Source organism: Promicromonospora sp. NPDC059942 (genome assembly GCF_042731755.1).
In the GTDB taxonomy this organism is placed as follows: domain Bacteria; phylum Actinomycetota; class Actinomycetes; order Actinomycetales; family Cellulomonadaceae; genus Promicromonospora.
Map to the genome: position 1 here is coordinate 101,616 of NZ_JBHWLR010000012.1, position 53,370 is coordinate 154,985.

Below are 53,370 nucleotides of genomic sequence, written 5' to 3' on the forward strand. Positions count from 1 at the left end.
GCTCGGCCGCGAAGTGTCCCCAGACCATGTTCGGAGCCTGCCCATCACTCGCTGCTCCGGGGTCGAGCACCGCGGGGCTGCCGAACAGCTCGCCCCACAGCGGGTTCCACTGCACGGCGTCCCACGCGGCGGTGAAGACCGCCACCGGTGTGTCGCTCATCCTGTCGATCATGCGCTGGACACCCGCCGGTATCGCTCTCGGGACCGAGCCCGAGGGCGGCGGCATCGAACCGGCGAGACGGTAGAGCACCTCCCGGTCCACGGCGTTCAGCCGTAGTACCTCGGCCAGTGCCCGCAGCACCTGGGGGGAGGGGTTCGCCGCGCGGCCCTGCTCCAGCTGCACCAGGTAGTCGAAGGAGATGTCGGCCATCAGCGCCACCTCCTCACGCCGCAGGCCGGGCACCCGACGGCGGACACCTGCCGGTAGGCCGACGTCGGCCGGCGCGACGCTCTCTCGCCAGGCGCGCAGTGCGGTGCCTAGCTCGGTCAGGGTGGGCATCTGCTCAGTATGAGCGACTGGTCTCGAACCTGGGTGGTACTGCCAGTCATAGCGAGAACGACGCCTGGTGCCGTCTCGGGGGCGCGCAGAGGATCGGTCCCGTCGGCAGGAGGGGCTCTCCGCCCGCCTGCTCGACAGGCCTCCGCAGCGGTCTATGCCGCTGTCCTCGCACAAGAAAGATCTCGTGATGACACAGACCATCGGAATCATCGGCTCCGGCCTGGTCGGCGGTGCGATCGCCCGCCTGGCGGTCGACGCCGGCCACAACGTCGTCCTCAGCAACTCGCGCGGTCCGGAGACGATCTCGGGACTGGTCCGGGAGCTCGGTCCGCTCGCACGTGCCGGCACCGTCGACGAGGCGATCGAAGCGGGAGACATCATCGCGCTCCCGCTTCCGCTCGCCGGCTACGAGGCGCTGCCGGCCGACAAGCTCGCCGGGAAGGTGGTCCTGGACCAGACGAACTACTACCCCGAGTTCTGGCGCCAACCCGAGCTGGACAGCGGCGCGCTCACCTCGAGCGAGCTCGTGCAGCGTCACCTGAAGGACTCGATCGTCATCAAGGGGCTGCACAACTTCGACTGGAACCACATCTACGCCAACGCCCGCCCGGCAGGTGACCTCGACCGGATGACGATCCCGGTCGCCGGGGACGACGACGACGCCAAGCGCCTCGTGGCGCAGTTCCTGGAATCCGTCGGCTACGACGTCATCGATGCCGGCTCGCTCGCCGAGAGCTGGCGCATCGAGCCCGAGTCGCCGATCTACTTCTGGCCCTACGCGCCCGTGGTGCCGGACGGGCTCAGCGAAGACGAGCAGAAGCGTCACTACCTCGAGGCCCCGGTGCCGCCCGTCACGGCCGAGGCCGCTCGGAAGATGATCGACAGCGCTGTGCGCCCGTCGCCCGTCGGCGGAACGCTCGCGAGCATGCCTCCGGCGCACGTCGCCATCTTCATGGCGCTGGCGAGCGGCAACACGATCAAGAAGTAGCCACCCGCAGATGCATGCCCTCCGGACGGCGTCCGTAGCCGGCTCGAGCAGCCGAGCCGCCCGGAGGGCACCGGGTGGTACCCGGAATCCCAGGGAACACGGGCGCCTGTCACCCGCGCGCCGGCGGCCCCAGGATCGATATTGGGCCTGCCCGATCCCGGGCCAGAGATCCAGCCGCCATCACTACCGACCAAGGGACGTTCCATGTCGCACTCACTTTCCGGAAAGACTGCTCTCGTCACCGGGGGCTCCCGGGGGATCGGCCGCTCGATCGCGGAGCGCCTCGCGAGCCAGGGCGCGACCGTCGCGCTCACGTACAACGCGAGCAAGGCCGGCGCCGACGAGGCGGTCACAGCCATCGAGCAGGCCGGAGGGAAGGCCTTCGCGCTGCACACCGACCTCGCCGACGCCGCTTCGATCCCCGGCCTGTTCGAACAGCTCGACCACGAGCTCACGGAGCGTACGGGGAGCACGGCGCTCGACCTGCTCGTCAACAACGCGGGCAACTCGGGCTGGGGCGGCCTGGTGGACACCACGCCCGAGAGCTGGGACACCCTGTTCGCCGTCCACGTGCGGGCGCCGTTCTTCGTGGTGCAGTCGGCGGTGTCCCGCCTCGCCGACGGCGGGCGCGTCGTCAACGTCTCCTCTGCCGCGGGCACCCGGCCCATGCGGTCGGTGCCCGTCTACTCGATGGCCAAGGCGAGCATCAACAACCTGACCCACACGCTCGCGATGGAGCTCGGGCCACGCGGGATCACCGTGAACGCCGTGGCGCCCGGATGGGTGCGCACGGACATGAACACGGCGGTGCGCGAGAACACTGACCTGGTGACCGCGATCGAAGCGGACACCGCGCTGGGCCGTTTCGGCGAGGTCTCCGACATCACGGCGGTGGTCGCATTCCTGACGTCCGACGAGGGCCGCTGGGTGACCGGTCAGGTCATCGAGGCGAGCGGCGGCTACAAGCTCTGACCCTGCTCGCACGGAGACTCGCCACACCCACAGGGGAGAGACATGCGCATCGGAGTAGTCAACGCAGGAAACATCGGACGAGCACTGGCACGGGCCTGGCTCGCCGCCGGCCACGAGGTGATGGTGGCGAAGGACGCCGGCCAGGAGAAGCTGGAGACGTTCCTCGAGCAGAACCCGCGAGCCGTGCGCGGCACACCGGCCGAGGCGGCCGCGCGGTCATCATCGACTCCATGAACCCACTGCGGGTTAGCAGCGACTTCGAGCACTCCTACGACGCCGACTTCATGGCACGGTCGTCCACCAGCGAGGAACTGCAGCGGCGGTTCCCTGGAGCGCGCGTGGTCAAGGCGTTCAACACCATGCCCGCTTCCGTGCTCGACGCACGGCAGAGGCCCACACCGGCGTCGACGCCACCGGTATTCCTCGCCGGCGACGACTCCTCGGCCAAGACCCAGGTGCGTGCGCTCGCGCATGACGCCGGCTTCACTGCGCTCGACGCCGGCCCACTGGCCTCCGCACGTAATATCGAGCACCTCAACGTCCTCGTGCATCTGCTCGCCGAGCACCAGTTCGACGGCGCGCTCGACCGGATTGCGCCGGCCATCGTGGTCGCTGCTGGTGCACCCCATCGCCCGACGTTCCTACGAGTTCCAGTACCACTCGGATGCCAGAGGCCGCGGTCCATACTGGGCAGATGAAGACGCAAACCGAGCTCGGCGCCGCGCTCCGGGCGTGGCGGGGCCGCGTCCGGCCCTCCGACATCGGTCTTGCGGCCGGTGGCGACCGGAGGGTGCCAGGCCTGCGACGCGAGGAGCTGGCCCTGATGGTCGGTATCTCGGTCGACTACCTGGTGCAGCTCGAACAGGGTCGCGCCACCAACCCATCGCCCCAGGTGCTCGGCGCCTTCGCGCAGGTGCTGCGCCTGAACGCGGTCGACCGGGAGCTGCTCTACCGCCTGGCGGGCTCGGTGGCCCCGCCGTCGGGCTCGGTGCCGAGCGAGGTGCCCCGCGGTGTACAGCGAATGATCGACCGGATGAGCGATACACCGGTGGCGGTCTTCACCGCCGCGTGGGACGCCGTGCAGTGGAACCCGCTGTGGGGTGAGCTGTTCGGCAGTCCGACCGAGCACCATGCCCGCGCGAACAACCTCGCCTGGGGTCATTTCGCCGCCAGGAACCAGGCCGGCACCACGCGGGTCGAGCGCGATGCCGACCAGACTGACGCGTTCGAGCGCAGGATGGTGGCCGACCTGCGTCGGGCTCGCGACCGCTACCCGGACGACCGCGCCGTCGCCGAGCTGATCAGCGGCCTGCGCGACGCAAACCCGCGCTTCGACGACCTCTGGGCTCGCTACGAGACCGTCCCGACCGGCCGGTCGCGCAAGACGGTGGTCCACGCCGAGCTCGGCGCGATCACTCTTGACTGCGACATCCTCACGATCGACTGTGCCGACCTGCACATCGTGCTCAACTGGGCCGAGCCTGGTACTCCTGACGCCGACAAGCTCGACCGGCTGCGCGAACGGATTGCCTCAGCGGCGCACCGCAGCTAGGCACCGCCTCCGGCTGTCGCGGCTTCCGCCGCGTACCGCTCCGTAGCGGTCGGCTGCGGGGCGGTCGGCTTCGTGAACCACCCTCCGTAGGTCAGCAGCAGTCCCATGACCGCCAGCGCGGCGAAGAAGATCCGGGCCGCGATCGTCGCGGCCGGCGAGTCCATGGTGGCGTCGACCCCGGTCTGCATCGCGTCGGGCGTGACGATCAGGGCGAACCCGCGGAGAGCTACGAACCACCCGAACAGTGACACGGTGATCGCGAGCGGGCCACGCCAGCTCCGGTGCCCGCCGATGATGATCAGGCCGCCCAGCAGCATCATGGCACCGAGCATCAGGACCAGGATCGGCTGGGCGAACAGGTCGCCGATGCCCTCCATCCCGTCGGGCAGGCGGATCGCGTAGACGGTGGTGAAGGTGGCGACGTAGGGACCGATGACGCGGGCGAACGCCCGGGTTCGCAGCTGTGCCTCGATGCTGGCAGCACGCATGGTCTTACTCCCTCTCCTTGGGGCGGTAGCCGACCTGATGGAGGACGGCGCGCAGGAAGCGCTCGGTGTCCCGCGCCGTGCAGGTGTCCGGGTAGGTGACCAGGTGCTGCCAGCCCGCGCCGGAGAGCAGATCCAGGAGGACCTGCGGGTCGGTGTCCGCGGGCAGCTCCCCGCGGTCCCTGGCCTGCTCGAAGACCTTCATGCGGGTATCGCTGCGCTGGTCCCCGAACTGGCCCTGGTAGGCACGCGCGATCTCGGGGTAGTCCTCGAACGCGCCGTAGAGCCGACGCAGGAGCCGGCGCTGGCGGGTGTCGGCGAGGACGGACGCCCAGCCGGTCAGCAGGTGCTCGACGTCGCGGATCTCCGGCGTCGCCGACGGATTTCCGTTGGCGGCCTCGAACGCGGCCAGCAGGAGCTGGGTCTTGTCCGGGAAGCGCCGGTACACCGTGGCCCTGGTGACCCCCGCACGCCGGGCCACCTGCTCGACGCTGGTCGCGTCCGCGCCGCGTTCGATCAACAGGTCGAGGGCGGCAGCCAGGATGGCGGCGTCGGCCTCGCTGCTGCGCGGCCGGCCGGGGGCGCGGTCGGTGGTTCCCATGCAACTTACAATACAGTGCAGCTCTGTATTGTAAATAGGGCCGGCGCGCGAACTACGACTCCGGGCGCGATGAGGGTGCTGCGGTGAAGAGGCGGTCCAGGTGTTGATCGATCGCGGCCAGTGCGGCCCGGGGGTCGATCACCCCGAGCTCGAGCAGAGGCGTGAACCCGGTCAGCGCGATGATGAGATCTGTCTCGATGTCCGGGTCTCGGTCCGGGGCGATCTGGCCCCGAGTGATCGCCTGTCGGACGAGCCGCTCGACCATGGCGCGACCGTCACGGAGCCCGAGGGCCGCCCGCTCGCGCAGTGCCGGATCGTGCAGGGCCTCCAGGACGTAGGCGGCGCTCATCCGGGAAGAGGCGCGGGAGTCGGCGTGCAGGGGCAGCATCTCGACGAGCACCAGGCGCAGCACGTCCCTGGGGTGCGGCGGTTGGTCGAGCTCGGCCAGTCCGCGGGTGACCCGGTCGCCGGTCCGGTCGGCGGCGCGCTCCATCGCGAAGGTCAGCATCGCCTCGCGGGTCGCGAAGTAGTGCTGCAGCTGCCCGAGCGAGACCCCTGCTTCGCGGGCGACCTCACGCAGCGTCGCCCGGGTCCAGCCGTGCTGGTCGACGACCCGCCACAGTGCCTGGGCGATCGCCTCGCGTCGTTCCTGGTGGTCCACGAGCTTCGGCACCCGGCCCCCTCTCTGTTTCAATACGCATGACATAATACATGCGTATTGAAACCCTGCACCGGAGTGACGATGGCTGATGACCCGCACCCACCGCCCGCGTTCTTCAACGCGTACGCCGTCGCCATCGACGAGGAGGTGGCGATCGGGCTGCTGGCTGACATGCACATCCGGAGGGCGATCGAACGTGGCGAGTTCGACAACCTGCCCGGGAGCGGCAAGCCGCTCGACCTGCCTGACCGCCACGACCCCGACTGGTGGCTGAAGAACCTGATGAAGCGCGACGGGTTCGTGCAGCTGCCGCCCTCGATCCAGCTGCGGAAGGAGGACGCTGCGCTGGACGAACGCCTCGACGAGATGTGGAGCGAGGCGGACGTGCGCCAGGAGATCGAGGAGTTCAACGGGCGAGTGCTTCGTGGTCGCTACCAGCCGCCCGCCGGACCGCCCTTGGTCACCATGCCGCGGGACGTCGAGGCGACGGTTTCCGCGTGGGCGGACCGAAGGGCAGCGCGAGCCGCGGAGGCGCGAGCGAGCGCACGCGCGGAGGCACCTGATGAGAGCCGTCGCCACCGTCGGCGCATCCGTCGGCGCCAGGGCCCGACCAGCACGGCGACCGGCTCGGATGCCGTGCGAGACGCTCCGCGGCATGCGTAGGGTGAATTTCCGATCAGATGTCGATCTGGAGGTGCGCGATGAGCTTGCCGACGACCATGCGAGCCGCACGGATCACCGCACACGGTGGTCCTGAGGTCATCGAGGTGGCCGACGTTCCGTTGCCGGCCCCGGCCGAGGGCGAGGTGTTGGTCGAGGTGGGTGCGGTGGCGTTGAACAACACCGACCTGTGGACCCGGGAGGGCGCGTACGGCCGGCCGGATGACGCGCGGGCCCGGTCGGGCTGGAGGGGGCCGATCGAGTTTCCTCGGATCCAGGGGGCGGACGTCGCCGGGCACGTCGCGAAGGTCGGTGCGGGAGTCGACCCCGGACTCGCCGGCCGCCGGGTGGTGGTGGACCCCGCGATCTACGACGGCGAGGAACCCGACGCGAACCCGGTGGGTCTCATGGGCAGCGAGCGCGATGGTGGCTATGCCCAGTACGTGACGGCTCGCGTCGATCGAGTGCACGACGTGACCGCCTCGCCCCTCACCGACGACCAGCTCGCAAGCCTGCCGACCGCCTACGGGACGGCGCTGGGCATGATCGAGCGCGGCCGGCTGCGCGCGGGGGAGACCGTCCTGGTTTCTGGTGCGTCGGGCGGTGTGGGTCTTGCGGCCGTGCAGATCGCCCGGGCACGGGGCGCGCGCGTCGTCGCCATCAGCAGCGGCCCGAAGACGGGCGCGGTCCGGGACGCCGGTGCCGACGAGGTCGTCGACCGGGCCGAGCCCGTCGTCGGACAGGTCCGCGCCGCCGCGCCGGAGGGAATCGACGTCGTGCTCGACGTCGTGGCCGGCGATCTGGTCGGCGACGGCCTGCCGCTGCTGCGCGAGGGCGGCAGGTGGGTGGTCGCCGGGGCGTTGGGCGGTTACGAGGTGACCTTCGACGTCCGGCGGCTGTACCTGCACAACGCGCAGGTGATCGGCTCCGCGATGCATACGCCCACGCACTTCGCGCTGCTCATGGACCTCGCGAGGCGCGGGGAGATCCAGCCCGTCGTCGCTGCCGAGTTCCCGTTGGACCAGGCCGCTCTGGCTCAGGAAGAACTGGCCCGTCGGCGCCACGTGGGCAAGCTGGTCCTGCACCCGGACGGGACGTCAGCGCCGGGCGGAGCCCGCGCGCTCGCGCAGGGCATCTAGGGCGGGGGTGTCCCGAGGAGTGCCTTCTCCGGCGTGCCCCGACGAGCGCTCTGGGGCGTGACCCCGGTCCAGGCCCGGAAGGCTCGGTAGAAGGAGGTGGTGTCCCCGTATCCCAGGAGATAGGCGACCTCAGTGGTGCGCAGGCCTTCGACGTCGAGGTAGTGGCGGGCGAGCTCCTCGCGGGTGGCGGTCAGGACGCCCTGGAACGTGGTGCCCTCCTTCCGGAGCTGGCGTTGCAGGGTGCGCGGGCTGGTCGCCAGGCGGCTGGTGACGGCGCCGATCGAGGCGTCGCCCGCCGGCAGGGTGTCGCGCAGGGCGGCACGGACCCGGTCGGTGACGGTTGCCGAGGCGTCGAGATCGGACAGCCGACGTCGCAGGTCGGGTGCGAACACCCGCCACATGGCCTCGTTCTCGGTCAGGAAGGGCCGGGACGCGTCCGCGGTGCCGAACGTGATCGAGTACGTACCGGACGTGCGGACCCGGGCGCCGAGATACTCCTCGAGCCGGGGGAGGTTCGCGGGTCGGTCCGCAACCGTCACACGTGAGGGGCGGACGGGCTCGCGGGTGGCGATGCGGGCGAGCGCCACCCAGAACACCAGCTCCACGACCGCCAGGAGCGGCGGTGGAGCTGATGCCGCCGACGTCGGCCAGGTGTAGGAGATCGTCAGGCCCTGACCGGTCTCGGCGGACATCCGCAGAGGGCCCATGAGCGCCTTGTAGGTGGCGACGCGGCGGGCGGCGGCGGTCAGGTCGGTACTGCACAGGGCGGCGAACAGCGGCGGGGAGAACATCTCGACCGAGATCGCCCTGCCGATGTCGACCGCCAGGGACCGGTCACCTCCCTCGACCTCCAGGGCGGTCCAGAACCGGTAGTACTCGTCGGCCGACAGCTCGATGGGGCGTCTTGCGAACAGGTCCGCCGGGAGCCGCGCCCGGCGGAGCACGACGGGCGGGGCGATGCCGATGTCGCGCAGCAGCGCCTGGACGGTCGGCTCCAGCTCGAATCGTTCTCCAGCCACCATCGCAGCCTAGGCCCGGAGAGCGCCCACCGGTATGCAGATCACGCCAAGGTCCTCGCACGGCGCGCCACCCCACGGTGGCGCGATCTGCAACTGGTTCGGCGCGGTGGGCCAGTGAATCCACGGGCCGGCGCCTCTAGCTTGGGTGAGGTCCGCATCGCAGAAGTGCAGTCACAGGAACAAGGAGCCACACATGGCCGACAAGATCGCCCTCGTCACCGGAGCGTCCTCCGGTATCGGTGAGGCCACCGCCCTCGAGCTGGCCTCGGCCGGCTACGTCGTGTACGCGGCCGCCCGCCGCGCCGGACGCATGGAGCACCTCAAGGATGCCGGCATCCGCCCCATCTCCATGGACGTCACCGACGAGGACTCGATGCGGGCCGGGATCGACCTGATCGTCGCCGAGGCGGGGCGGATCGACGTGCTGGTCAACAACGCCGGGTACGGCTCGTACGGAGCGCTCGAGGATGTCCCGATGGACGAGGCGCGCTACCAGTTCGAGGTCAACGTCTTCGGCGCCGCCCGCCTGACCCAGCTCGTCCTGCCGCACATGCGGGCCAACCGCTCCGGCAAGATCGTCAACGTCACCTCGATGGGCGGCAAGATCCACACCCCGCTGGGCGCCTGGTACCACGCCACCAAGTTCGCCCTGGAAGCCATCAGCGACTGCCTGCGCCTGGAGCTCGAGCCGTTCGGCATCGACGTCATCGTGATCGAGCCCGGCGGCATCAGGACCGAGTGGGGAAGCATCGCCGCAGACAAGCTCCGCGCCGTGTCTGCCGAGGGCCCGTACGCACCCCAGGGCAACGCCGTCGCCACATCCCTGACCCAGGAGACCCGATCATCCTCCCCGGCACTGATCGGACGCACCATCACCAAGGCGGTCCAGGCCTCCAAGCCCAGGACGCGCTACGCCGTGGGGTTCGGCGCCAAGCCGCTGATCCTCCTGCGCGACGTCCTGCCCGACCGCACGTACGACGTCCTGATCCGCAGGGCAACCGGGGTGCCCGCCTGAGCGATGGACTGCCCGCGTGCTGCAGGGCATTCCTCGGTCAGGAGCATCGTGGTCCGATCGCCTCGGCGTGCGCCGCTCCGGCAAGGGGGGCGGCGCACGCCGAGGCGATCGGCACGGTCATGGTGCCCACCTGGCGTAGTCACTCGCACGTCGAGGCGCCGTCGGCTCTCACGTCAGGCCTCCGGGTCCGACGGCAGCTCCAGCCGGCGCAGCCGCACGTAGGAGCCGGCCATGTGCTCCTCGACGGCCTTCCGGGCCCGCGCGGGATCGCCCTCGCTGAGCACCGTCCGCAGCTCCTGGTGCTCCGCGTACCCGACGGTGGGGAAGTCAGGGAAGTTGGCGTTGCGCGTGTGTAGGAAGAACGCCACCTGGCTACGGAGCGAGGTCCACACCCGGCGTAGCCGCGCGTGGTCGGCGGCGTCGTAGATGACGTCGTGGAAGGCGAGGTCCAGGCGGACGGCCTCCTGCGGCTGGATGGAGCCGGAGCTCGCCCGCATGGCCGCAAGGATGCGGTCCATCTCGGCGAGGTGGTCGCTCGTCAGCCGCGTCGCCGCCCGCTCGGCGGCCAGGGCCTCGATGGCGGCGCGCAGGCTGTGCACCTCGTCGACGTCCTTCTGGGTCAGGACGCTGACGAAGGCGCCGCGGTGCCGCCGGATCTCCACCTGGCCCTCGGCCTCGAGGGTGGCGAGCGCCTCGCGGATCGGTCCGCGGCTCACGTCGAGCGCCGAGGCGAGCTCGGACTCGCGCAGGTGCTCGCCCGGGCTCAGCTTCCCGGTGGCGATCTGTTCTCGGATCACGCCCACCACGTAGTCGGCGAGGGTGGGCCGCGGTGCCGTCCCGAGCGGATTCATCTGGGGCTCTCCTGTCGTCACGTCTCTATCGTTCCATCGCTTGCTCGTCGATCGATCGGTTAATTGTTAGTTGTTGACAATCTACCGCAGCACGCCCTAGCGTCGGTCACCGGTCGTCGACGAGGACGACGTGGCCCGACGGCCACCGGGAACCTGAGAGGCGTGGGTGAACGTGAGCTCGAGCGTGAACATCAACCCTGGTATCGGCGTCGACGTGGCATTTCCGCGCTCGGCACCCAGTGACCCGAGCGCGCCGCACGTGCGGCAGGCGCGCGTCCGGGTGGACGGCGGGTCGGACCGCGGGGCCCTGGCCCGGATCTGGGAGAGCATCGGCTACGACGAGATCAACTGGACCTATACCCCGACCGGCCGCCGGCTGCTGCAGAGCTTCGGCGAGGTGACGGACCGCGGCTACCACGTGCGCCCGCACTACGTGTTCTGCTCCGGCACCGGCTTCGGCATCCCGCACTGGGGCAACGGGAACGTCTACCACGAGGACGCGGACGGCGTCCCGAGCTACGACTTCACCATCGTCGACCAGGTGTACGACGCCATCGTCGAGGCGGGGCACCACGTGCTGGTCGAGCTGGCGTTCACGCCCCGCGACCTGTTGCCCGACGCCGCGGCGGAGCTCGAGGTGGTGCCGAGCCCTACCGTCTACAGCAACTACGAGGCCGGCGCCTGGTCGTACCCGCCCAAGGACTACGGCCGCTGGGGCGAGCTCGTCGCCGCCCACGCGCGCCACTGCCTCGAGCGGTACGGCGAGGAGGAGGTGAACAGCTGGCTGTGGGAGCTGTGGAACGAGCCCGACATCTTCTACTGGCGTGGCACGCCCGAGGAGTTCTACGAGCTCTACTCGGTCACGGCCCGCGCGGTCCGCAGCGTGCTGCCGGACGCCAAGGTCGGCGGGCCGGCCGTGACGGGCTCCGGCGACGAGTTCCTGCGCGGCTTCCTCCAGCACACGCGCGACCATCGGGACCCGCTCGACTTCGTGTCGTTCCACACCAAGGGCTCGGCGTTCACGCCGTGGCGCGTGTACGGCCCCACCGGGGGTCCCGCGCCCGAGCAGCAGAGCCCCTCGGCGCACAAGATGCTCTTCGAGATCCGCCGGATGCTCCGCGTGATCGCGGAGTTCGAGGAGTACCGCGGGCTGCCGGCCGTCGTGGACGAGTGCGACGCCGGCGTCCCCGCCCACTACAGCGTCTACGACAACGCCAACTTCCAGTTCCAGAACACCGAGTACTACCCGGTGTTCCAGGTGAAGCTGATGAAGAAGATCCTCGACCTCAACGAGACCGAGGACGTGCAGGTCGAGCAGGCCACCTCCTGGAGCTTCTACTTCGAGGGGGAGCGGTTCTTCGAGGGCACGCGGGCGTTCCTCACGGCCGGCGGCGTCGAGAAGCCGTTCCTGAACGCCTACCGGCTGCTCGCCCGGCTCGGCGAGCGCCGGATCGACGCCGTCTCGGACGCCGCGCACCCCGTGACGCTCCTGGACCAGGCCGAGGGCCGCAGCATGCCCGAGGAGATCGACGCCCTGGCCTCGCGGTCGGCGTCGGGCACCGTCGCGGTGCTCGTGTGGCGGCACACGGACGACCAGTACCAGCGCGACGACGTGGAGGCGACCGTCACGCTCGACGTGACCGGGCTCGACGCCGACGCGTACACGCTCAGCCACCACCGGATCGACGTCGAGCACAGCAACTCCCACACGGCCTGGGTGGCGCAGGGCTCTCCGCAGGTGCCCACCGAGGAGCAGCTCGCGGCGATCAAGGCCCGGCAGGGTGTCGAGGAGCTGGAGCCCGCGCGGCGCGTCGAGCCGTCGTCGTCGGCCCTGGAGCTGACCGTCAGCCTGCCGCTGCCGTCGGTCTCGCTGCTCGTGCTGGAGCCGGTCCGATGAGCGAGTCCTTCGCCCGTACGGTCACCCTGCGGGACGGCGTCGCCGTCCCGCAGGTGGGCCTCGGCGTGTTCCAGGTGCCCGCCGACGAGGCGCAGGCCGTGGTGGAGCAGGCGCTCGAGGTGGGCTACCGGCACATCGACACGGCGGCGGCCTACGTGAACGAGCGGGGCGTGGGCGCGGCCCTGCGGGCCTCGGGCCTGCCGCGCGACGAGCTGTTCGTCACCTCCAAGCTCCGCAACGGGGACCAGGGGTACGACCGGGCGCTGCGCGCGTACGACGAGACGTGCGAGCGGCTGGGCCTGGACGCCCTCGACCTCTACCTCATCCACTGGCCCAACCCGTCGGCCGGGCTGTGGCAGGACAGCTGGCGTGCGCTGCAGCGGCTGCGGGCCGAGCACCGGGTCGTGGCGGCGGGCGTGTCCAACTTCCTGGTGGAGCACCTCGACGAGCTGGCGCGCTTCGCGGACGAGATGCCCGCGATCAACCAGATCGAGCTCCACCCCACCTTCCAGCAGCCCGACGTGGCCGCCGCGTGCCGGGCCCACGGGATCGCCGTCGAGGCGTACTCGCCGCTGGGCCAGGGGGCCGACCTCGGGCACCCGAGCGTCACGGCGGTCGCCGACGAGCTCGGCGTGACACCCGCCCAGGTGATCCTGCGCTGGCACGTCGACAAGGGGCACGTGGTGATCCCGAAGTCGGTGTCGCCGGCCCGCATGCGGGCCAACGCGTCGCTCGAGGGTGTCGCCCTCACCGCGGAGCACGCGGCCGCCGTCGACGCGCTCGACACCGGCCGGCGCATCGGCGGCGACCCGCGGACCTTCTCGATCAGCCAGATCCGCTGACCGAACCCGTTCCACCACCCGACACGACCCCGACACGACGGAGTGCTCGATGGCGAGTCAGACGCGGCAACGACGCCGCAACCTCTGGATCTACGCGTTCCTGATGCCGACGTTCATCCTGTACGGCGTCTACACGATCTATCCGATCGTCGCGAGCTACTGGTACTCGGTCGTCGAGTGGAACGGCTTCAGCGCCGAGCAGCGGTTCGTGGGCATCAGCAACTACGAGGCGGTCCTGGCCGACCCGCTGTTCTGGTCGTCGGTCCGCATCACCCTGCTGTTCATGCTGGTCGTCGCCCCGCTGCGCATCTTCGGGGCCTTCTTCCTGGCGATCCTGCTGAACTCCCCGCGGCTGCCGTTCGCCAAGTTCTTCCGCACCGTCTACTTCCTGCCCGTCGTGACCACGACGGCGATCATCGGCGTGGTCATGCGGTTCATCCTCGACCCCGGTGCGGGACCCGTGGCCGCGGTGGTCGGGCTGTTCGGCCTGCCGCCCGTCGACCTGCTCGGCGACTCCGCCACGGCGCTGGTCACCACCGCGCTCGTGTACGTGTGGAAGTTCTTCGGCATCACGATGATCTACTGGCTGGCCGCGCTCCAGACGATCCCGCAGGACGTCTACGACGCGGCCCGGGTCGACGGCGCAGGCGGCCTGCGGATCTTCCGCCACATCACCCTGCCGATGCTGCTGCCGTTCCTGCTGATCATCACAGTGCTGACCATCGAGGACTGCTTCCACGCCTTCGACCTCATGCAGACGATGACGGCGGGCGGCCCGTTCTACAGCACCGAGATCATCGAGATCTACATCTACCGGTGGGCGTTCGCGGCCTCGATCCCGCAGCTCGGCTTCGCCTCGGCGGCCGCGGTGCTGTTCGGCGTGCTCGTGCTCGTCGTCGTCGCCCTGCAGGCCTGGGCGACCCTCACCTCGCAGCGGCTCCAGTCGCAGCGGACCGAGAAGGGACGAGCATGAGCACCCTCGCCGCACAGCGCCGCGACCCGCAGACCGGGGCCGGGACCCGGGAGCCCGCGGACCGGCGTCGGCCCCCCGCTCCGCACGGCCCGCGACGTCGCGGCTGGTGGCTCGTCGCCCTCGTGCTCGCCGCGGTCGCGTTCCTCTGGGTCTTCCCGTTCCTCTGGATGGTGTCCGCGTCGCTGAAGAGCTCGGGCGAGATCTTCGCCGGCGGCCTCGGCCTGATCCCCGAGACGCTCGCGTGGGAGAACTACGGCCGGGCGTGGACCGAGGGCGGGTTCGGGCACTACCTGCTCAACACCGTGATCGTGACGGTGGCGACCACGGCGATCGTCGTCGTGCGGTGCGCGCTGGCGGGGTACGTCATCGGGCGCTACCGGTTCCCCGGGTCGCGGCTGATCATCGGGATCTTCGTCGCCACGCTCTTCGTGCCCACCGGGTACACGATCATCCCGATCGTCAAGGTCTCCCTCGAGCTCGGGCTGCTCAACTCCCTGGCCGGCATGATCCTCGCCCTGGGCGGGGCGTCGAACGTCGCGTCGATCCTCATCTACGCCGGGTACTTCCGCCGGATGCCCGCCGACCTCGAGGAGGCGGCGATCGTCGACGGCGCGGGGTTCCTCCGGGTGTTCCTGCGGATCATGCTCCCGCTGTCGATGCCCGTCACCGCCACCGTCGGGATCCTGACGTTCCTGGCCACCTGGAACGCCTTCTTCCTGCCCCTGGTCTTCTCGTCCACCAACCCGAACCTGCGCACGGTCAGCGTCGGCATGCAGGCGTTCGTGGGGGAGAACTCGACCGACTGGGCAGCCATGGCCGCCGCCGGCGTGATCTCGATCCTGCCCGTCGTCGTCCTGTTCGTGTTCATGCAGAAGTACTTCGTCGAAGGCATCGCCGGCGCCGTCAAGGCGTAGGCCACCCGTCCGGATCGTCGTTCTCAAGGAGGAGACTGACATGCTCGAACTGTCGAGGCTTGAGTTGTCGCGCCGCACCTTTGTCGGTGGCGTGGGGGTGGGCGCGCTCGCGGGGCTGCTCGCCGCGTGCGGCGGCGCCGGCACCGCGCCCGGGGTGGGTACAGGCATCCGCTGGTGGGACCACTTCGGCGGCCTGCAGGACCAGCACAAGATCTGGGCCGCCGAGCAGGCCGAGCGGCTCGGCGTGGCCGTCGAGTACACCTACAACGAGCCGGGCCGGGCGGTCGAGGCGCTCCAGCTCGCGAACCAGTCCAAGCAGCTCCCGGACGTCTACTCGAACATCGTCGGCCTGCCCCTGCCCGCCCTGGTCGACTCCGGCTGGGTCAGCCCGATCGAGCTGTCGGACGAGGCGCTGGCGCGCCTGCCCGAGGGGACCCTCGTCGAGGGCGTCAGCATGCTCGACGGCGTGGTGTACGGCCTGCCGGTCATGTCCGACCGCCAGTACTGGGCCTGCACCTGGTATAACTCCGAGATCGCCGAGTCCGTCGGCTTCGAGCCGCCGCGCAGCTACGACGAGTTCCGCACGGCCCTGGGCGCCATCGCCGACGACGGCCGGTTCGCGCCGCTGACCCTGGCCCTCGGGGCGAGCGAGCGCATGCGCGACCAGGTCGACGACCTCGCGCAGTCCGGGGGATTCCCCGGCTGGCAGGGGCTGCGCTACGAGACCGGCGAGTACGCCTACGAGGACGACGCCTACGTCAACGTGATCGAGCTGCTCAAGGAGATCTCGGACAACGGCTGGCTGCTGCCCGGCACCAACTCCTTCCAGGTTCCCGACGCGCGCGGCCGCTGGGCGGCGGGCAGCGTCGGCTTCGCCATCGACGGTCCCTGGGCGCCGGGTGGCGTCCGGGCGCTCAACGAGGCGCACCTGCCCAAGATGGCGACGTCGGGCCAGCTTACGCCCGAGGGCGAGGACCTCGTGATCACCCGCGGCGCGCCGGCGCCCGTGTGGTTCGTCGCCGGGAACACGAAGTACCCCGACGAGGTGAACCTGCTGCTCGAGTCGTTCACCCAGGACGACTACCAGGCGGTCCTCGCCGAGGCGATGGACCAGCCCCCGCTCAACCTGGACGTCGTGGCCGACGCCGACGTCATCGAGCCGTACGCCTGGCTGGTCGAGGACTACAAGAAGCGGGTCTTCCGGGCCCCGCAGCCCCAGGTGCGCAACCCCGCCGCGAACGAGGCCCTCGCCTTCGTCATGCCGGCCGCGCCCCACCTCGGGGACATCATCCAGGGCTACCTGGGCGGCGACGTCACCGACCTGCGGGCAGAGCTCGTGAAGCTCAGCGACACCGCCAACCAGAACCTCGACCAGGCGATCGACAAGGCCGCCGGAGCGGGGGCAGAGGTGTCGCGGGACGACTGGGCGTTCACCGACTGGCAGCGCGGCGTCGACTACGCCTACTGAGTTCGCTACACCGACTGACAGGAGAGCACACGATGCATGCATTTCCCGCCGAGCGAACGGCGATCGTCACGGGCGCGGCCTCCCTGCGCGGCATCGGCCGGGCCGCGGCCCACCGGCTGGCCCGGGACGGCTGGTCCGTCGGGGTGCTCGACATCGACGGCGCGGCGGTCAAGGACCTCGCCGAGGAGCTGACCCGGACCTACGGTGTCCGGGCCGCGGGAGTCGGGGCCGACGTCGGCGACGCCGACGGCGTCCGGGTCGCGATCGCCGAGCTGACCGCCGCGCTGCCGCCGGTCGTCGCGCTCGCGAACGTCGCCGGCGTCAGCTCCCCGACGCCGTACCTCGAGCTCGACGACGCCGAGTGGGAGCGGGTGCTGCGCATCAACCTGCACGGCGTCCACCACGTCACCCGGGCGGTCGTGCCCGCGATGGTCAAGGCCGGCGTCGGGCGCGTGGTTTGCCTCTCGTCCGTGTCGGCGCAGCGCGGCGGCGGCACCTACAGCCGCACGCCGTACTCGGTGGCGAAGGCCGGCGTCATCGGACTCGCCCGCTCCCTGGCGCGGGAGCTCGGCGAGCACGGGATCACCGCCAACGCGATCGCCCCGGGACCCATCGACACCGACATCATGGGCGGCACCCTCAGCGAGGAACGCAAGGCCGAGCTCGTCACCGACCTCGTCGTGGACCGCGTCGGCACCACGGACGACATCGCCGCGGCCATCAGCTTCCTGGTGGGCCCGGAGTCCGGCTACATCACCGGCCAGACGCTCAACGTCGACGGCGGGCTCCACATGCACTGACGGCCGCAGGTACTGACGCGCGCGGTTCCTGGAGCACCAGACCCACCGAAGGGAGGATGCCATGACCCCGGCCGGCACCCGCTGGATCGGCACGAGCTGGAAGATGACCAAGTCGTTGTCCGAGGCGCGCCGGTACGCCACGGCGCTCACCGAGGCCGCCCGTCCCGGGCGGTGGCCGGGCCTCCAGCCCTTCGTGATCCCGCCCGCGACCGCACTCACCACGGTCCGTGACGCCCTGCCGCCGTCGACCGGGGTGCTGCTCGGGGCGCAGAACGCGCACTGGGCCGACAGCGGGGCCTGGACCGGCGAGGTCTCGGCGCCACAGGTCGCCGACGCCGGCGCGCGCCTGGTCGAGATCGGGCACTCCGAGCGGCGCCAGCACTTCGGCGACACCGACGACGTCGTGCGCCGCAAGGTCCAGGCCGTGCTGCGGCACGGCCTGGTCCCGCTGCTGTGCGTGGGCGAGCCCGCGGCCGTGCGGGCGGCGGGCGGCTCGGTCGAGCACGTGCTCGCCCAGGCGCGCGCGGCGCTGGCAGGGACGGAGCCGGCGGCAGCGGACGAACCGAACCGGGTGCTCGTCGCCTACGAACCGGTCTGGGCGATCGGGGAGCACGGCACACCCGCACGGCCGGACGACGTCGCCGACGTCGTCGCGGCGCTCGCGGCCGACCTGGGCCCGCTTGTCCAGGGAGTCCTGTACGGCGGCTCGGTCGACCGGGCGAACATGCACGACCTGCTGGCCGTGGACCACGTCAGCGGCCTGTTCATCGGCCGGGCCGCGTGGGACGTGGACGCGTTCGTCGAGATCCTGGACGGCGCCGCGGCGGCCAGGCCGACGAGCGCGACCAGCTGACAACCGAGATGCCGCAGGGCATCGCAGATCGACGGAGATCACACATGCGCACAGCCGAGAACTGGCCCGTCGCGGCCAACATGTTGTCCTTCGGGTCGACGACGGCGGACGGCATCCCCAACGTCGACGCCCCGGCCGAGTCCTGGCGGGCCCAGCTGCAGCAGGTCGCCGACCTGGGCTTCGCGCACGTCGACCCGACCGACGCGTGGCTGTCGATCGGCGAGCTGAGCGACACCCGCTTCGGCGAGCTGCTCCTGGTCTTGAAGGACGTAGGGCTCGCGGTCCCGTCCGTGTCGACCACGCGGCGCAGCGTCGTCGACGCCCGGCACGGCGACGACTACCTGCGCCTCGGCCACACGATCATCGACCGGGCACCGGAGCTCGGGGCCGAGGTGGTGAGCTTCGGCTTCATGCAGGCGCTGAAGCCCGCCCAGGAGCGCGCGCTGTGGTTCTGGCTCGCCGAGGGGCACCACGACGACGTCGCCGACCGGGACACGTACGACCTCGCCGTCTGCCGTGTCCGCGAGCTGGCGGACCACGCCCGGGACGTGGGCGTGCAGGTCAGCCTTGAGATGTACGAGGACACGTATCTCGGCACGCCGGACCTGGCGGTGCGGTTCGTGCAGGATGTCGACCGGGACAACGTGGGCCTCAACCCCGACCTGGGCAACCTGGTGCGGCTGCACCGGCCGATCGAGGACATCCCCACGATGTTCGAGAAGGTGCTGCCGCTGACCAACTTCTGGCACATCAAGAACTACACGCGCGACGAGGACCCGACGACGGGCTCGTACGCCACCCATCCGACGCCGCTCGTCCAGGGCGTCGTCAACTATCGCGCGGTGCTCCGCCGCGCCCTCGACCTGGGGTTCGAAGGTGTCTTCGTGTGCGAGCACTACGGGTCGGACAGCCTCGGCGTCGCCGCCATCAACCGCGAGTACATCCGTGACGTGCTGCGCGGTGCCGGGCGCTGAGCCGTTCTTCCATGCCGTTCCACGAGCCGAGGTTCCACGAGCAGAGGTGCAACCGACATGACCTACGTGCACAACCGTCCGGAAGACTTCGCGGCCGAGGCGCTGCGTGGTCTGGTCAAGGCCCATCCCGGCCGCCTGCGGCCCGTGCCCGGGGGCATCGCCCGCACGGAGGGCACCCGCCCCGGCAAGGTCGCCGTCGTGGTGGGCGGTGGTTCGGGACACTACCCGGCGTTCGCCGGCCTGGTGGGTGCGGGCGTGGCCGACGCCGCGGTGTGCGGTGAGGTCTTCACGTCGCCGTCCACGCGCCAGGTGCTCGACGTGTGCCGGGCCGCCGACGCCGGCGCCGGCGTGTTCGTCACCTTCGGGAACTACGCGGGCGACGTGCTCAACTTCGGCGCCGCGGCCAGCCGCCTGCGGGCCCAGGGCACGGACGTCTCGATCCTCCTGGTGACCGACGACGTCGCGTCCGCCCCCGCGGACCGGGCGGCGGAACGCCGTGGTGTGGCCGGTGACCTGGTCGTGTTCAAGGTGGCCGGCGCCGCAGCGGAGCGGGGCGCCGACCTGGCCGAGGTGAACCGCCTGGCCGGCCGCGCGAACGCGCGCACCCGGTCGTTCGGCGTCGCGTTCGGCGGCTGCACGCTGCCGGGACAGGACCACCCGCTGTTCAGCCTGGAGCCGGGTCAGGTCGGGTGGGGTCTGGGCATCCACGGCGAGCCGGGCGTGGGCGAGGAGGCCGTGCCGACGGCGGCCGGGCTGGCCGCCGAGCTGGTCGAGCGGGTGCTGGCCGAACGCCCGGCCGGCGCGGACGGCCGGGCCGCCGTGCTGCTCAACGGGCTCGGGAACGTGAAGTACGAGGAGCTGTTCGTCCTCTGGGACCGGGTGCACGACCTGCTTGCGGAGCGCGGCGTGCGGCTGGTGGCCCCGCTGGTGGGGGAGTACGTGACGAGCCTCGACATGGCCGGGTGCTCGCTGACGGTGTGCTGGCTGGACGACGAGCTGGAGCAGCTGTGGCTGGACCCGGCCGACACGCCGGCCTTCCGGCACGGCGGGTGGCGGCCGGCGCCGGCGGTGACTCCTGAGGAGTCCGCTACCGAACCCGCTGCTGATCCGGCCCCGGCGCTCGTGCCCGCCACCACCGACGAGGGCGCGGCGGCCGCCCGGTCCGTGGCCCGGATCCTGCACCGTGCCCAGGCCGTGCTGCACGACGCCGAGGAGATGCTCGGCGACCTGGACGCGCTGGCCGGCGACGGCGACCACGGCCGGGGCATGTCGCGCGGGGTCGACGCGGCCGTCGAGGCCGCCGACGCAGCGCTGGCCGCCGGCGGTGACGCCCCGTCGGTGCTGCGTCGCGCGGCCGACGCCTGGGCGGACCGGGCCGGCGGCACCTCGGGTGCGCTCTGGGGCGTGGGGCTGTTCGCGCTGGCCGACGCGCTCCCGGCGGACGCGGCGGTCTCCTTCGACGACCTGGTGGCCGGGATGAGCGCGGCCAGGGCGCAGATCCGGTCGGTCGGCGGCGCGAGCGTGGGCGACAAGACGCTCGTGGACGCGCTCGACCCGGCGGTCGAGGTGCTGGTGGCGGCCACCGGTGCCGCGTCGCGCCCGTCCGGCGAGGCGTGGCAGGCCGCGGTGCGCGCCGCGCATCAGGGCGCGACCGCGACCACGCAGTTCGCGGCCCGGCTCGGCCGCTCGCGGGTGCTGGGCGACAAGAGCCTCGGCGTCGCGGACCCCGGGGCGACGTCGCTCGCCCTGCTGCTGGGCGAGGCGGGTGCCGCCGTCGGCGTCCCCGTGCCCGCGAGCTCGACCGAGGAGGCGCGATGACGACGGGACTGCGGCTGGTGATCGGCTCGGACGACGCCGGCTTCGACTACAAGGAGATCCTGAAGCGGGACCTGGAGGCGGACGACCGCGTCGCCTCGGTGGTCGACGTCGGCGTGGGGGCGGACGAGCACACTGCCTACCCCCACATCGGTGCGGCGGCGGGCCGCCTCGTCGCGGCGGGGGAGGCCGACCGTGCGCTCCTGGTCTGTGGCACGGGCCTCGGGGTCGCGATCTCGGCGAGCAAGGTGCCCGGCGTGCGGGCGGTGACCGCGCACGACTCCTTCTCGGTCGAGCGCTCCGTGCTCTCCAACGACGCCCAGGTGCTGTGCTTCGGTCAGCGCGTGGTGGGGATCGAGCTGGCCCGCCGGCTGGCGCGGGAGTGGCTCGGCTACACGTTCGACCCGAGCTCGGCCTCCGCGCCCAAGGTGGCGGCGATCAGCGAGATCGAGCGATCCGCCGAGCGGGTGGACGGTCATCGGATCAGGTGTCATGGATCGGGGTGAAAGCCCTCGCGCATCAACGGCACGGGCCGTGCCGAAACGCATCATGGGCGACCGAGCCGCATGGGCGACCGAGCCGCCGCACGCGCGCCACGTCAGTTGAGGGAACCGACCTCGAAGCCCAGGAAGTTGCCTCCGGAAACTACCTGACCTGCGGAAACACCGTACGAGAGGCCCAGTTTTCGCGAGGCACGCGAGCGCCCGTATCCGGTGTTACCGTGCAAGTCCGGGGCTCATGCGATGCGACGACGCACCGTTCGCTCGTCCCGAACTGCGAGGAACACCATGGACGACAAGCTCACATTCGCGGCGGTCCTGCTCGGTGGGTACCTGCTCGGCCGGACCAAGAAGCTGAAGCTGGCGCTCGCGGTCGCCGGTGCCCTCGGCGTCAGAGAGCTCAGGGCACATCCAGACCTGCTCAAGGCCGGCGGCGCCGCTCTCTCCACCCCGGCGATCAAGAAGCTCACCGACGAGGTGTCCGGGCGGCTCGTCGAGGCGGGCAAGACCGCCGTCGTCGCGGCCGCGGCCAAGCGTGTCGACAGCCTTGTCTCCAACCTCGAGGAGCGTGCGGGAGCGCCCCTCGCGTCCCACGGCGGGGAGCAGCCGGCCGACGAGGAGACCGGCGACGAGCCGGCACCCGAGGACGAGGCCTCGCCCGAGGAGGCCACGGCGGGATCGCGCTCCGGTGATGACGAACCCGAGGTCGAGCAGACGCAGGCCGACGACGAACAGGCCGACGACGAACAGGCCACCCCGAAGTCTGCAGCACGCCGGCGACGCGCGGCATCAGAGAGCTCGTCGCGCAAGTCGGGCCAGGGCCGGTCCAAGCAGGGCGCCTCCGCCGGAGGCGCCAAGAAGTCGACCGGGACGAGGTCCACGACGCGGTCGACCAGCGGGAAGTCGACGAGGAAACCGAGCTCCCGCTAGTCCCACGCGCCTGGTGCCGCGCGCGGTGCCGGGAAGGAGCATCCCATGAGCAACCAGTCCTCCGAGAAGACCAAGGAGGCACCCCAGCCGCTCGCCGCTCTGCGCGAGTCGGCCGGAGGCTACGTCAAGGCGCTCGCCGACCACGCGGTCGACAACCTGACGGAGAAGGTCAGCGGCCTGACGGACCGGCTTACCCAGTACGCCGAAGGATCCGGCGAGGCGGGCGGGGCCAAGGCCTCCGCGGCCGCCAAGGGCGCCGAGGAGCTCGCGCAGGGTGCTTCGCCGGTCAAGGCAGGCCTCTCCGCCGCGGTCACCGGCGTCAAGGAGAAGGTGAAGGACGTCTTCGGCGGCGGGAACGGTGGGGGCGGCGGCAGCGCCAAGAAGTTCAAGTTCAACAACATCGTCGAGGCGATCGACGTCGGCGCTCCGCTCGGCGTGGTCTACAACGCGTGGACCTCGTACGAGAAGTGGCCCGAGTTCATGAAGAAGGTCGAGCACACCGAGCTGGACGAGGAGACCGGCGAGGTCCAGCTCAAGGGCAAGGTGCTCTGGTCGCACCGCCAGTGGGACACCGTCATCACGGAGCAGATACCGGATCGGCGGATCGTCTGGGAGTCCAGCGGGGCCAAGGGGCATCTCAGCGGCGTCGTGACGTTCCACCCGCTGGGTGACGACCTCACGCGACTGGTGATCGTCGTCGCGTACTACCCCCAGGGCTTCATGGAGAAGACGGGCAACATCTGGCGGGCGGTGAACCGGCGGGTCCGGCTGGAGCTCAAGTACTTCGTGCGCCATGTCATGACCGAGTCGGTGCTGCGCCCCGAGGAAGACGAGGGATACCGCGCCGAGATCCACGACGAGGAGGTGGTCCGCAGCCACGAGGAGGTCGTGGAGGAGGAGCGTGCCGCCGAGGAGGACGAGGGCGAGGAGTACGACGACGAGGAAGAGGGCGAGGAGTACGAGGGCGAGGAGGGCGAGGACGAGGACGAGGAAGAGGGCGAGGAAGAGGACGAGGAAGAGGGGTCCGACGAGGAGACCGAGACCAAGAACAGGTAGGGGTCGCGATGACTGCTGTGACCACGAGAGCCCCGAGCTCGGGGTACGTCGACCGTCCGTCGTCCGCCTCGCTGGCAGACGTCATCAACATCATCCTCGACAAGGGTCTGGTGATCGACGTCTTCGTGCGGGTGTCGCTCGTCGGCATCGAGGTGATCACCATCGACGCCCGCATCGTCATCGCCAGCGTCGACACCTATCTCCGGTTCGCCGAGGCCACCAACCGGCTCGATCTTGCCCGGACCGGCGGCCGTGACCTGCCGGACCTCATGGAGGGGATCTCCGAGAGCGGTGCACGCGGCAAGACCAAGGGCGTGCTGAAGTCCGCCAAGGAAGCTCTCGTCGGCAGCGGCAAGGACGACGAGGACCAGGACCAGGACGAGACCGAGGAACGGTCTCCGGCCGAGAACGACGCCGACGACGAGCAGCGTGAACCGGCGCCGCGCCGTTCCCGGCGCCGCGTCTCCCGGTCCTAGCGGACCTGAGAGCACCTATCGCTGCGGGGGAGGGAGCGTGTTGTACCTCTATGGGCTCGTGCTTCCCGGCACCGATGTGCCCGACGTCCCGGCCGGACCCGGAATCAGTGACATGCGTCTGGTCGGGCTCGGGGAGGTCGCCGTTCTGGTGTCCGACGTCGACACCGACGAGTTCGTCGGGACGCCCTCCGAGATACGTCGCCATGTCGCCGTGCTCGACGGGGTGGCGGCCGATCACCCGGTTCTGCCGATGAGGTTCGGCACGGTGGTGCCCGACGAGACGGCCGTCGAGGAGGCCTTTCCGATCGAGCGTCGCGGGGCGATCTCCGATGACCTGGACCGCCTGGGCGGTCTCGTTCAGCTCACCGTCAGGGCGAGGTACGTCCAGGAAGCCGTGCTGGCCGAGCTCGTGGCGGAGGACGTCAAGATCGCGAGGCTGCGCGAGACGTTGCGGCACCTGCCGCCGCACGCTCTGCGTGACGCCCGTATCCGGCTGGGAGAGCTCGTCGTCCGAGGATTCGCGCGCAAGCGGGCACACGACATCGATGTCGTGCTCGACGAGCTCGCCCCGTTCACGGTCGAGATCCATGAGCACGAGACGCAACAGGTCGACGACGTGTTGGAGTGTGCCGCGCTCGTCCGGCGGGCCGAGCACACGAAGTTCGAGGGCGTGCTCGAAGGCATCGCGGAGCGCGCGTACGGCCGCATCTTCTTTCGTCTCGTGGGACCGCAGGCGCCGTACGACTTCGTCGGGGAGCGATGAGCGATGGGCCTGCTGAGAGGACTGCTGTCCATCCCGCTGGTACCGGTCCGCGGCACCATCTGGGTGGCCGAGCAGGTGCGCGACGAGGCCGAGCGTCAGTACTACGACGTCGGCGCGCTGCGCCGGCGCCTGGAGGAGATCGGCAGGGCGCGGGACGACGGCGACCTGTCCGACGACGAGGCCGATGCGCTGGAGGCGCAGCTCGTCGCCCGACTGGTCGAGGCGAACCGGCGCGCCCGGGAGAGGGGAGAGCGATGAACGACGCGGACACACGCACCGGTGAGCGCGCCCGTCGCCGTCCGACGAGCGAGCGACGCGGCGGTACGGGAGGCGGACAATCGCGCCTGACGGCAGTGCAGGCGGCCCGCACTGCGGTCGAGCAGCTCGTCGAGCTCACCGGGCGCCGGCTGGAGAGCGTCGTCGGGATCCGCTCCGAGGACGAGAAGTTCGTGGTGGTGATCGAGGCCGTCGAGGACCCGCGCGTGCCCAGCACCGCGGACGTCATGGCCGAGTACGAGGTGGAGCTCGACGAACAGGGCGAGCTCCTGGCTTACCGGCGCACGAGCCGTTACGTCCGCGGGAGCACGGACGACGGGTGACGCGGCGCGACGACCGCGGCCGCACCGGCCGGCGGACCCCGGCGAAGGAGGTGACCTGGCATGAGCGTGGTCGGCGGTCACGATCGCTCGATGGAACCGCAGCGCGACCCCGACGGGTCGCTCGTCAACGTGATCGAGACACTCCTGGACAAGGGCCTCGTCGTCAACGCGGACATCATGGTCTCCCTGGCCGGTGTGGAGCTCCTGGGCATCCGGATCCGGGCGGCCCTCGCCTCCTTCGAGACCGCCGCGCGCTACGGTCTCGAGTTCCCGGCCGGCACCAACACGGAGACGCTCGCCTGGCGGCGCGCCATCGAGCAGAAGGAGACCTGCCCCAGGTGCGGCAAGACGTCGCCGCGCTCGCAGCTGCTGAACGACCTGTGCCCGTGGTGCGGCTGGCGCAGCGCGCTGGCGGAGCGGAAGGCGGACCGGGCCGAGCTGGCCGGCCCTGACCAGGACGACGAGCGCGAGGTGGAGGAGAAGCCACCGAGGAAGACTGGGCGGGAGGGTCGCCGTGACCGCTGATCCGGGGACGCGGGCCGACGACGCGGCGCGGATGGAGCCCACACGCGACGTCGGCGCGACCCTGCCCGACCTGCTCGACGTCATGCTCGACAAGGGCGTCTACCTGGATCTGGACCTAATCATCTCGGTCGCGGACGTACCACTCATCGGTGTCAGCCTGCGGGCCGCCGTCGCGGGGATCGAGACCATGCTGGAGCACGGTCTGATGCGCAGCTGGGACGAGCAGACCCGGCAGTGGGCACGGCGTTCGGTCGGGCGTCACGTGCCGCTGGGCGACGGCGAGGAGATCGTCCTGCGGATGGCCGGTGGGCATCTCCAGGCGGAGCCGTACCGGAGCTGGCGTCCGGGGATCGTCTACCTGACCTCGAGGAGGCTGATCGTCTGGCGGGCCGACCCGCGCGAGATCCTCTGGCAGACGCCGCTGGAGGACCTGGTCGCGGTCGAGCTGCGGCCCGAGGCCGTCGTCGACGGTCCGGACAGGCTGCGGGTGTGCGTGGTCGTGCCCTCCGGGCGGGTGTGGCTCTCCGCGGCTGCTCCTCAGCGCCTCCACGACGCACTGCGGGAGACGGTCGGCGCCAGGGAGGAGGCCGGCGATGGAGATCGATGAGCGCAACCTGAAGAACGGGCTGCTCACCCTCGTGGTCACGCTGGTCGAGATCATCGAGGAAGCACTGGAGAGCCAGGCGATCCGTCGGCTGGAGGGCGGCGAGCTGACCGACGAGGAGCAGGAGCGCCTCGGTCAGGCCCTGCTCGACCTCGACGAGGCGATCGGGCAGATCAAGCAGGACCACGGGCTGGAGACGTCCGTCGCGGACCTGAGGCGTGGGCTGGACGACGTCGTCGACGACATCGTCCGGGGTCTCACCGGGCAGCGCGGGAACGGACAGCCCGGACTGGAGGGCCCGTGACCGGGGACCGCCTCTATCTCTACGGCATCGTGCCGGCCACGCCCCCGGACCTCGGGACCGGTATCGACGGGGTGGCCCTGCGCGCGGTCGCCGGGCCGGACGGCGTGACCGCCGTCGTCCACGAGCACGACGGCGGTCCGTACCAGGGAGCGGACGCCGACGTCCGGCGCTGGGCGGTCGAGCACAGTGTCGTGGTCGAGCGTGTCTGGCGTATCGCTGACACGGTGCTGCCGGCCAGCTTCAACGTGATCGTGGCGCCCACCGCGGAGGCGTCGGCCGGACAGCGGCTCCAGGAGTGGATGGAGACCCATGCCGACCTGCTGCGCCAACGCCTCGACGCGCTCGGCGGGCGGGTCGAGCTCCACGTGGAGATCAGCCTGGACCGGCAGCAGGCCGCCGAGGGACATCCCGACGTGATCTCGGCGAAGGCCGAGCTGGAGAGCCGGCCGCCGGGTGTCCAGCGGCTGCTCCGAAAGCGCGTCGACCAGCTGGAGCGCGAGATCACCGAGGCCCAGGCCGACGACCGGCATCCCGTCTACCGCCGCCGCCTGGCCGCGGTCAGCGAAGGGCTGGACGAGAACCGCCGGGCTCACCTCGCTGCCGGAACCTCCCTCGTCCTGTCGGTGGCGCTGCTGGTGCCGGCCGACGACGTGCGCGGAGTGGGCACCGTGCTGACGGCGATCCAGGGTGAGGAGCCGGCGGCGCGAATCCGCTATGTCGGCCCGTGGCCGCCGTACTCCTTCGCCGACGTCACCGCGCTGGGACCACCGGGTTTCGAGTCCTAGTGCGAGCGCAGCGCCTTGATCAGGTCGCTCTTGCGCATCGTGGAGCGCCCAGGGATACCGATCTCGGCCGCCCGTTCACGCAGCTTCGCGACCGTCCAGTCGTCGTAGTCAGCCGCCTTGCCGTCGTGCTGAGCCTGGGGCCTCTCGGGCTGGGGCCTCTCGGGCCGGGGTCTTTCGGGCTGGGGTCTCGTGGGCTGAGGACTCTCAGCAGGAGCCAGGCCTTCGGTGGCGGGTCCTTCGAGCAACGTGCCGTCCGCCGCGAACCTCGACCCGTGCACCGGGCAGTCCCAGGACTCCTCCTGGTCGTTCCAGCGGACGACGCCGCCGAGGTGCGGGCAGACCCGGGACACGCGCGGGGCTCCGGCGCGCTGCCCCGTCGGGCGCGTCGCCGCGCATGCCCAGCCCTTGGTCTGCTCGCCGAAGGTGGCCGCGGTCCGGGTCGAGGGCTCGGGCGGGCGCGCCCACGGCTCGAGCGCCGGGCCCCAGTCCACCGGGTCGTCGAGGATGCGGCCCGCGAGCGCGAGACCGGCGGCGGCGCCGGTGGTGAGCCCCCATTTGCCGTAGCCGGTGGCGACGAGCACCCGCTCGTCGCCCGGGACGACCGGCCCGATGAACGGCAGTCCGGTGTCGCTGGTGTAGTCCTGGGCCGCCCAGGCGTGCCGTGCCGCTCCGACAGGCAGGGTGCCCTTGGTCCATCTCTCCAGCGTCGCCAACCGCCGGGCCGGATCGGGCTCCCTGCCGACGGTCCAGCCCTCGCCGCCCACCATGAGCAGGTCACCGGCGACGCGGAGGGAGCGCACGGGATGGTTCGCCGTGATCGACGTCGTCTGGGCGAAGCCTGACGGGAGTGCTTCGGGGTCGGGCAGGTCCCACGTGGTCAGCAGGCTGCGGCCCGCCTCCAGCCGCAGGAACAGTCCGCCCAGGCGTCCGGGCGGGGCACCGGTCGCGAGGACGACACGTTCGGCGAGCACGGTGCCGTGGCTCGTGCGCAGCGCGACGCCGGACCGCGCCCGGCGCACCTGCCGGACGCGGACGCCGTCGTGCACCGGGACACCGCGGGCGCGGAGCCGGGCGCGGAGCGCCGAGAGCATCTGCAGCGGGTCGACCTGGGCCTGGCCCGGCAGGCGAACCGCGCCGAAGGTGCGTACCGGGTACGGCGGCTCGTCCTCCCGGTGCGCGGCGAGCCCCTGCCGCGTGCAGACCGCGAGGACGGCATCGAGCACGGTCACCTCCTCCCGGGTGGTGGCGACGGTCAGGTCGTCCCGGTTCTCGACGGCGACGTCCAGGTCGTCAAGGGTTCGGCGCAGCCAGCCGAGGCCCGCGAAGCCGGCCGCGAGATAGGCGCCCACGGCGTCGTCGCCGTGTCGTGCGACGCGTGCGAGGTGGGCGCCCTGCAGCACGGAGAGCTTGCCGGTCGACCGGGCGGTGGTGGTGGCGCCGGCCGGGCCGGAGTCGAGCACCACCACGTTCGCACCGCCGTCCGCGAGGAGCTGGGCGGTGACCACCCCGGTGACTCCCGCCCCGACCACGACGACGTCGGCGCGGAGCGGGCCGGGAGCGCCTTCGGACGTGCCGGCTGCACGGGCACCGCCCGAGGTGTCGTTGGGGTCTTCTTCGCTCACAGCGCGCCTCCTGTGCCAGTGATCGGGAACGTCGCGGCGACGTTCTCAGGCTGGCACGCAGGCCTGGCACTCGCACGGCGCGGGGCGGCACGATGGCGAGCTGAGCCGGAACGCGCAACGCTCGTGAGGCAGGCCCACAGGGCTGCGAGGACCGCGACACCGGGAGGACGACGATGCGTGCACCCACACGGCAGGGCAAGGAGAACGTCAGCGTCGAGGACGTGCTCGACCCGGCGCCCTGATGGCGGTGCCGGGGTCGCGCGCGCTGTCCTTCCTGCACGGACGGTGGGCGCGCCACCCGCGGTGGTCCCTCGCGCTCAAGGGTGCGGTGGCCGCCGCGCTCGCCTGGTTCGTCGCCCTGCTCGCGCCCGCGCCGTTCTCGGAGTACCCCTACTACGCGCCGCTCGGTGCGGTCGTCGCGGTGACCAGCAGCGCCGTCCGGTCCGTCCGCGAGTCGGTGCAGGCGGTCGGGGCGCTCCTGCTGGGGGCGGTGATCGCCCGCGGGGTGGACGCCGCTGTGGGCTCCAGCGTGCTGTCGGTCGCGATCGTGGTCGCCGTCGCCCTGCTGTGCGCCGGCTCGCGGCTGTTCGGCGAGATGGGTACCTGGGTGGTCACGTCCGCCCTGTTCGTGCTCGTGCTCGGCGGCGCCCACCCGCTGGAGTTCACCGGCGTGTTCGCGGGCATGATCGTCGTGGGCGCGGCGATCGGCGTGGCGATCAACCTGCTCCTGCCGCCGCTGCCGCTCACTCCTTCGGAGATCGCGCTGGACCGGGTGCGGGACGTCCTGGTCGACCAGCTCGAGGTGCTCGCACAGCGCCTGGAGCACGACGGGCCCCTCCTGGCCGAGGAGTGGCAGCGCCGCCGTCACGACCTGACCCCGACCACCGACCGGACCAGGGATGCCATGTCCGGGACGCGTGAGGCGCTGCGGGTCAACCGGAAGGCGCGGCGCTACGGCGAGCGGACGACGGCGCAGGCCCGGCGTGCGCAGGAGCTGGGCAGTGCGGCGGACGTCGTCGACGACGTCGTACGACTCCTCACCGAGTGGGAACGCGCCGACCAGGAGCGCGTGGCGCTCGGGCCGCTGCTACGACCAGAGCTGGTCACAGCGCTGCGGGCGTACGCCGAGGCCCTGCGCTCCGACCGTGGCCAGGGGCCCGCGGACGAGGCCGTGGCGCGCTGCCGTGAGTCCGTCGACGCGCTCACGGGCGCCGTACGTGCGGTCCGGCGCTCGTCGGGTCAGGACCTCTTCGTCGCCGGGGCGATCGTCGTCATCCTGCGGCGCGCCTGCTCTGCGCTGACCGCCGCCCGCGAGCCGGAGTAGCCCACGATCGTGCGTCGGCAGGTTCAGGGAGTCGTGGCAGCGGGGTCGGAGGGCACCAGGAAGGTGCGCACGTCCTGGAGCGAGCCCTGCGTGCTGGCGATCTCGATGATCTGCCGGGCGACCTGACGTACTGCGACGTTGGTGACGTTGGAGGTGACGCGCATGTGTTCGAAGGCGGCCTCAGGATCGACGCCGAGGGCGATGGCGACGATGCCCTTGGCCTGTTCGATCGGAGCTCTGGTGGCGGCCGACGCCCTGATGGACGTGTCGGCGGCCTCGTTCGCCTGCCGGCTGATTCCGGCTGTCACGTCGACGAAGTAGCCCACCAGCTCGGTCACCCGGTGGGTGCCGGGGTCGCGGCGACCTCGTCCGATCACGGTGAGCGTTCGTTCCTGCCCCTTGGCGTCCATGATGCGGTGGACGCTGCTGAAGGGTTCTCCGGTCGTGGCGGCGTGCGCGAGGATCCGGGAGACCCGGGAACGGTCCTCGGGGTGCTTGTGCGCCAGGATGAGTGCCGTGGTCGGGACCACGTCTCCAGGTTCGAAACCGTGGATCCGGTACACCTCGTCAGACCACCACCACTCGCCGGTCGCCAGGTCGTAGCGGTAGTGCCCGATGGTGTGGTTCGCGCCAAGGGTCAGGGCGCGCTCGATCTCCAATGGTTCCGCGCTCATGTTGCAGCCTCCCGGATGCATAGCGCCGACGAGCCGCGTCCTGACTCACCCCGACCGTAGCGTCAATGCGTCGTCACCGACAGCCCGAGGTAAGGGTACCCAAACTTCACCCGTCTCCCTCGTGACCGTGCGCCGCCTGGTCGACCAAGCCGGTCGTGCGACTGAAAACTCGTGGTGTGAGTGTGGGTAGGAGTGCGGGGGAGGTGAACCGAAGAGTGGATCCACCAGAACTCCTGAGCCTGCTCGCTCGGTCGTTCGCCGACACCGAGGCGGACCGACCGCTGCCGGCACGGTTGTGCGAGGCGTGCGTCGACGCCTTCCGGGCGGACGGCGGAGCGCTGACCGTGTTGGCCGATGCGGAAGACCAGGTCGCCGTCAGCACGCCAGGTGCCTTCGAGCAGCTCGAACCACTCGAGGAAGTCCTCGGTGAGGGCCCGGTGCACCAGGCGCTGGCCGAGAACCGGCTGGTGGTCATGCGGATCGGCGCGATGGTGGGCGAGTACCCGGTCTTCTCCCATCTGGCGGGACTGGTCGCTGCCGGAGCGACGCTCTACGCGGTGCCGATGCAGGTGGGCTCCCGCGTGGTCGGCGTACTCAGCCTGTACGGCGTTCTCGGGCGGGAGCACCGGAGGGCGGAGGACCTGCAGTTCGCTGCCGACGTCGTCGGGGCTGACCTGCTGAGGAACGCCGGCTTGCTGAACTGGACCGAGAAGGCGCCGTTCCACCAGGCCACCGGGATGGTGGCCATCCAGCTGGGCATCCGGCCCGAGGACGCGTCCGCGCTGATCCGCGCGCACGCCTTCGTGCGATCGACGAGCCTGCTCGCCGTGGCGGAAGAGGTTCTCCAACGCCGTGGGATGCACTTTCGCGACGAGTGAGCGGAATCAGCGTCTACCCGGCCTCGACCCTGCCTCGGGGAGGGCTCGTGCCGCGGTCGGAGCAGTGCCACCACCTACTCGCGGCGTACTTGTCGCGGGTCTTTGTCCTCGCGCCGGCCGCGCCATCGCGGTTGCCGCAGGCGGCCGTCTCTGGTCCACTCGGCGAACTCGACCTCGCCGACGAGGGTTGGAGTCACCCAGTGCGCGTCACGTGCGTCGGCCCGGGGTATGTCGTGGAACGGCGTGGTCTCGCGTGCGATCCGCCCGAGCCGGTCGTGCAGGTCGTCGAGGTCACGGTGGGAGAAACCCGTTCCGACCCTGCCGACGTAGTGCAGCCGGCCCTCGGCGTCCCCGACTCCGAGCAGGAGTGATCCGACGGTCGTCGCACGCCGTCCCTGACCAGGTCGCCAGCCGCCGACCACGACCTCCTGCGTCCGGGCGTGCTTGATCTTGATCCAGTCCCGGGTGCGTCGTCCGACGGCGTAGCGCGAGTCGCGGCGCTTCGCGATCACGCCCTCGAGACCGAGCTCGTCGCTTGTCCGCCATGCGTCGTCGAAGTCCTCCTCCACCGCCGGCGGGACCTTGACGGACTCGTTCTCGGTCACCAGGGCAGCCAGGCGCTCACGCCGTTCCGTGTAGGGCAGGTCGACGAGCGGTTCGCCGTCCTGCTCCAGGAGGTCGAACAGGAAGATCTGGGCGGGCACGCGCTCTGCCGCCCGCCGGATCTCCCGTGGATCGGCGAGGTTGATCCTGTGCTGCAGCCGGGCGAAGCTCGGTCGGCCCCGCGCGTCGAGCGCGACGATCTCACCGTCCAGCACCGCCTCCCCGCGCACGGCGCGCCCGAGGCCGTCCACGATCTCCGGGTAGCGCGGGCCCTGGGCCTTCTGGTTGCGGCTGGCGAGGCTGACCGGACCACGCCCGTCCTGCTGCCCGACCCGTGCCAGCGCCCGCACCCCGTCCCACTTCATCTCGAGCGACCAGTCGTCCGGATCTCCCTGGCCGACGACGTCGTCGCGCGCACCGAGGGTGGCGAGCATGACCTCATACGTGGGTCGAGTCATCGCGGCACCCTGGTGCTGCCGGCGAGCGGGTCGCCGCGCCGACGGATGCGGGGGAGCACCTCGTCCAGCTCGAGCTGGTGCAGCTTGGGCGAACCCAGCTCGCGCCAGGTTCGCGGCAGTGCGACCCAGGGCCGGCTGCGGCCACGCAGCGAGTAGGGCGCGACGGTCGTCTTGCTGCCGTTGTTCTGCGACCAGTCGACGAGCACCTTGCCCGTGCGCAGCGACTTCCTCATGTCGCTCACCACCAGGTCGCCATGGTCCGCCTCGAGAGACCGGGCAAGCTCGTGAGCCACCTCGGTGACCTGCTCCGTGGAGTCTCGGCCCTCCAGCGGCGCGTACAGGTGGAGCCCCTTGCTCCCGCTCGTCACGGGTACCGGATCCAGTCCCATGCCCTGCAGGATCCCGCGGGCAAGGCGGGCCACCTCCACGCACTCCGCGAGCCCGGCTCCCTCGCCAGGGTCGAGGTCCAGCACGAGCCGATCGGGCGAACGGGGCGCCCCACTGCTCACGGCCGGCCGGCCGAACCGCCACTGCGGTACGTGGATCTCCAGCGCGGCCATCTGCGCGAGCCAGACGAGTGTCGCCGAGTCCTGCACGAGGGGATAGGTCGACGTGCCGGTCTGGTGGCTCAGTTCGCGGCGCGCCACCCACTCCGGCGTGCCACGGCCGAGGTCCTTGTGGAAGAACGGGTCTTCCCCGACCCCGTCCGGCCAACGCTTGCGTGTGGCCGGACGATCCCGCACGTGCGGCAGCATCGTGTCGGCCACGGCCGCGTAGTACTCGACGACGTCGCGCTTGGTCGTACCGGTCTCCGGGTAGAGAACCTTGGACAAGTGCGTCAGGCGCACCTCACGGTCGTCCAGCGTCACGACCTGGGTGTCCTGGTTCGCGTCCGTGATCATCTCTGCTGTCCCTTCGCAGACCACTTCGACCATCGCAGGCTCGCGCCGGCTCGCAACCCGATGATCGACCCCGCACGACCACCTCAGCCGATGCTCAGGAGGGCGACGGCGATCCCGGCCGCTACGAGCCCGAGGGCCTGGGTGCGGCCCAACCGCTCGTGATGCACCGTCACTCCCAGCAGCACCGGGATGGCGGGATAGAGCGAGGCGATGACGACGGCGACGGCCAGCATCTCCTGGCGCGCGGCCAGCACGTAGAGCACCAGCCCGAGGGTGGCCCCGGCTCCGATCAGCCCGGCTCGGGCGTGATCTGCCGCCCTGACCCGCGACATCCGTGCGGACCGCAAGGCCGGTACGAGCGCGATCACCGCCACGACCCTGCCGACTGCCACCGGCCACAGGCCACTGTCCGGGCTCGCCAGGCCGAGCGCGACATACTGGACTGCGACCCCGCAGCTGGCGATCAACCCGTCCCGTACCGCGCCTCGGCCCCTCGACACCCGTCCGCGAGTGATGCACCACAGGGCCGGGGGCACGAGCAGGATTCCCGTCCATGCCAGCGTGCCTGGCCGTTCGTGGAGCACGACGACTCCGCACCCGACCGACAACGCCACTCCGGTCACGGCGCTGATCGGCATGACGATGCTCAGCGCACCGCGGCTGACTCCGCGGTTGAGGAAGTACATCGTCGTGGCGCTGCCGAGGCCGGACAGGGCACCCCACCCGAGGTCGGCGGGCTGGAGCACGTCGCCGGGACCGGCGAGGACGGCGGCCACGCATGCGGCGAGCAGAGCGCCCAGCTGACCCACGAAGGAGACCACGGCGAAGTGGACCCGCCGCGAGAGGATTCCTCCGGCGTAGTCGACCACTCCGTAGACGAGGGCCGACGACAGCGCGAGCCACGGACCCAGCATCGGCGCTGCCCCCTCCTGGACTGATGGTTCGGCCACCACGCTGCCGCCGGTGTCGGTCGCACGCGAGACCGGCGGCGCCTCGTCCGGCGCCCGTACCGAAGGTCTGGACGGCCCGTCTCGGGACCGACGTCAACAATCGCAGGCTCGCTCCGGCTCGCAAGCGCGCACACGATTCGCCGTCGCGTGAGGCCGGCATTGCGAGTTGTGGGACGCCGGTGCAGGGTAAGAAGCCCGGTGAAGCAGCCCACCGTCGCCCGCTCGGTGAGGAGTGCGCCATGGAGGCATCCTCTCGATCGGTGACCTCGTCGTGGAGCGGGACGGCCGGGAACGGGCTCACGCACAGCTCCGACGCCGACCCGGGTATCCGCCGACGGCGGCGTGGGCGAGGGTTCGGCTACATCGACGACCGCGGGGATCGGGTCACCGACCAGGAGACGCTGGAGCGGATCCGGGCGCTCGTCATCCCGCCGGCCTGGACCGACGTCTGGATCTGCGCCGACGGGTCCGGTCACGTCCAGGCCACGGGCCGCGACGCCAAGAACCGCAAGCAGTACCTCTATCACCACGGGTGGCGCGAGTACCGGGACGCCGCGAAGTTCGACGACCTGGCGGGGTTCGGCGAGGCGCTGGTGGGGCTGCGCAAGCAGGTGGACGCCGACATGGGCGCGAGCCGGCTGAGCCTGGACCGTGTGGCGGCCACCGTCGTCCGTCTGCTCGACGAGACGCTGATCCGGGTCGGCAACGAAGAGTACGTTCGCTCCGGCGAGTCCTACGGGCTCACGACGTTGCGCAACCGGCATGCCGCTGTGACGGGAGCCGAGGTGCGGGTCCGCTTCCAAGGCAAGTCGGGGAAGCCGCACGACGTCGTGCTGCACGACCGCCGCGTCGCGAACATCGTCCGCCGGTGCAAGGACCTGCCGGGCCAGCACCTCCTGCGGTACGTGGACGGCGACGAGGTGCGCAGCGTGGGTTCGGACGACGTCAACGAGTACCTCGGCCGGGTCACCGGGGCCGGGTACACAGCCAAGACCTTTCGGACGTGGGGCGCCAGCGCGATCGCGCTGGGACACCTGCGCGGGCTCGAACCGGCGGACCAGGCCGAGCACGACGCGCAGCGGGTCGAAGCCGTCCGGGTCGCCGCCGAGCACCTGCACAACACCCCTGCGGTGTGCCGCAAGAGCTACGTCCACCCCGTGATCCTGACGGACGACCGCGCCACGCTCGACGAGCTGATCGTCCGGTCCGGTGCCGACGCCGTCCGCTCGTCGCGCTGGATGTCGTCGGACGAGCGGGCGCTGCTCAAGCTCCTGACCGGCAGCACGCCGCTCAGCTGACCAGGGCCTGCGTGGCCGACTCCTTGAGCTTGCCGTTCGCCCAGCGCGCCTGGCGCTGCGTCTCGGCCCGGCACCGCTCGGCGAGGTCGAGCAGCTCGGCATGGCGGACGCCCTGGGCCGCCTGGGCGAGCATCTGCCAGTCGGCCGCGACCCCGGTGGCCGCGAGGTAGACACCCCGCAGGTCGCGGAGCAGCACGAGGCTCGGGTCGTCCGTCCCGGCGAGAGGCCCGCGGCGGGCCTCGGGCGCGGCCGAACCGGCCGGGGACCCGGGCCGGCCGTCGACCTCGGCGCCGTAGTCGGGGGCGATCGCGGCCACGTCCTGGGCATGCCGCCGGGACCACACGGCCACGTCCCGCGCCACGTGGAAGACGTCGTGATCCGCGCGGTGCCGGTCGGCGAGCCGCAGCAGGTCGTCGGCGAGGTCCGTCTCCGACCAGTACACGTCCCGCAGCACGACGCCGATCTTCATCGCGCGCTCCCAGCCCTGGCGGCGGGGAGGCGCTCGTCCGCCAGGGCCGTCGGCCCGCCGGCGGTGGGTGGCACGCCGGGGACCACCGAGGCCGAGGCGGTTGACGGCGCCGGCGCGGGGGCGCCGTCGGCGTCCGCCAGCTTGCGCACCCGCGCCGCCGCGGTCTTGAAGAGCGGCTGCCTGGAGCAGGGGTCCCAGGCCGTCATGGTGAGCTCGTTGGCAGCCCGGTGGTGGCCTTCGTCGCCGGTGCCGACATCCCAGTAGCCGTAGTGGAACGGCACGAAGACCACCCCGGGTCGTATCGCGCTGACCCGGACCCGGGCGCGGACCGCGCCGCGTGGAGTGGCCACCTCGGCGAGGTCGCCCTCCGCGAGGCCCAGCCCGTCGGCGTCGTGCGCGGAGACCTCGACCCACACGTCCGGCGCGGCGGCCTGGAGCTGCGGGGCCCGGGCCGTCTTGGTGCGCGTGTGGAACTGGTAGAGCGTGCGCCCGGTGATGAGCTGCAGCGGGTACTGCGCGCCGGGCAGCTCGTGCGGTTCGACGAAGTCTGCGGGCTTGAGGATCGCCCGGCCGTCCGGGTTCAGCGCCGCGTAGTCGGTCGCCTCGAGCGGCGCGCCGGTGGCGAGGTCGCGGCCGTACGTCTCGCACTCGTCCGCGCGGCTCCAGAACCGCCCGTCGGCGTACAGCCGCTCGGTGCCCTCCGGGTGCTCCTCGGTGCAGGGCCACTGGACGCCGCTGCCGCGCAGCCGGTCGTACGTCAGGCCCGTGTAGTCGCACGGCCGCCCACGGCTGCACTCCTTCCAGGCCTCGAAGGCGGACTCCGGGTCGTGCCAGGGCACGAGCGGCCCGCCGTCCTTGTCCCGGAAGTCCATCCGCCGCGCGAAGTCGAGAAGGATGTCGAGGTCCGGCCGGGCATCGCCCGGAGGCTCGACGGCCTTCCGGGACAGGTGGACCGTGCGGTCCGCGTTGGTGAAGGTGCCGGTCTTCTCGCCCCAGGTCGCCGCGGGCAGCACGACGTCGGCGAGCTGCGCCGTCTCGGACAGAAAGATGTCCTGGACCACGAGGAACAGCCGCTCCTGGGACAGGACCGCGCGGATGCGTTCGAGCTCCGGGAGGGTGACGGCCGGGTTGGTCGCCTGGACCCAGAGCATCCGGATCGAGCCCTGTTCGGCGTAACGCATGATCTGCATCGCGTGGGTGGGCGCCGTGTAGTGCGGGATCGTCATCGGGTCCACGTTCCACACGCGGGCGAGGTCCGCGACGTGCTGCGGGTCGGACCAGTTCCGAAACCCCGCCAGGTCGCCGTCCGCCCCGCACTCGCGGGTGTTCTCCGCCGTGGGCTGGCCGTTCATCTGCAGCACGCCGCAGCCTGGCCGGCCGAGCATGCCGCGCAGCAGGTGCAGGTTGTTGACCTGCACCGACGCCGCAGTGGCCTGGTGGGCCTGGTAGAACCCCTGCAGCACCGTGGACAACAGCCGTTCTGCGGTGCCGAGCAGCCGGGCGGCCTCGCGCAGGTCGGCCTCGGGCACGTCGCAGATCTGGGCCACCCGCTCCGGCGGGTACTCCCGGACCGTCCCTACCAGGTCGGCGTAGCCGACGGTGTGCCGGTCGACGTACCGCTGGTCCACCCAGCCGTGGGTGACGACCTCGTGCAGCAGGCCGTTCATCAGGGCGAGGTTGGTGCCGGGGCGCGGGGCGAGATGCAGGGTGGCGGCCCGGGCCACGGGAGTTCTCCGCGGGTCCACGCAGAGCAGGGCGGGCGGGTTCGGTCCGGCGAGCCGGTCGAGCACGCGGGTCCACAGCACGCTCTGCGTCTCCGCCATGTTGTGCCCGAACAGCGCGATCACGTCGGCATGGTCCACGTCGCCGTACGAGCCGGGCTGGCCGTCCGAGCCGAACGACTCCTTGAGGGCCTCGGCCGCCGTGGCGGTGCACAGGCGCGTGTTGCCGTCCACATGGTTGGTGCCGATCCCCGCGTGCGCCACGACCGCGAGCGTGTAGCACTCCTCCAGGAAGAGCTGGCCCGAGGTGTAGAAGCCGATCGCGCTCCCGCCCTGCTCGGCCAGCAGCCGCCGGGCGCCCGCCACCACACGGCCCATCGCGTCGTCCCAGGTGCTCTCGACGAGGGTGCCGCCCTGGCGCACCAAGGGTCGGGTGAGCCGGTCGGGTGACGCGTTGGCCTGCCACCCGTAGAGGTCCTTGGGCCCGAGCCGGCCGTGGTTCACCCGGTCCTCGGCGCGGCCCCTGACCCCCACGATGCGGTCGTCCTTGACGGCGATGTCGAGGGCGTCGCCGTTCGAGTGCAGGAGGGACGCCGACTGCACCCAGCGATCGACCTGGCCGGCGTCGACGCCGTCGGCCAGGAAGGTGTCGGTGCGCACCGGCCAGTCCTCACCGGGCCCGTACGGAGTGCGCGTTCCCCAGGGCTCGGCGATGCGGTCGGTGGACACCATCCGTCCAGCGGATCCCTCCTGGTCACCGCTCGCAACCGCACGACGCCCCGGGCGCGAGCCGGCTAAGGCCTGCCTATGGTCGGGTGAGACACGCGGCCGTGCGACAGCACGGGGAGGGGACGACGACATGCGCTTCGGATACACCCTGATGACCGAGCAGAGCGGGCCACGCGAGCTGGTCCGGTACGCGGTGGCGGCCGAGGAGGCCGGGTTCGACTTCGAGGTCTCCAGCGACCACTTCTCGCCGTGGCTGACGGAGCAGGGGCACGCGCCGAACGCGTGGGTGCTCCTCGGCGCGGTGGCCCAGGCCACGAGCACGGTCGAGCTGATGAGCTTCGTGACCTGCCCGACCATGCGGTACCACCCGGCGGTCGTCGCCCAGCAGGCGGCGACGCTCCAGCTCCTGGCAGACGGGCGCTTCACTCTCGGCCTCGGGGCGGGCGAGAACCTCAACGAGCACGTGATCGGTGAGGGCTGGCCCGGCATCGCCGTGCGGCACGACCTCCTCGAGGAGGCGGTCCACATCATCCGGGAGCTGCTGACCGGCGAGCTCGTCACGTGGGAGGGGCAGCACTTCCGTATCGACTCGGGGCGCCTCTGGGACGTCCCGGACGCCGGCGTCCAGATCGGGGTGGCGGTCTCGGGGGAGCGCGGGGTGGAGCGGTTCGCCCCGCTCGCGGACCACCTGGTCCAGACGGTGCCCGACGCCGACGTGGTGAGCGGCTGGACCGACCGGCACCCGGGAGCCACGCGGGTGTTCGGGCAGGTCCCGGTGTGCTGGGACCCCGACGAGGACGCCGCGGTCGAGCGGGCGCACGACGAGTTCCGCTGGTTCGGCGGTGGCTGGGCGGTGAACGCCGACCTGCCGACGCCGGCCGGGTTCGCGGCTGCCTCGCAGTTCGTCCGGCCGGACGACGTGGCGTCGTCGATCGCGTGCGGGCCCGACCTGGACCGGCTGGCCGAGAGCGCCCGGCCGTTCCTGGACGCGGGGTTCACCGACCTCGCCTTCGTGCAGGTCGGCGACCACCACCAGGACCGGTTCCTCGCCGAGGCAGCGGGACCGCTGCTGGAGCGGGCCCGGAGGCTCTAGGCCCTCCGGGACGCGTCAGGCCGCCGGTGCGGAGGGTCCGGACCGGCGTCCGCCTCGAGCGGCTGCTCGATCTGCTACTCGGCCTCGACGCTGGTGGTGTGGTGCGGGGTGCCCACCGGCTTGGACTCGCTCGACCCGCGCTGCCGCAAGAAGACCGCGAACGTCACCATCGCCGCGACGGCCAGGAACTCGGACTGCCAGTTCTGCAGCGTGCGGTTCCAGAAGTCGGGCGAGGCCACGTACTGGAGCCAGGTCAGCGCGGGCTCGCCGTGCTCGGCGGCCTCCTCGTTGGCCACGACGTGACCGCCGAGCGACTGGGCCGACCACGACAGCAGGAAGATCGTGCCCATCACCAGCAGGAGCGAGTTCGCGTAGAGCCAGAGCCGGATACCGCGGGCGCGCGACCAGGCCGGGGAGTCGGGCCGGGCGTGCTCGCCGACGAGCTGCTCCTCGTCGGTGCCGACCCCCTCGTCACCGGGTTTCTTGGACTCGGGAGAGCCGCGCTGGACCAGCCAGATCGTCGCGAAGATGAACATGAAGAACTGGAGGAACTCCGACTGCCAGTTCTCGGCCACGTCCACGAGGAAGGCCGAGGAGGTGACGAAGTCGAGGTAGCCGACGGGCGGTCGGCCGTGCTGAGCCAGCTCCTCCACCTCGGCGGCGTGACCCGCGAACGACTGTCCCACGAGCGTGACCAGGAAGATCGCGATGAACGCGAGGCTGAGCCCGTTGTCCCGGATGAACCGGCGCATGCTCAGCGCCCCGTCAGCGGAATCACGATCATCACGGCGAGACCGACGACGATGATTCCGAGCAGCGTCCAGAACGTCGCCGCGCCGGCCCGGCCGTTCCCGTCGGATCTCTGACCGCCACTCATCCCCGCCCCTTCCGCATGTCGCCGACAGCCTCATGATGCTCCTGGCGCTGGTGACTGGCGCGCCGGCCGCTGGTGCGCAGGTCCGTGTCGGACTGTCCACGTAGCCCGGTCCGCGATGTGCGAGTGGCCCACGACCCGGACACAGTGAGGAGGCCGGTGAAGAAGACCGCCGGCAGCTCCCCTTCAAGGAGGCGCCCTGATGGCCAAGCAAACCGTTGCCGACGTCATGACCCCCGCTCCGATCACCGTCGACGGGACCGAGACACTCCGGGCGGCCGCCCGGTCGATGGCCGAGCACGACGTCGGGGTGCTGGTCGTCCGTGCCGGACCCACCGCCGTCGGCCTCGTCACCGACCGGGACCTCGTCGTGCGCGGCCTGGCCGCGGGCCTGGACGCCGACGCCACCGTCCAGGAGGTCACGAGCGACAAGGTCATCACCGTCGGGGTCACCGATCCGGTCGAGACCGTGGTCGAGGTCATGCGCGCCGCCGCCGTCCGCCGGGCGCCCGTCCTGGACGGCAGCGTCCTCGCGGGGATCGTCTCGATCGGTGATCTCGCCGTGGAGCGCGACCCGGACTCCGCGCTCGCGGACATCTCCCGCGCGCAACCCAACCGCTGACCCACGACCGTCGTGGTGGGTCCGCCCGGCACCCGCGTCGCGCGATCAGCTCCCGGGGCGGAAGTGGTCCACGAGGGCCGCGGACAGGGCTTCCGGGTTCTCCTCCGCGACGTGATGGCCAGAGGCTATGCCGAACCCGTCCAGGTCGTCCGCCCAGGCACGCCAGATCGCGAGGGGGTCGCCGTACAGGTCCTCCAGGTCGTCCTGGAGCGACCACAGGACACGCAGCGGCGCGGCGACCCGCCGGTGGGCGGCCTGGTCCGCCTCCTCGTGCGCGCGGTCGACCGAGAGGCCGGCCCGGTAGTCCTCCAGCATCGCGCGCACCACCTCCGGATGCCGGACGGCGGCCATGAGCTCGGCGTGGTTCTCGGCGCCCATGGTGGCGGCGTCCGCCTTGGGCCCGTACCACCCGACGGGGTTGGCGTTGATCACACGCTCCGGGATGTCCGGCTGGGCGAAGAAGAACCAGTGCCACCACCGGGTGGCGAAGTCCGCGTCCACGCGGCGCAGGTGCTCGCTGATCGGCAGGCAGTCGATCAGCGCCAGCCGCTCGACCGCCTCCGGGTGGTCGAGGGTGAGCCGCAGCGCGACATAGCTCCCGCGGTCGTGGCCCGCCAGGCAGAAGTGCTCGTGGCCGAGCTGCCGCATGACCGCGACCATGTCCCGCGCGACCGCTCGCTTCGAGTGGGCGGAGTGGTCGGGGCTCGGCTCGGGACCCCGTGAGCTGCCGTACCCGCGAAGGTCGGGGCACACCACGGTGAACCCCGCGTCGACGAGCCGTGGGGCCACGCGGTGCCAGGTCGCGGACGTCCGCGGATGGCCGTGCAGCAGGAGGACCGGCGGGCCCGATCCGGCGTGCCGGACGAAGATCGACGCCTCCTCGGTGTCGACCTGCCTGGTCGTGAAGTTCTCGAACACGTGCCCTCCGGTGTCTCGCGGCCGACGAGCGCTCAGGTCAGCCGGGGAGTGCCTCTCTGGTCCACCCGTGCGCCAGCCGGCGATAGCGGACGCGATGGCTCGGCCCCTCCTCGGATCCCTCCCAGAACAGGACGTCGACCGGCCGCAGCGCATACCCGGTCCAGTTCGGCGGAGGGTCCAGCACGGGACGGGTCGCGTCGAAGTCGGCCCAGCGGCGCTCCCGTTCGGACCGGGCCAGGCCGGCGAGCTCCGGGGTGTTGAGCCAGGCGAGCAGCTGCAGGTACCGCGACTGGCGCGCGTACGCCGTCCGGCTCGCCTCCGCGGAGATCTCCGACACCGCCCCGCGCAGCACGACCTGCCGTGCCTGCTCGTCCCAGCGGACGACGAGCGCGGCACGGGGGTGCGCTCGCAGCTGACCCACCTTCCTGCTGCGGGCATCGGTGTGGAACGCCACGGAATCGGGGCTGACGCCGGTCAGGAGCACCGTGCGGGCGTCGGGCAGGCCGTCGACGTCGACGGTCGCCAGGGTGGCCAGGGGCCGGTCCGGGTCGTCGTCCGCGGGCGCCCAGTGCCCGAGCAGCACGAACGGGTCGTCAGGGAGGGGCCCGTCGTCCTGGACGGACCGGTCCTGCCGCTTCGATGACACAGTTCCTCCTGCTCACTCCTCCGTCGAACAGCGCACCGGTACGCGGTGCGGCTCCAGCGGACCGTATCCCGGCGTGCGCGCGAGCAAAACCCGAGATGCGGAACGGTCGCGCCAGGCGAGGAGAAGGCCGGTCGCTACTGATGGTGGTCCGCGCGGACGACGCCGTCCGTGCCGTGCGGGTCGGCCGGAGGCACGGGTTCGTCGGGCATGAGCTCGTCGGCCTGGAGCTCGGTCCGTAGCTGGACCTCCAGCCGGTCGTGGCTGACGACGGGTACCGGACGTTCGTGGGTCCTGATCCGCTCCAGGTACGTCCGTCCCGCCTGCCTGACTGCTTCCGCGATCTCCGTCTCGGCCAGGTCGCCGGGTGCGCGGCCGAGCTGGGGCAGGACCGCCCGGCGGACTGCTGCGGCGAGCAGGCGGGTCGCGGGCGACTCGGCCTCCGGGGCGTCGGCCGACCGGGCCGGCGCCATGCGTTCCGGCAGCACCTCGATGTCGATGCCGCGTTCGGACGCGACCTGTTCCAGGGCGGCCACCAGAGCGTCCTGGTAGGTCTTCTCGTCCTGCTGGGACAGCGCGTCCACGGCGTCCCGGTCGGCCATCGACGCCCGCGTCCGCGGGTGCTGGGGCCCGAGGGTCTCCTGCAGCGCCCGGATCCGCTCGTCGGTCTGGTTGTACTCGGCCCATCCGTCCACGCCGAACCTGGCCAGCACCTCGCCTGCGTCGACCGGTATCCGTACGGGTGCCGTCCGGCTCGCTCCCGCAGCACGGTCGGTGTCCCGGTGCCCGGGTTCGAGCGTGCTGTTGCGTTCCAGGGTCGTGGCCAGCTCGTCGGCGAGCTCTACGGCCAGCTCCAGCTCGGCCGTGACGTCAGGGGCCGAGTCGTCGTCCAGGTCCGGCCGGGTCGTGGTCGGTGTCGTCGCCGGCAGGGGCGCTCCGGTCAGCGACTCGCTGCCCGGCGTCGTACCCGCGAGCGGCGCGGGCGTGAGCCTGGCGGTGGTGAGCGCGGCGGTCGGCTGTTCGTCACGCTGTCGAGCATCGTTCGTCGTCATCGATGTCCTCCGGTCGACGTCGCGCGTCTCCCGGGTGCTCGGCAAGGGCCGGCAGACGGAGCATGGTGCGCGAACCATGGTGCCTCGCCCTCCGGGGCCGGACGCGCTGCGCGTACCGGGTCCGTGGAGGGATGAAGATCGGAGGCTGGCCGTCTGCTTGACCCGCGGCAAGGCTACCGGCAGGACGACGCAGCGACGACGCCGACCATCGACCCGTTCGGTTTCCCGCGCCCGTGTCGGCACAGGTAGCCGTCCCGACCGGCACGCTCGAGGCGGAATGTGCGAGTCGCCCCACTTCGTGGCACGGTGCCAGAAGTGGCGCACGGTCCAGCACCGGCCGTGCAGCCGAGCGCGAGATGAGGTGAGGTCCGCGGTGCGTTCCTCCTGGTACTCCGACGCTGTGATCTACCAGCTCGACCCTCGGCTCTTCGCCGACTCGAACGACGACGGCTGGGGCGACCTGCGCGGCATCGCCGAGCGGTTGCACTACCTGCGCGGGCTCGGCGCCACGTGCGTGTGGATGCTGCCGTTCTACACCTCGCCCTTCCGGGACGGGGGCTACGACGTCAGCGACCATCTCGCGATCGACCCCCGTCTGGGCGACCTGGCCGACATGGCCCACCTGCTCGAGGCCGCCGAGGATCTGGGCCTGCACGTGCTCGTCGAGCTGATCACGCAGCACACGTCCGACCAGCACCCGTGGTTCCAGGAGGCGCGGCGGGACCGGAGCTCGCCGTACCGCGACTACTACCTCTGGGCCGACGAGCCGGACGACGACATCAAACCGATGTTCCCCGACGTCGAGCCCAGGACGTGGACGTGGGACGACGAGGCGCAGCAGTTCTACCGGCACGCGTTCTACTCGCACGAGCCGGACCTCGCGCTCGACAACCCGCGCGTCCGCGAAGAGCTGTACCGCATCGTCGCGTTCTGGCTGCGCATGGGGGTCTCGGGCTTCCGCGTGGACGCCGTCCCGATGATGCTCGAGCGCGCCCGCGCCGCCCGGCCCGACACGGACGGGCAGTGGCTCGTCCGAGACCTACGGGCCGCCGTGTCCGGGCAGCGCACGGGGGCCGTGCTGCTCGGTGAGGTCGACGTCGCGCCCGACGAGTACGCCCACTACTTCGGGGCCGACGGCCAGGGCTTCACGATGCTGCTCGACTTCTGGTTGAACAACCATCTGTTCCTCGCCCTGGCGCGCGGGCAGGCCGAGCCGCTGGAGCGGGCGCTGCGCGACCAGCCCGCGGCCCCGGACGGGGCCACCTACGCGCACTGGCTGCGCAACAACGACGAGCTGAACCTCGTCCGGCTCTCGGAGGACGAGCGCACGGAGGTGCTGGACACCTTCGCACCCGACGACTCGATGCGGGTCTACGGCCGCGGCATCCGGCGCCGCCTGGGTCCCATGCTCGACGGCGACCCGCGCCGCATCGCGCTGGCGCACGCGGTGACGCTCTCCTTGCCCGGGCCGCCGGTGCTGCGCTACGGCGACGAGATCGGTATGGGCGACGACCTCGACCGGACGGAACGCGAGGCCGTCCGGACGCCGATGCAGTGGTCCACGACGCCGTCGGCGGGCTTCTCGAACGCCGCGACGGACCGGTTCCAGGCACCGGTGGTCACCGGACCCTACGGCCCCGAGCACGTGAGCGTGGACGAGCAGAGCGTGCGCGACGGCTCCCTGCTGCACCGGGTCGGCGCCCTGGTGCGCGCCCGGCTGGGACTGAGCGAGCTCGGCCGGGTCCGCCCGGAACCGTGGGACCTGGGCGTGCCGTCCGTGCTGGCGCTGCGGTACCAGGTCGAGGAGTCCAGCGTGCTCCTGGTGGCCAACCTCGCGGACGAGGAGGTGGTGGCCCACCTGCCTGCCGGGGAGGTCGCGGTCCTCGAGGCGGGGCAGGCACGCTACGTCGACGTGCACGTGGACCAGGACTACGCCGCCGTGGAGGCCGACGGCCGCATCCCGGTCGCCGGGTACGGGTACCGGTGGCTGCGCCGCACGATCGACGGCGACGCGGTCGGCAGCTCGGCGGCCGAGAGCGAGGAGGCCTCATGACGGTCGTCGGCTTCCACGTCTCGCACGAGCAGCTGCACCCGTCCGAGGGGCTGCGCGTGGCCCGGCTGGCGCAGGACGCCGGCTTCGAGGCCGCGATGTGCTCCGACCATCTCGCGCCGTGGAGCGAGCGGCAGGGCGAGTCCGGGCTCTCGTGGTCCTGGCTCGGCGCCGCGCTCGCCACGACCGGGCTGTCCTTCGGCACGGTGTGCGCCCCGGGTCAGCGCTACCACCCCGTGATCGTGGCGCAGGGCATCGCCACCCTCGGCGCGATGTTCCCCGGGCGATTCTGGGTGGCCCTCGGCTCGGGCGAGTACCTCAACGAGCACGTGACGGGGGAGCCGTGGCCGCCGAAGGCCGAGCGCGATGCCCGGCTCGCCGAGTGCGTCGAGGTGATCCGGGCGCTGCTGCGCGGCGAGGAGGTCGATCACGTCGGCCGGGTCGTCGCGCGCCAGGCGCGGCTGTGGACGCTGCCGGACGTCGCGCCCGCGCTGGTGCTTCCCGCCCTGACACCCGAGACGGCGGGCCGGCACGGGGCGTGGGCAGACGGCCTGGTCACCGTGAACCAGCCGGTGGAGCGGCTCCGGCGCGTCATCGGGGCGTACCGCGACGCCGGCGGCGCGGGCGACGTCGCCGTCCAGGTGCATCTCTCGTGGGCGCCGACGCCGGAGGAGGCGGAGGAGGTGGCCCTCGACCAGTGGCGGACGATCGCCGTCCCGCCGCAGGTCGCCGCGGACACCCCCACGACCGCCGCGTTCGACGCGCTCGGCCGTGACGTCGGCATCGACGAGGTGCGCCGCGCCGTCCTGGTCTCCGCGGACCTCGGCGAGCTCACCGGTCGCCTCGCGGAGCTGCGCGACGCCGGTGCCGACCGCCTCTACCTGCACCATGTCGGACGACGTCAGGACGCGTTCATCGACGCGTTCGGCGAGCACGTCCTTCCTGCGTTGCGCTGAATGGCGCCTATCCGGACGCTTCCTCGCCGGTGCCGTAGCGGGCCAGGAACGTGACGACCGCCTCGTGGGCGATGTCGTCCAGCTCCTCGGCCGGGTAGCGCGCCGCGCCGCCGGTCAGGGTGAGGCGGTTCAGGGGTGCCGCCAGGGTGAGCCAGGTGAGCTGCTCGGCGGCCACCTCCGGGTGGTCGACGCGCAGCAGGCCGCGGCCGGCCAGGTGCCGCAGGGCGTCGGCCAGGAGCGCCTGGTTGTGGTCCCAGCTGCGGCTGGCGTAGTCGGCGGCGACGTCGGGGAACCGCTCGGCCTCTGCCGTGATCAGGGTCCGCATCTGGAGCACCGGGGCGCTCAGCACGCCGTGGTGCAGCGTCCGGCAGAGCTCCAGCAGCCCCTGGCCGACGTCGTCGGTCGCCATCAGCTTCTGGAGGTGCGGAGCCATGGCGTCGCGGCCGCGATCGACCCAGTCCCGCACGACTGCCGCGTACAGGATCTCCTTGGACGGGTACTGCTTGTAGAGGGTCTGCTTCGAGATCCGGGCCTGCGCGGCGACGGCGTCCATCGTCGCGCCGGCGTACCGGCGCGCGAGCAGGACGTCGCGTGCGACGGCGAGGAGGTCGGTGCCGCTGCTGCCACCGGGCCGGCCGCGGCGCTGGGTCGGGGAGGGGCTGGTCACGAGAAAATAGTACTGGACAGTACTCGCGGTGTCCGCTTAGAGTACTGGGTAGTACTAAAAGGAGGATCGTCATGATCGCGTGGGGTGTCGTTGTCGCCGCCGTGGCGGCGTTCGTGCTCAGTTCCGTCTACTACGTCGTCGTCTCGCCGCTCGAGAGGCGAGCGCTCGGCGACCGGGTGCTCGACCGGGGTCGGCCTGGCCCGTGGCGGGTGGTCACCGAGCTCGTGCGGACGGCAGTGGTCGGGGCCGGGTTCGCGTGGGTCGCCGCGCAGGCCGGCCTGCTGGCGCTGCCGTCGTCGCTCCTGCTGGCGCTCGTGCTGTGGGTGGCGTTCCCCGTGGTGCTGCTCACCGGGTCGATCATCTGGGAGCGCGTGCCGTGGCAGACGGCGGCGATCCACGCGGGGGACTGGCTCCTCAAGCTCCTGCTCGTGGCGTTCGTCCTCGGGCTCGTCCACTGATCCGAAGGGAGACCGATCATGTCCGCAGTCAGCAGTGGTCCGCTGGACCGAAGCTTCACCGCAGTACTGCTCCGGAGCGAGGCGAAGGGTGGCTGGACCTACCTGAAGCTGGACGGCTCCGCCGAGTACTTCGGGACCCGGGGTCTGGTCAAGGTCCGGGGCACCGTCGACGGCGTCGAGTTCACCAGCTCCTTCATGGCGCTCGGGGACGGCACCCACAAGCTTCCGGTGGCCGCCGGGCTCCGCCGCGAGATCGGCAAGGAGGCCGGCGACACCGTCACCGTGCGCCTGCTGGAGCGGTTGGGCTGACCGTCGGGTCGTCAGTGGTGCTGGTGCGGTGCCGCGGACGCGTCGTCGTACTCGTCCGGGTGGCGCAGGCCCGGGCCGCCGACCTGGCGCCCGAGCGGGACGGCGCGACCGTGGGGTTCCTCCCATGCCTCCTGGCGGCCCAGTGCCGTGAGATCGAGCCAGGGGATGCCGTAGTGGAACTCCTGGATGCCGCGGCCGTAGGTCGAGTAGGTGTGGAAGACGTCGTCGCCGTCGCGCAGAAAGGCGCTGATCCCGGGCGCGTCGCTCGGGGTGCGCCAGTCCTCGCCCCAGGGCAGCCCGACCTCGGCGAGCTCGGCCTCGTTCCGGTACTCGACCATGACGGGCGCGACGGCCGGGTCCATGGTCGCGTAGAAGTCGTAGTTGAAGTCGCTGCCCAGGGACGAGAACCAGGGGAACGTCCAGCCCATGTCGTCCGCGTAGGCGGTGAGCTTCTCGTAGGGCGCGCGCGAGACCGCGACCAGCGTCGTGTTCCGTGCGTGCAGCTGGCGCAGGTGTCCGGGGATCATGTCCGCGGCCGAGGCGCAGCTGGTGCAGCCGCGGTCCTGGAAGTGCTCGACGCCGTCGGCGTCGCGGTCCCACATCCACATGAAGTGGTGCATCACCAGCTGCGGGCGCCCGTCGAACAGGTCCAGCAGGGAGACGGTGCCGTCCGGGCCCTCGAACCGGTAGTCCTTGTCCACGTGCACCATCGGGAGCCGACGGCGGTCCGCCGCCAACCGGTCCTGCAGGCGGGTCAGCTCCTTCTCCTTGGCCAGCAGCTCCTTGCGCGCCACGAGCCAGTCCTCGGGCGACACCACGGCCGGCAGCTCGGTCCGCTCCATCGCAGGCTCCTCACCGTTGTTCGGTCCTGGTCGACGGTAGCCCGGCGTCCGTCGACCAGCTCGATCTCCTCCGTCGGTGATCGGTTCTCACACGGTAGGAGTGGTGCCGGGGCGGCCGCGATGTGTTTCGGGGCAGTCCGAAGCGCTCGGCCGCGTGAGCGCACCCACGTGAACACGATCGCAGCCACCCGCCGGCGAGGTGCACGAGTCCCGGCGTCGCTAGCGGCGCACGGGGTGCTGCCGCTCGAGGGAGGCGCCCTCGACGTCGACGTCGGGCAGCAGGCGGTCGAGCCACCGGGGGAGCCACCAGGCGCTGTTGCCGAGCAGGTGCATGAGCGCGGGCATGAGCAGCATGCGGACGACGAACGCGTCGACCAGGACCCCGAACGCGAGGCCGAACCCGACCGACCGGATCATGGCGGACTCGGCGAACACGAAGCCGCCGAAGACGGAGACCATGATCAGGCCCGCGGCGACGACGACCGAGCGGCCCGCGCGGAACCCGCGGGCGACGGCGAGCCGCGCCGGGGCGCCGTGCACATAGGCCTCGCGCATGCCGGTGGCGAGGAAGAGCTGGTAGTCCATGGCCAGCCCGAACAGGATGCCCACCAGGATGATCGGCAGGAACGACAGGATCGGTCCGGTGCTGTCCAGGCCGATCAGGCCGGCGCCGAAGCCCTGCTGGAAGACGGCGGTGATCGCGCCGTACGTGGCGAACAGCGACAGGACGAAGCCGCCGGTCGCGATCAGGGGCACGAGGATCGAACGGAAGACGAGCACCAGGATCAGCAGCGACAGGCCCACCACCACGAGCAGGTAGAGCGGCAGCGCGTCGTTCAGGCTCTCCGAGATGTCGATGTTGATCGCGGCCTGGCCGGCGATGCCGAGCACCGCCTGGCCGCCGTCGTCCAGCGCGACGGGCGGCAGGTCGCGCAGGTCGCGCACGAGCTGCTCGGTGGTCTTGCTGTTGGGACCCTCCTCCGGCACCACCTGGAAGGCGGTGAGCCTGCCGTCGTCGGACGTCGCGGCGGGCGCGACGGCGGCGACGTGCGCGACGTCGGCCAGCGCCGAGCCGATCGCGAGCTGCGCCTCGGTCCGCTCGCCGTCGTCGAGGCCGGCCGGGAGGTCGGCGGAGACGATGAGGCGGCCGTTGGCGCCCGCACCGAACTCGTCGGCGGTGATCGTGTAGGCGCGCTCGGCGAGCGAGCCGGCCGGCTCGGACGAGCCGTCCGGCAGGCCGACCCGCATCGAGAGCGCGGGGATCGCCAGCGCGAGCAGGCCGACCACCGTCAGCACCGTCGTCAGGACCGCCCGGCCGGTGGACATCTCCCGGACGTGCGCGACGGCCTCGTCCTGGCCGACGGTCGCGCGGCGAGCGCGCCGGCTGAGGATGCGCTCGCCGACCAGGCCCAGCAGCGCGGGGGTCAGCGTGATCGCGATGAGCACGGCGATGGCCACGCAGGCCGCGCCCACGGTGCCCATGAGGCCCAGGAACGGGATGCCGGTGATGTTCAGCGCCAGCAGCGCGACGACGACGGTGCTGCCCGCGAAGACGACCGCGGTGCCGGAGGTGCCGTTGGCCAGCCCGATCGACTCGCGCACGTCGGCGCCGTGCAGCATCTGCTTGCGGTGCCGGTTGAGGATGAACAGCGCGTAGTCGATGCCGACGGCCAGGCCGAGCATGAGGCCGAGGACGGGGGTCACGGAGGCCATCTCGACCACGCCGGAGAACGACAGGGCGCCGAGCGCGCCGATGCCCACGCCGGTCAGGGCGGTCACGATCGGGATGCCGGCGCCGACGACGGTGCCGAGCATCACCAGCAGCACGATCGCGGCGACGACGAGGCCGGCGATCTCGCCGGGCCCGACCAGGCTCGGCACGCCCTGCGAGATGTCCGAGGAGACCGCGACCTCGACGCCGTCGACGGGCGTGCCGGTGAAGTGGTCGACGACCGCCGTCTTGGACGCGTCCTGCAGCTCGAGCCGCGGCTCGGTGAAGGCGACGTTGACCTGCGCGGCCGCGCCGTCCTCGGACACCACGCGGATGTCGCGGGCCAGGTCCAGCAGCGCGGCGCCGGTCTCCAGGTCCTGGGCGTTGCGGTCCAGCTCGGCCAGGCCGTCGTCGAGCTCGTCCTGTCCCTTGCTCAGCTCCTCGCGCTGGGCGTCGAGCTGCGCCTGCTGGGCGTCGAGCTCTTCCTGCTGCGCGTCGAGCTGGTCGGTCGGGAAGCCCGCGGCCTCGGCCTGCGCACGTGCCTGGTCGAGCTGGGCCTGCCCGTCGTCGAGCTGCTGCTGTCCGGCGTCGAGCTGCTCCGCGCCCTGGTCCAGCCGCTCCTGCCCGTCCGCCAGCTTCTGGCGGCCGTCCGCGATCCGCGCCTCGCCGTCCTCGAGCTCGGCGACCTGGTCGGCACGCTCCGACTCGGCGGCGAAGGGGTCCACGACCTGCGCGACGTCGGGCAGGTCGCCGGCGTCGTCGGCCAGGGCGCTCATCTGCTCCTTCTGGGCGTCGGTGAACGCCGACCCGTCGGTGGTGGCGAACACGATCGTGCCCGAGGCCCCGGCGAGGTCGGGCAGCGCCGCCTCCAGCTCCTCGACCACCTCGGAGGAGGGCAGCCCGGGGACGTCGAAGCTGGTGGCGAGCTCGCCGGACCAGGCGGCGAATGCCCCGACCGTGCCGGCGAGCACGAGCACCCAGGCGCAGATCACCGCCCATGCGCGGCGTGCCGCGCCCTTGCCCAGCCGGTACAGCAGTTCCGCCATCGGTCTCTCCTTCACGTCCCAGTGGTCGAGCGGATCAAGAATACGCGACGTTGCGTCTCGTTAATGCGACCGTAGGATCGGGGGATGACGGAAGCGGAAGCGGCACCTCGACGACGAGGCGCCGCGCGCAGCGAGGCCGCCCGGCGGGCCATCCTCCGGGCGGCCGCGACGCTGTTCGCGACGCGGGGATACGACCACCTCACCATCGAGGGGATCGCGGCCGAGGCCGGCGTCGCGAAGCAGACGATCTACCGGTGGTGGCCCTCCAAGGGTTCCGTCGTGGCGGAGGCGCTGCTGGAGGGCGAGCTGCTGCCGGGGCACTTCGAGGTGCCGGACACCGGTGACGTGCGGGCCGACCTCACGGCGTGGTTCGAGGACCTCTCGCGGTTCGTCGACGACCCGGACAACAGCCCGTTCATCCGGTCGCTCGTCGCGGCGGCGGCCGAGAACGGGGACATCGGCGCGCGCCTCGACGACGCCCTCGGCGGGTCGGAGCTCACGACCCGGGTCCAGGCCGCCGCGGCGTCCGGCGAGATCGAGGCGCGGACGCCGGTCCAGGAGGTGGTCGACGCGCTCGTCGGCGCCGTCGTGACCCGCGCGCTGCGCCGGGTGCCGTCGGCGCCGGAGAGCGCCCGCGCGCTGGTCGACCTGCTGCTGCGCTGACGGCTCCTACCGCTCCGTGGTCAGCCCTGCCCGGTCCACGAGCACGGCCACCGGCACCGGCGTCGCGCCGTCCGCCGTCCTCGGGTCGTCGCCGCTGCTCGGGCCGTCGAGGAGCGTGTCGTCGGACGCGTTCTCGGCACGGTCGCGCAGCGAGACGGCGCCGATCGCGAGCGCGAGGAACCCGGCGGCGGCGAGCAGGGCGCCACCGGTCCCGGCCAGCGACTGGACGAGCACGAGCACCGCGATCCCGACCGAGGCGCCGAGCTGCACCGAGGTCTGCACGACGCCTGAGGCGGCGCCCGCGAACCGGGGTGCGAC

General features: G+C 71.7%; 59 protein-coding genes and 1 pseudogene (2 of these 60 running past the window's edge). 38 read left to right on the top strand and 22 right to left on the bottom strand.

Annotated elements, in window-relative coordinates:
* Nucleotides 1–499 carry the 5' portion of a helix-turn-helix domain-containing protein gene (locus tag ACFV9Q_RS19480; RefSeq protein ID WP_377235758.1) on the bottom strand. 368 nt of this gene lie to the left of the window's left edge, so the window shows 499 of its 867 coding nt (coding positions 1–499); it begins with the start codon at nt 497–499; its stop codon lies beyond the left edge, outside the window.
* Nucleotides 500–686: 187 nt separating this feature from the next.
* Between ACFV9Q_RS19480 and ACFV9Q_RS19485 the strand changes: the two genes are divergently transcribed.
* From ACFV9Q_RS19485 to ACFV9Q_RS19505, 5 genes are all read left to right on the top strand, one after another.
* Nucleotides 687–1,487, top strand: coding sequence for an NADPH-dependent F420 reductase (locus ACFV9Q_RS19485; protein WP_377235759.1), 801 nt, complete (start codon nt 687–689; stop codon nt 1,485–1,487).
* A gap of 204 nt (nt 1,488–1,691) precedes the next feature.
* On the top strand, nt 1,692–2,459 hold the full coding sequence (locus tag ACFV9Q_RS19490; protein WP_377235760.1) for an SDR family NAD(P)-dependent oxidoreductase: 768 nt from the start codon (nt 1,692–1,694) through the stop codon (nt 2,457–2,459).
* A gap of 42 nt (nt 2,460–2,501) precedes the next feature.
* Nucleotides 2,502–2,693 (top strand): NAD(P)-binding domain-containing protein, encoded by a 192-nt coding sequence (locus ACFV9Q_RS19495; protein WP_377235761.1) that lies wholly within the window; start codon nt 2,502–2,504, stop codon nt 2,691–2,693.
* The gene (locus ACFV9Q_RS19500) at nt 2,690–3,157 is read left to right on the top strand and encodes an NADPH-dependent F420 reductase (RefSeq protein WP_377235762.1); all 468 of its coding nucleotides are present in this window, start codon (nt 2,690–2,692) and stop codon (nt 3,155–3,157) included. Before ACFV9Q_RS19495 ends, ACFV9Q_RS19500 begins: the two co-directional genes overlap by 4 nt.
* The gene (locus ACFV9Q_RS19505; protein WP_377235763.1) at nt 3,154–4,011 is read left to right on the top strand and encodes a helix-turn-helix domain-containing protein; all 858 of its coding nucleotides are present in this window, start codon (nt 3,154–3,156) and stop codon (nt 4,009–4,011) included. The genes ACFV9Q_RS19500 and ACFV9Q_RS19505 overlap by 4 nt, the downstream gene beginning before the upstream one ends.
* On the opposite strand, the gene ACFV9Q_RS19510 is transcribed toward ACFV9Q_RS19505, so the two are convergent.
* The 3 genes from ACFV9Q_RS19510 to ACFV9Q_RS19520 are packed head-to-tail and all read right to left on the bottom strand — an operon-like array spanning nt 4,008 to nt 5,770.
* The gene (locus tag ACFV9Q_RS19510; protein WP_377235764.1) at nt 4,008–4,499 is read right to left on the bottom strand and encodes a hypothetical protein; all 492 of its coding nucleotides are present in this window, start codon (nt 4,497–4,499) and stop codon (nt 4,008–4,010) included. The two genes, ACFV9Q_RS19505 and ACFV9Q_RS19510, sit on opposite strands and share 4 nt — an antisense overlap.
* Nucleotides 4,500–4,503: 4 nt before the next feature.
* Complete coding sequence (locus tag ACFV9Q_RS19515; RefSeq protein WP_377235765.1) at nt 4,504–5,097, bottom strand: TetR/AcrR family transcriptional regulator; 594 nt, start codon at nt 5,095–5,097, stop codon at nt 4,504–4,506.
* A gap of 52 nt (nt 5,098–5,149) precedes the next feature.
* Nucleotides 5,150–5,770 carry a TetR/AcrR family transcriptional regulator gene (locus ACFV9Q_RS19520; protein WP_377235766.1) on the bottom strand — a complete coding sequence of 207 codons (621 nt, stop codon included), beginning with the start codon at nt 5,768–5,770 and terminating at the stop codon, nt 5,150–5,152.
* A gap of 69 nt (nt 5,771–5,839) precedes the next feature.
* Between ACFV9Q_RS19520 and ACFV9Q_RS19525 the strand changes: the two genes are divergently transcribed.
* Nucleotides 5,840–6,421 (top strand): DUF1992 domain-containing protein, encoded by a 582-nt coding sequence (locus ACFV9Q_RS19525; protein ID WP_377235767.1) that lies wholly within the window; start codon nt 5,840–5,842, stop codon nt 6,419–6,421.
* 38 nt (nt 6,422–6,459) lie between these two features.
* The gene (locus ACFV9Q_RS19530) at nt 6,460–7,557 is read left to right on the top strand and encodes a zinc-binding dehydrogenase (protein WP_377235768.1); all 1,098 of its coding nucleotides are present in this window, start codon (nt 6,460–6,462) and stop codon (nt 7,555–7,557) included.
* Here ACFV9Q_RS19530 and ACFV9Q_RS19535 read toward each other — a convergent pair.
* Entirely contained in the window at nt 7,554–8,576 is a 1,023-nt protein-coding gene (locus tag ACFV9Q_RS19535) for an AraC family transcriptional regulator ligand-binding domain-containing protein (protein WP_377235769.1), read from the bottom strand. The two genes, ACFV9Q_RS19530 and ACFV9Q_RS19535, sit on opposite strands and share 4 nt — an antisense overlap.
* A 193-nt stretch (nt 8,577–8,769) precedes the next feature.
* On the opposite strand from ACFV9Q_RS19535, the gene ACFV9Q_RS19540 reads away from it, so the two are divergent.
* Nucleotides 8,770–9,591 (top strand): oxidoreductase, encoded by an 822-nt coding sequence (locus ACFV9Q_RS19540; RefSeq protein WP_377235770.1) that lies wholly within the window; start codon nt 8,770–8,772, stop codon nt 9,589–9,591.
* A gap of 173 nt (nt 9,592–9,764) precedes the next feature.
* Here ACFV9Q_RS19540 and ACFV9Q_RS19545 read toward each other — a convergent pair whose 3' ends face one another.
* The gene (locus ACFV9Q_RS19545; protein ID WP_377235771.1) at nt 9,765–10,442 is read right to left on the bottom strand and encodes a GntR family transcriptional regulator; all 678 of its coding nucleotides are present in this window, start codon (nt 10,440–10,442) and stop codon (nt 9,765–9,767) included.
* Between the two features lie 172 nt (nt 10,443–10,614).
* Here ACFV9Q_RS19545 and ACFV9Q_RS19550 point away from each other — a divergent pair, with 172 nt between their 5' ends.
* The 20 genes from ACFV9Q_RS19550 (at nt 10,615) to ACFV9Q_RS19645 (ending at nt 27,520) form a co-directional block, all read left to right on the top strand.
* Nucleotides 10,615–12,339, top strand: a complete 1,725-nt coding sequence (locus ACFV9Q_RS19550; protein ID WP_377235772.1) for a glycoside hydrolase — start codon at nt 10,615–10,617, stop codon at nt 12,337–12,339.
* The gene (locus ACFV9Q_RS19555) at nt 12,336–13,181 is read left to right on the top strand and encodes an aldo/keto reductase (protein WP_377235773.1); all 846 of its coding nucleotides are present in this window, start codon (nt 12,336–12,338) and stop codon (nt 13,179–13,181) included. Before ACFV9Q_RS19550 ends, ACFV9Q_RS19555 begins: the two co-directional genes overlap by 4 nt.
* Before the next feature lie 49 nt (nt 13,182–13,230).
* Nucleotides 13,231–14,154, top strand: a complete 924-nt coding sequence (locus ACFV9Q_RS19560; protein ID WP_377235774.1) for a carbohydrate ABC transporter permease — start codon at nt 13,231–13,233, stop codon at nt 14,152–14,154.
* On the top strand, nt 14,151–15,068 hold the full coding sequence (locus ACFV9Q_RS19565) for a carbohydrate ABC transporter permease (RefSeq protein ID WP_377235775.1): 918 nt from the start codon (nt 14,151–14,153) through the stop codon (nt 15,066–15,068). Before ACFV9Q_RS19560 ends, ACFV9Q_RS19565 begins: the two co-directional genes overlap by 4 nt.
* A 40-nt stretch (nt 15,069–15,108) precedes the next feature.
* Nucleotides 15,109–16,536, top strand: coding sequence for an ABC transporter substrate-binding protein (locus ACFV9Q_RS19570; protein ID WP_377235776.1), 1,428 nt, complete (start codon nt 15,109–15,111; stop codon nt 16,534–16,536).
* Nucleotides 16,537–16,568: 32 nt separating this feature from the next.
* Nucleotides 16,569–17,336 carry an SDR family NAD(P)-dependent oxidoreductase gene (locus tag ACFV9Q_RS19575; RefSeq protein ID WP_377235777.1) on the top strand — a complete coding sequence of 256 codons (768 nt, stop codon included), beginning with the start codon at nt 16,569–16,571 and terminating at the stop codon, nt 17,334–17,336.
* Nucleotides 17,337–17,397: 61 nt separating this feature from the next.
* Nucleotides 17,398–18,189 (top strand): triose-phosphate isomerase, encoded by a 792-nt coding sequence (locus ACFV9Q_RS19580; protein WP_377235778.1) that lies wholly within the window; start codon nt 17,398–17,400, stop codon nt 18,187–18,189.
* A 44-nt stretch (nt 18,190–18,233) separates the two neighbouring features.
* Nucleotides 18,234–19,163 carry a sugar phosphate isomerase/epimerase family protein gene (locus ACFV9Q_RS19585; RefSeq protein WP_377235779.1) on the top strand — a complete coding sequence of 310 codons (930 nt, stop codon included), beginning with the start codon at nt 18,234–18,236 and terminating at the stop codon, nt 19,161–19,163.
* A 57-nt stretch (nt 19,164–19,220) separates the two neighbouring features.
* Nucleotides 19,221–20,981 carry a dihydroxyacetone kinase family protein gene (locus ACFV9Q_RS19590; RefSeq protein WP_377235780.1) on the top strand — a complete coding sequence of 587 codons (1,761 nt, stop codon included), beginning with the start codon at nt 19,221–19,223 and terminating at the stop codon, nt 20,979–20,981.
* Nucleotides 20,978–21,484 carry a ribose-5-phosphate isomerase gene (locus ACFV9Q_RS19595; protein ID WP_377235781.1) on the top strand — a complete coding sequence of 169 codons (507 nt, stop codon included), beginning with the start codon at nt 20,978–20,980 and terminating at the stop codon, nt 21,482–21,484. Before ACFV9Q_RS19590 ends, ACFV9Q_RS19595 begins: the two co-directional genes overlap by 4 nt.
* Nucleotides 21,485–21,766: 282 nt before the next feature.
* Entirely contained in the window at nt 21,767–22,408 is a 642-nt protein-coding gene (locus tag ACFV9Q_RS19600) for a hypothetical protein (RefSeq protein ID WP_377235782.1), read from the top strand.
* 45 nt (nt 22,409–22,453) lie between these two features.
* Complete coding sequence (locus ACFV9Q_RS19605) at nt 22,454–23,464, top strand: SRPBCC family protein (protein ID WP_377235783.1); 1,011 nt, start codon at nt 22,454–22,456, stop codon at nt 23,462–23,464.
* Nucleotides 23,465–23,472: 8 nt separating this feature from the next.
* Complete coding sequence (gene gvpJ / locus ACFV9Q_RS19610; protein ID WP_377235784.1) at nt 23,473–23,940, top strand: gas vesicle protein GvpJ; 468 nt, start codon at nt 23,473–23,475, stop codon at nt 23,938–23,940.
* A gap of 37 nt (nt 23,941–23,977) precedes the next feature.
* Nucleotides 23,978–24,703 carry a GvpL/GvpF family gas vesicle protein gene (locus tag ACFV9Q_RS19615; RefSeq protein ID WP_377235785.1) on the top strand — a complete coding sequence of 242 codons (726 nt, stop codon included), beginning with the start codon at nt 23,978–23,980 and terminating at the stop codon, nt 24,701–24,703.
* A gap of 3 nt (nt 24,704–24,706) precedes the next feature.
* Complete coding sequence (locus tag ACFV9Q_RS19620) at nt 24,707–24,961, top strand: gas vesicle protein GvpG (protein WP_377228019.1); 255 nt, start codon at nt 24,707–24,709, stop codon at nt 24,959–24,961.
* A complete protein-coding gene (gene gvpO / locus ACFV9Q_RS19625; protein ID WP_377235786.1) occupies nt 24,958–25,302 on the top strand; it encodes a gas vesicle protein GvpO in 345 nt (114 codons plus the stop codon). Before ACFV9Q_RS19620 ends, gvpO begins: the two co-directional genes overlap by 4 nt.
* A 90-nt stretch (nt 25,303–25,392) precedes the next feature.
* On the top strand, nt 25,393–25,827 hold the full coding sequence (locus ACFV9Q_RS19630; protein ID WP_377235787.1) for a gas vesicle protein: 435 nt from the start codon (nt 25,393–25,395) through the stop codon (nt 25,825–25,827).
* Nucleotides 25,817–26,434, top strand: a complete 618-nt coding sequence (locus tag ACFV9Q_RS19635) for a gas vesicle protein (protein ID WP_377235788.1) — start codon at nt 25,817–25,819, stop codon at nt 26,432–26,434. The genes ACFV9Q_RS19630 and ACFV9Q_RS19635 overlap by 11 nt, the downstream gene beginning before the upstream one ends.
* The gene (locus tag ACFV9Q_RS19640; protein WP_377228015.1) at nt 26,421–26,735 is read left to right on the top strand and encodes a gas vesicle protein K; all 315 of its coding nucleotides are present in this window, start codon (nt 26,421–26,423) and stop codon (nt 26,733–26,735) included. Before ACFV9Q_RS19635 ends, ACFV9Q_RS19640 begins: the two co-directional genes overlap by 14 nt.
* On the top strand, nt 26,732–27,520 hold the full coding sequence (locus ACFV9Q_RS19645) for a GvpL/GvpF family gas vesicle protein (RefSeq protein ID WP_377235789.1): 789 nt from the start codon (nt 26,732–26,734) through the stop codon (nt 27,518–27,520). Before ACFV9Q_RS19640 ends, ACFV9Q_RS19645 begins: the two co-directional genes overlap by 4 nt.
* Here the strand turns inward: ACFV9Q_RS19645 and ACFV9Q_RS19650 are convergent.
* Entirely contained in the window at nt 27,517–29,142 is a 1,626-nt protein-coding gene (locus ACFV9Q_RS19650) for an FAD-dependent oxidoreductase (RefSeq protein WP_377235790.1), read from the bottom strand. The genes ACFV9Q_RS19645 and ACFV9Q_RS19650 overlap by 4 nt on opposite strands.
* A gap of 241 nt (nt 29,143–29,383) precedes the next feature.
* On the opposite strand from ACFV9Q_RS19650, the gene ACFV9Q_RS19655 reads away from it, so the two are divergent.
* Nucleotides 29,384–30,466, top strand: a complete 1,083-nt coding sequence (locus ACFV9Q_RS19655; RefSeq protein ID WP_377235791.1) for an aromatic acid exporter family protein — start codon at nt 29,384–29,386, stop codon at nt 30,464–30,466.
* A gap of 23 nt (nt 30,467–30,489) precedes the next feature.
* On the opposite strand, the gene ACFV9Q_RS19660 is transcribed toward ACFV9Q_RS19655, so the two are convergent.
* Complete coding sequence (locus ACFV9Q_RS19660) at nt 30,490–31,140, bottom strand: PAS and ANTAR domain-containing protein (RefSeq protein ID WP_377235792.1); 651 nt, start codon at nt 31,138–31,140, stop codon at nt 30,490–30,492.
* A gap of 215 nt (nt 31,141–31,355) precedes the next feature.
* On the opposite strand from ACFV9Q_RS19660, the gene ACFV9Q_RS19665 reads away from it, so the two are divergent.
* Nucleotides 31,356–32,018: a GAF and ANTAR domain-containing protein gene (locus ACFV9Q_RS19665; protein WP_377235793.1), complete on the top strand. Its 663-nt coding sequence runs from the start codon at nt 31,356–31,358 to the stop codon at nt 32,016–32,018.
* A gap of 74 nt (nt 32,019–32,092) precedes the next feature.
* Here ACFV9Q_RS19665 and ligD (ACFV9Q_RS19670) read toward each other — a convergent pair whose 3' ends face one another.
* The 3 genes and pseudogenes from ligD (ACFV9Q_RS19670) to ACFV9Q_RS19680 all read right to left on the bottom strand — a co-directional run bounded on the left by ligD (ACFV9Q_RS19670) (nt 32,093) and on the right by ACFV9Q_RS19680 (nt 34,895).
* Nucleotides 32,093–33,079 (bottom strand): non-homologous end-joining DNA ligase, encoded by a 987-nt coding sequence (gene ligD / locus ACFV9Q_RS19670; RefSeq protein WP_377235794.1) that lies wholly within the window; start codon nt 33,077–33,079, stop codon nt 32,093–32,095.
* A 20-nt stretch (nt 33,080–33,099) separates the two neighbouring features.
* Nucleotides 33,100–33,981, bottom strand: a pseudogene (gene ligD / locus ACFV9Q_RS19675) (non-homologous end-joining DNA ligase); the annotation flags it as partial.
* A gap of 83 nt (nt 33,982–34,064) precedes the next feature.
* Nucleotides 34,065–34,895 carry an EamA family transporter gene (locus ACFV9Q_RS19680; protein WP_377235795.1) on the bottom strand — a complete coding sequence of 277 codons (831 nt, stop codon included), beginning with the start codon at nt 34,893–34,895 and terminating at the stop codon, nt 34,065–34,067.
* A gap of 275 nt (nt 34,896–35,170) precedes the next feature.
* On the opposite strand from ACFV9Q_RS19680, the gene ACFV9Q_RS19685 reads away from it, so the two are divergent.
* Nucleotides 35,171–36,229: a DNA topoisomerase IB gene (locus ACFV9Q_RS19685; RefSeq protein WP_377235796.1), complete on the top strand. Its 1,059-nt coding sequence runs from the start codon at nt 35,171–35,173 to the stop codon at nt 36,227–36,229.
* On the opposite strand, the gene ACFV9Q_RS19690 is transcribed toward ACFV9Q_RS19685, so the two are convergent.
* On the bottom strand, nt 36,222–36,698 hold the full coding sequence (locus ACFV9Q_RS19690; RefSeq protein ID WP_377235797.1) for a hypothetical protein: 477 nt from the start codon (nt 36,696–36,698) through the stop codon (nt 36,222–36,224). The two genes, ACFV9Q_RS19685 and ACFV9Q_RS19690, sit on opposite strands and share 8 nt — an antisense overlap.
* A complete protein-coding gene (locus tag ACFV9Q_RS19695) occupies nt 36,695–39,151 on the bottom strand; it encodes a molybdopterin oxidoreductase family protein (protein ID WP_377235798.1) in 2,457 nt (818 codons plus the stop codon). The genes ACFV9Q_RS19690 and ACFV9Q_RS19695 overlap by 4 nt, the downstream gene beginning before the upstream one ends.
* A 127-nt stretch (nt 39,152–39,278) precedes the next feature.
* On the opposite strand from ACFV9Q_RS19695, the gene ACFV9Q_RS19700 reads away from it, so the two are divergent.
* The gene (locus ACFV9Q_RS19700; RefSeq protein WP_377235799.1) at nt 39,279–40,241 is read left to right on the top strand and encodes a TIGR03557 family F420-dependent LLM class oxidoreductase; all 963 of its coding nucleotides are present in this window, start codon (nt 39,279–39,281) and stop codon (nt 40,239–40,241) included.
* Nucleotides 40,242–40,315: 74 nt separating this feature from the next.
* On the opposite strand, the gene ACFV9Q_RS19705 is transcribed toward ACFV9Q_RS19700, so the two are convergent.
* Entirely contained in the window at nt 40,316–40,993 is a 678-nt protein-coding gene (locus ACFV9Q_RS19705) for a DUF6766 family protein (RefSeq protein ID WP_377235800.1), read from the bottom strand.
* Between the two features lie 2 nt (nt 40,994–40,995).
* On the bottom strand, nt 40,996–41,118 hold the full coding sequence (locus ACFV9Q_RS19710; protein WP_377235801.1) for a hypothetical protein: 123 nt from the start codon (nt 41,116–41,118) through the stop codon (nt 40,996–40,998).
* Nucleotides 41,119–41,317: 199 nt separating this feature from the next.
* On the opposite strand from ACFV9Q_RS19710, the gene ACFV9Q_RS19715 reads away from it, so the two are divergent.
* On the top strand, nt 41,318–41,737 hold the full coding sequence (locus ACFV9Q_RS19715) for a CBS domain-containing protein (RefSeq protein WP_377228005.1): 420 nt from the start codon (nt 41,318–41,320) through the stop codon (nt 41,735–41,737).
* A gap of 45 nt (nt 41,738–41,782) precedes the next feature.
* On the opposite strand, the gene ACFV9Q_RS19720 is transcribed toward ACFV9Q_RS19715, so the two are convergent.
* The 3 genes from ACFV9Q_RS19720 to ACFV9Q_RS19730 all read right to left on the bottom strand — a co-directional run bounded on the left by ACFV9Q_RS19720 (nt 41,783) and on the right by ACFV9Q_RS19730 (nt 44,350).
* The gene (locus ACFV9Q_RS19720; RefSeq protein ID WP_377235802.1) at nt 41,783–42,655 is read right to left on the bottom strand and encodes an alpha/beta fold hydrolase; all 873 of its coding nucleotides are present in this window, start codon (nt 42,653–42,655) and stop codon (nt 41,783–41,785) included.
* A 37-nt stretch (nt 42,656–42,692) separates the two neighbouring features.
* On the bottom strand, nt 42,693–43,301 hold the full coding sequence (locus tag ACFV9Q_RS19725) for a pyridoxal 5'-phosphate synthase (protein WP_377235803.1): 609 nt from the start codon (nt 43,299–43,301) through the stop codon (nt 42,693–42,695).
* Nucleotides 43,302–43,435: 134 nt separating this feature from the next.
* Entirely contained in the window at nt 43,436–44,350 is a 915-nt protein-coding gene (locus ACFV9Q_RS19730; RefSeq protein ID WP_377235804.1) for a hypothetical protein, read from the bottom strand.
* Nucleotides 44,351–44,723: 373 nt separating this feature from the next.
* Here ACFV9Q_RS19730 and ACFV9Q_RS19735 point away from each other — a divergent pair, with 373 nt between their 5' ends.
* Both ACFV9Q_RS19735 and ACFV9Q_RS19740 read left to right on the top strand, forming a co-directional pair.
* Nucleotides 44,724–46,403, top strand: coding sequence for an alpha-amylase family protein (locus ACFV9Q_RS19735; protein WP_377235805.1), 1,680 nt, complete (start codon nt 44,724–44,726; stop codon nt 46,401–46,403).
* Complete coding sequence (locus ACFV9Q_RS19740; protein WP_377235806.1) at nt 46,400–47,356, top strand: TIGR03885 family FMN-dependent LLM class oxidoreductase; 957 nt, start codon at nt 46,400–46,402, stop codon at nt 47,354–47,356. Before ACFV9Q_RS19735 ends, ACFV9Q_RS19740 begins: the two co-directional genes overlap by 4 nt.
* Before the next feature lie 7 nt (nt 47,357–47,363).
* Here the strand turns inward: ACFV9Q_RS19740 and ACFV9Q_RS19745 are convergent, their stop codons facing one another.
* Complete coding sequence (locus ACFV9Q_RS19745; RefSeq protein WP_377235807.1) at nt 47,364–48,023, bottom strand: TetR/AcrR family transcriptional regulator; 660 nt, start codon at nt 48,021–48,023, stop codon at nt 47,364–47,366.
* A 71-nt stretch (nt 48,024–48,094) separates the two neighbouring features.
* On the opposite strand from ACFV9Q_RS19745, the gene ACFV9Q_RS19750 reads away from it, so the two are divergent.
* The gene (locus ACFV9Q_RS19750; RefSeq protein WP_377235808.1) at nt 48,095–48,481 is read left to right on the top strand and encodes a DUF1761 domain-containing protein; all 387 of its coding nucleotides are present in this window, start codon (nt 48,095–48,097) and stop codon (nt 48,479–48,481) included.
* An 18-nt stretch (nt 48,482–48,499) separates the two neighbouring features.
* A complete protein-coding gene (locus ACFV9Q_RS19755; protein WP_377235809.1) occupies nt 48,500–48,790 on the top strand; it encodes a DUF1905 domain-containing protein in 291 nt (96 codons plus the stop codon).
* An 11-nt stretch (nt 48,791–48,801) separates the two neighbouring features.
* On the opposite strand, the gene ACFV9Q_RS19760 is transcribed toward ACFV9Q_RS19755, so the two are convergent.
* Both ACFV9Q_RS19760 and ACFV9Q_RS19765 read right to left on the bottom strand, forming a co-directional pair.
* Nucleotides 48,802–49,632, bottom strand: a complete 831-nt coding sequence (locus tag ACFV9Q_RS19760) for a DUF899 domain-containing protein (RefSeq protein ID WP_377235810.1) — start codon at nt 49,630–49,632, stop codon at nt 48,802–48,804.
* Nucleotides 49,633–49,851: 219 nt separating this feature from the next.
* Nucleotides 49,852–52,389, bottom strand: coding sequence for an MMPL family transporter (locus ACFV9Q_RS19765; protein ID WP_377235811.1), 2,538 nt, complete (start codon nt 52,387–52,389; stop codon nt 49,852–49,854).
* An 84-nt stretch (nt 52,390–52,473) separates the two neighbouring features.
* Here ACFV9Q_RS19765 and ACFV9Q_RS19770 point away from each other — a divergent pair, with 84 nt between their 5' ends.
* On the top strand, nt 52,474–53,052 hold the full coding sequence (locus tag ACFV9Q_RS19770; RefSeq protein ID WP_377235812.1) for a TetR/AcrR family transcriptional regulator: 579 nt from the start codon (nt 52,474–52,476) through the stop codon (nt 53,050–53,052).
* Nucleotides 53,053–53,058: 6 nt separating this feature from the next.
* Here the strand turns inward: ACFV9Q_RS19770 and ACFV9Q_RS19775 are convergent, their stop codons facing one another.
* On the bottom strand, nt 53,059–53,370 hold the final stretch of the coding sequence (locus tag ACFV9Q_RS19775; protein ID WP_377235813.1) for an MFS transporter. It continues 1,164 nt past the right edge of the window; 312 of the gene's 1,476 nt are visible here — the last part of the coding sequence; the start codon falls outside the window, past its right edge — the gene reads right to left on this strand; its stop codon occupies nt 53,059–53,061.

Coding starts and splice junctions, on each gene's coding strand:
- ACFV9Q_RS19485 (WP_377235759.1), top strand. CDS start 687: ATGACACAGACCATCGGAATCATCGGCTCCGGCCTGGTCGGCGGTGCG.
- ACFV9Q_RS19490 (WP_377235760.1), top strand. CDS start 1,692: ATGTCGCACTCACTTTCCGGAAAGACTGCTCTCGTCACCGGGGGCTCC.
- ACFV9Q_RS19495 (WP_377235761.1), top strand. CDS start 2,502: ATGCGCATCGGAGTAGTCAACGCAGGAAACATCGGACGAGCACTGGCA.
- ACFV9Q_RS19500 (WP_377235762.1), top strand. CDS start 2,690: ATGAACCCACTGCGGGTTAGCAGCGACTTCGAGCACTCCTACGACGCC.
- ACFV9Q_RS19505 (WP_377235763.1), top strand. CDS start 3,154: ATGAAGACGCAAACCGAGCTCGGCGCCGCGCTCCGGGCGTGGCGGGGC.
- ACFV9Q_RS19510 (WP_377235764.1), bottom strand. CDS start 4,499: ATGCGTGCTGCCAGCATCGAGGCACAGCTGCGAACCCGGGCGTTCGCC.
- ACFV9Q_RS19515 (WP_377235765.1), bottom strand. CDS start 5,097: ATGGGAACCACCGACCGCGCCCCCGGCCGGCCGCGCAGCAGCGAGGCC.
- ACFV9Q_RS19525 (WP_377235767.1), top strand. CDS start 5,840: ATGGCTGATGACCCGCACCCACCGCCCGCGTTCTTCAACGCGTACGCC.
- ACFV9Q_RS19530 (WP_377235768.1), top strand. CDS start 6,460: ATGAGCTTGCCGACGACCATGCGAGCCGCACGGATCACCGCACACGGT.
- ACFV9Q_RS19540 (WP_377235770.1), top strand. CDS start 8,770: ATGGCCGACAAGATCGCCCTCGTCACCGGAGCGTCCTCCGGTATCGGT.
- ACFV9Q_RS19545 (WP_377235771.1), bottom strand. CDS start 10,442: ATGAATCCGCTCGGGACGGCACCGCGGCCCACCCTCGCCGACTACGTG.
- ACFV9Q_RS19555 (WP_377235773.1), top strand. CDS start 12,336: ATGAGCGAGTCCTTCGCCCGTACGGTCACCCTGCGGGACGGCGTCGCC.
- ACFV9Q_RS19560 (WP_377235774.1), top strand. CDS start 13,231: ATGGCGAGTCAGACGCGGCAACGACGCCGCAACCTCTGGATCTACGCG.
- ACFV9Q_RS19565 (WP_377235775.1), top strand. CDS start 14,151: ATGAGCACCCTCGCCGCACAGCGCCGCGACCCGCAGACCGGGGCCGGG.
- ACFV9Q_RS19570 (WP_377235776.1), top strand. CDS start 15,109: ATGCTCGAACTGTCGAGGCTTGAGTTGTCGCGCCGCACCTTTGTCGGT.
- ACFV9Q_RS19575 (WP_377235777.1), top strand. CDS start 16,569: ATGCATGCATTTCCCGCCGAGCGAACGGCGATCGTCACGGGCGCGGCC.
- ACFV9Q_RS19580 (WP_377235778.1), top strand. CDS start 17,398: ATGACCCCGGCCGGCACCCGCTGGATCGGCACGAGCTGGAAGATGACC.
- ACFV9Q_RS19585 (WP_377235779.1), top strand. CDS start 18,234: ATGCGCACAGCCGAGAACTGGCCCGTCGCGGCCAACATGTTGTCCTTC.
- ACFV9Q_RS19590 (WP_377235780.1), top strand. CDS start 19,221: ATGACCTACGTGCACAACCGTCCGGAAGACTTCGCGGCCGAGGCGCTG.
- ACFV9Q_RS19595 (WP_377235781.1), top strand. CDS start 20,978: ATGACGACGGGACTGCGGCTGGTGATCGGCTCGGACGACGCCGGCTTC.
- ACFV9Q_RS19600 (WP_377235782.1), top strand. CDS start 21,767: ATGGACGACAAGCTCACATTCGCGGCGGTCCTGCTCGGTGGGTACCTG.
- ACFV9Q_RS19605 (WP_377235783.1), top strand. CDS start 22,454: ATGAGCAACCAGTCCTCCGAGAAGACCAAGGAGGCACCCCAGCCGCTC.
- gvpJ (WP_377235784.1), top strand. CDS start 23,473: ATGACTGCTGTGACCACGAGAGCCCCGAGCTCGGGGTACGTCGACCGT.
- ACFV9Q_RS19620 (WP_377228019.1), top strand. CDS start 24,707: ATGGGCCTGCTGAGAGGACTGCTGTCCATCCCGCTGGTACCGGTCCGC.
- gvpO (WP_377235786.1), top strand. CDS start 24,958: ATGAACGACGCGGACACACGCACCGGTGAGCGCGCCCGTCGCCGTCCG.
- ACFV9Q_RS19630 (WP_377235787.1), top strand. CDS start 25,393: ATGGAACCGCAGCGCGACCCCGACGGGTCGCTCGTCAACGTGATCGAG.
- ACFV9Q_RS19640 (WP_377228015.1), top strand. CDS start 26,421: ATGGAGATCGATGAGCGCAACCTGAAGAACGGGCTGCTCACCCTCGTG.
- ACFV9Q_RS19655 (WP_377235791.1), top strand. CDS start 29,384: ATGGCGGTGCCGGGGTCGCGCGCGCTGTCCTTCCTGCACGGACGGTGG.
- ACFV9Q_RS19660 (WP_377235792.1), bottom strand. CDS start 31,140: ATGAGCGCGGAACCATTGGAGATCGAGCGCGCCCTGACCCTTGGCGCG.
- ligD (WP_377235794.1), bottom strand. CDS start 33,079: ATGACTCGACCCACGTATGAGGTCATGCTCGCCACCCTCGGTGCGCGC.
- ACFV9Q_RS19680 (WP_377235795.1), bottom strand. CDS start 34,895: ATGCTGGGTCCGTGGCTCGCGCTGTCGTCGGCCCTCGTCTACGGAGTG.
- ACFV9Q_RS19685 (WP_377235796.1), top strand. CDS start 35,171: ATGGAGGCATCCTCTCGATCGGTGACCTCGTCGTGGAGCGGGACGGCC.
- ACFV9Q_RS19690 (WP_377235797.1), bottom strand. CDS start 36,698: ATGAAGATCGGCGTCGTGCTGCGGGACGTGTACTGGTCGGAGACGGAC.
- ACFV9Q_RS19695 (WP_377235798.1), bottom strand. CDS start 39,151: ATGGTGTCCACCGACCGCATCGCCGAGCCCTGGGGAACGCGCACTCCG.
- ACFV9Q_RS19700 (WP_377235799.1), top strand. CDS start 39,279: ATGCGCTTCGGATACACCCTGATGACCGAGCAGAGCGGGCCACGCGAG.
- ACFV9Q_RS19705 (WP_377235800.1), bottom strand. CDS start 40,993: ATGCGCCGGTTCATCCGGGACAACGGGCTCAGCCTCGCGTTCATCGCG.
- ACFV9Q_RS19710 (WP_377235801.1), bottom strand. CDS start 41,118: ATGAGTGGCGGTCAGAGATCCGACGGGAACGGCCGGGCCGGCGCGGCG.
- ACFV9Q_RS19715 (WP_377228005.1), top strand. CDS start 41,318: ATGGCCAAGCAAACCGTTGCCGACGTCATGACCCCCGCTCCGATCACC.
- ACFV9Q_RS19730 (WP_377235804.1), bottom strand. CDS start 44,350: ATGACGACGAACGATGCTCGACAGCGTGACGAACAGCCGACCGCCGCG.
- ACFV9Q_RS19740 (WP_377235806.1), top strand. CDS start 46,400: ATGACGGTCGTCGGCTTCCACGTCTCGCACGAGCAGCTGCACCCGTCC.
- ACFV9Q_RS19750 (WP_377235808.1), top strand. CDS start 48,095: ATGATCGCGTGGGGTGTCGTTGTCGCCGCCGTGGCGGCGTTCGTGCTC.
- ACFV9Q_RS19755 (WP_377235809.1), top strand. CDS start 48,500: ATGTCCGCAGTCAGCAGTGGTCCGCTGGACCGAAGCTTCACCGCAGTA.
- ACFV9Q_RS19760 (WP_377235810.1), bottom strand. CDS start 49,632: ATGGAGCGGACCGAGCTGCCGGCCGTGGTGTCGCCCGAGGACTGGCTC.
- ACFV9Q_RS19765 (WP_377235811.1), bottom strand. CDS start 52,389: ATGGCGGAACTGCTGTACCGGCTGGGCAAGGGCGCGGCACGCCGCGCA.
- ACFV9Q_RS19770 (WP_377235812.1), top strand. CDS start 52,474: ATGACGGAAGCGGAAGCGGCACCTCGACGACGAGGCGCCGCGCGCAGC.